The following is a 40,977-nucleotide window of genomic DNA, read 5'->3' as shown; positions in this document are numbered from 1 at the left end:
TCGCCTGTCTTTTCGGCGCCAAGAAGAATTAAAGGCACGCGGCAGCGTTCCCTCCCCCTTGTGGGGAGGGTTAGGGTGGGGGTTCTTCTTCGCAAGAATCCATATGCGATAGCCCTGCCCACGAGGGGGGGAGATTGGCAGCTTCGCCGCGTTCGCCAAACATAGGCGCCGCAAAGAGAAGGGCCGGCAACCGCCAGCCCTTTATGCCTCTTAAGCCCGTGCCAACCAGCTCAGCTGGACCTTAAGCCAGGAGTTAATTCGCCGGCTAATTACCGATCTTGCTTCAGCCTGCGGCACAGCTCATCAAGCTGTTCCAGCGACCGGTACGAAACCCGCAGCACGCCGCCCTTGCCCTTGTGATCCACCGACACAATCATGCCGATCGTGTCGGTCAACAGCTTCTCCAGCGCCAGCGTGTCGGCGTCCTTTTCGTCAGGACTTGGCGCCGGCTTGGCTTCCCTAGCGCTGCTGGTGCCGGCCGGCATCTGCGCCAGCGCTTCGGCCTGGCGCACCGAAAGGCCCTCTTCGACGATGCGCTTGGCAAGGCCGGCCGGATCTTCCGCCGTCACCAGCGTGCGGGCATGACCCGCCGACAGGGCGCCGTCGACCAGCATGTCGCGGATCACGTCCGGCAGCTTCAAGAGCCTGAGCGTGTTGGCGACATGGCTGCGGCTCTTGCCGATCACCTGGCCGAGATCGGCCTGGGTGTAGCCGTGCTCATCGATCAGCTGTTGATAGCCAAGCGCTTCCTCGACCGCATTGAGGTCGGTGCGCTGGACGTTCTCGATGATCGCCAGTTCGAGCGCGGTGCGGTCGTTGACCTCGCGGATGATGACCGGAATCTCGGACAGCCCGGCGCGCTGCGCCGCGCGCCAGCGCCGCTCGCCGGCGATGATCTCGTAGCGGCCGGCTTGTGTCGGCGAAGGCCGCGCCACCACCGGCTGGACGACGCCGTGTTCGCGGATCGACTGGGCAAGATCGGTCAGCTCGGCGTCGCCGAAATGCCGGCGCGGATTTTTCGGATTGGGGGTCAGGAACTCGATCGGCACCTTGCCGTCGGCGCTCATGCCGGGCTTCTCAGGCGCTGCGGGGCGATCGATCTCGCCGATCAGCGCAGCCAGTCCACGCCCCAGTCTCTTTCTTGAAAGGTCTTCGCTCATCTTTATTCCAGTTGGCTATTCCAAATCGTTTCGGTATCGAATCGGCTTTTAGCTATGCATCCGGCCTAATCAAGCGGCGCGTAACTTGCGCTCGCGGCGGATCACTTCCGACGCCAGTTGCAGATAGGCCTGGCTGCCGGAGCACTTCAAATCATAGAGGATCGCCGGCTTGCCGTAGGACGGCGCCTCGGACACCCGCACATTGCGCGGAATGACGGTCTCGTAGACCTTGTCGCCCATATGCGCCCGCACATCCTGCACCACCTGGTTGGCGAGATTGTTGCGGCCGTCATACATGGTCAGCACGATGCCCTGGATGGTGAGATCCGGATTGATCGAGCGGCGCACCTGCTCGACAGTCTCCAGCAACTGGCTGAGACCTTCGAGCGCGAAAAACTCGCATTGCAGCGGCACAAGAACAGAATCGGCCGCGGCCATTGAATTCAAAGTCAAAAGGTTGAGCGATGGTGGGCAGTCGATCAGCACATAGCCGAACGGCGCGCCGCGGTCGGTCGCAGCGCGCAGCGCATTGCGCAGCTTGAGCACACGGTCGGGCGCCGAGGCGATCTCCATTTCGATGCCGAGCAGATCAAGCGTCGACGGCACGATCGACAGGCCGGGCACCGCCGTGGGGATGGCCGCGGCCTCCAGTTCCAGTTCGCCGGTCAGCACGTCATAGGAGGACACCGTGCGGTCCTTGCGGTCGATGCCGAGACCGGTGCTGGCATTGCCTTGCGGATCGAGATCGACGATCAGCACCTTTTCGCCGATTGCAGCCAGCGCGGTCGCCAGATTGATGGCGGTCGTCGTCTTGCCGACACCGCCCTTCTGGTTGGCTACAGTGATGATTCGGGGGCCATTCTTCATCATGGGTCTATGCCAGAAATTCATTTTGGGCGCCAAATCGCCTGTCAGTGACGGATCAGACAGGTCGCAGGTTGGACAATTCCAGGATGACGCCGCCAGCGTCGGTCACACTTGGATGTTCTACCAGATCGAAGGACCATCGGTGAACGCTTTCTTGCACTTCGGCGCGGTAATCCCGGCCTTTGTGGAACAGGCCGCGCGCGCCTGAAATCAGCCATGGCGCCGACAGGTCCAGCAAGGTCGAAAGCGAGGCCAAAGCCCGCGCCGTGACAACTTGCGGTGTCGAAACAAGCGCATGGCTGTCATCGATGCGGCGCGCCACGACTCGCGCCGGCAGCCTGAACTGCCCGACGACGGTCTGCAGGAAGGACGCCTTTTTGCGATTGCTTTCAACCAGGTCGATGCTGGCGCCGTCGCGCTCGGCAAGCAGGAAAGCCATGACAAGGCCCGGAAATCCGCCGCCCGAGCCGAGATCCACCCAGCGCGTGGCAACCGGTTCTATGCGTCCGAGTTGGGCGCTGTCCAGGATATGGCGCTGCCAGACATCGCCCGACGTCGATTGCGCCACCAGATTGATGCTGCGATTCCATTTCTGGAACATCTGCTCGAAGGCCACCAGCCGATCGAATGTTTCACGTGAAACCGGGCCTGCCGCGTCCTGCAGGCTCTCTAGGGAAATAGAACTCACGCAACTTCCTTTTGTGGGCGCTGGGTGCTTTCCGCGTGACGGACATGCGCGACGATGATCGCCAGCGCCGCCGGCGTCATGCCTTCCATGCGCTGGGCATCAGCGATGGAGCGCGGCCGCCGCGCCTGCATCTTCTGCTTCAGCTCGTTCGACAGACCCGGCACTCCGGCGAAATCGACCGTCTCGGGGATAAGCCGGCTCTCCTCATGCCGGATTTGCGCCACGTCAGTCTTCTGGCGGTCGAGATAGACAGAATACTTCGCTTCCGTCTCGAGGCGCTCCGCCGTCTTGCCGTCGATCGCCGCAAAGCGCGGATCGACGCCGACCAGCCAGGCGACATCGACGTCAGGATAGGACAGCAATTCATAGCTGGACCGGCGCACGCCATCCCGGTTGATGTCCAGCCCGTGTCGCGCCGCCTCGTTCGGCGTCAGGGCGAGCGACTTCGCCAAGTCCCGCGCCTCATCCAGGCTTTGCATGACCTGCCCGTAGCGTTGCATGCGCTGTGCCGAAGCGATGCCCAGCTTTGCAGCCAGAGGCGTCAGTCGTTCATCCGCATTGTCGGCACGCAGCGACAGCCGGAATTCGGCCCGAGAGGTGAACATCCGGTAGGGTTCGCTGATGCCGCGGCTGGTCAGGTCGTCGACCATCACCCCAATATAGGCTTCGGTGCGGCTGAGCACGATCTGCTCGCTCCCCGCCGCCCGCCGCGCCGCATTGAGGCCTGCGAGCAAGCCTTGCCCGGCTGCTTCCTCATAGCCGGTCGTGCCGTTGATCTGCCCGGCGAGGAAAAGACCCCTGATGCGCTTCGTCTCCAGCGTCTGATGCAGTTCGCGCGGATCGACGTGATCATACTCGATGGCATAGCCGGGCTGCAGCATGGTTGCGCGCTCCAGCCCCGGAATGGTTTTCAATATATCGAGCTGTACGTCTTCGGGCAGCGAGGTCGAAATACCATTGGGATAAATGGTATCGTCGTCCAGCCCTTCCGGCTCCAGAAAGATCTGGTGCCCGTCCCTATCGCCGAACTTGACGATCTTGTCCTCGATCGACGGGCAATAACGCGGCCCAACGCCCGCGATCGAGCCGGAATACATGGCCGACCGGCCAAGATTGACGCGGATCAACTCATGCGTGGCCGTCGTCGTGCGGGTGATGCCGCACTCGATCTGCGGCGTGGTGATGCGGTCGGTCATCAGCGAGAACGGCACAGGATTCTCATCCGCCGCCTGGCTTTCCAGCGACACCCAGTCGATGGTCCGGCCGTCGAGCCGTGGCGGCGTGCCCGTCTTCAGCCGTCCGAGTTTGAAACCCGCGCGGTCCATCGTCGCCGAGAGCCCAAGGCTGGCCTGCTCGTTCATGCGGCCGGCGACAATCTTCTTCTCGCCAATATGGATAAGCCCACGCAAAAAAGTTCCGGTCGTCAGCACGACCGCGCCACAGCCAAGCCGCCTGCCGTCGGCGAGGAGAATAGCCGTGATCCGCCCATCGGCGATCTCAAAATCCAGAACCTCGCCTTCGACCACGTCGAGATCATTCTGCTGCAGAATCGCTTCCTGCATGGCAAGGCGATAGAGCTTTCTGTCGGCCTGCGTCCGGGGTCCGCGCACCGCTGGACCCTTGCGGCGGTTGAGCAGGCGGAACTGGATACCGGCAGCATCCGCCACCCGCCCCATCAAGCCGTCCATAGCATCGATCTCGCGGACCAGGTGACCCTTGCCGAGCCCGCCGATCGCCGGATTGCACGACATGACCCCGATCGTGTCGAAACGCAGCGTCACCAAAGCGGTCTTCGCACCGGCCCGCGCTGCAGCGCTGGCCGCCTCGCAACCCGCGTGGCCACCGCCCACCACAACCACATCATAGTGATTGGTCATTTCCAAGTCCCAGACTCAAAAGATTGAGGGACACATGTCCCCGTGAGGCTTTGCTGTCAAGAAAACTCCGCGGGTCGTTTCACGTGAAACAACCTTGCGGGCTGTCAGCTCCATGTTTCACGTGAGTCACCAAGGCCGCCTGACGCGTTTCACGTGAGTCACACAGGCAGCGCAGCGCGGTGGCCCAGACGAAGCCTCCCCGCCTTCGTCATCCACGGGCGGAGCGTCCGCGAATCGGCGTCGCGGAGACCCGAGGATCCATGCCGTGACCTTGGCCAAAGGGTACAGCGGAGCAGAATTCTGCATCGTGGCCGCTGCTTTGATGTCGCGGCATGGATCCTCGGGTCTGCGCTGCGTCGCTGCGCTCCTTGCTTCGCCCGTGGATGACGAAGCGATACACCGCACTGTTTCACGTGAGTCATTTCCCAATACAGAACTGTGAGAAAATCACATCCAGCATGTCCTCGACGTCGATGGCGCCGACAATACGGCCCAGGCGATCCGCGGCAAGCCGCAACTCTTCGGCGCGCAATTCCTGCCCGACAGTCTGGCCGTCGGTTGCACGAAGCAGGTGCCTATTCGCTGCGCCAAGCAATTCGACGTGGCGCAGCCGCGATGGCAAAACATCACCGACGCTGCCGGCTGCTTCCGCAGCTCGCCGGCCGATTTCCGCCAGCAGTCTCTCCACGCCCGTCCCGTTTTTTACCGAAATGACAAGGTTGTAGTCTTCCATCGCCCCGCTCGCCGCGCGGTCTTCCAGCAGATCGCGCTTGGTGCCAACGCGCAAGGTCGGCGCCGCGGTCGGCAATGAACGAATATCCCCAGGATTCGTAACATCCTGCAGCAACAGCAAGAGATCGGCGCCATGCGCCTTGGCCCTCGCCTTCTCGATGCCGATCGCCTCGACCTTCCCCGGCGCATCGCGCAGCCCGGCCGTATCTGTAAGCCTGACCCGCAGCCCCTGGAGATCAAGTGTCACTTCAAGCAGATCCCGCGTCGTGCCGGGTTCATCCGTTACTATAGCGGCATCCCGCCGGGCCAGGGCATTGAACAGACTCGACTTACCGGCGTTGGGCGCGCCAAGGATAACGACCTCGAAGCCGTCGCGAATGATCTCGGCGGCGCGAAACCCGGCGATGTGGCGATCGATCTCGCCGATCATGGTCCTGACATCAGACCAGACCGTATCCGAAACGGAACCGGGGACATCGTCCTCATCGGCGAAATCGATTTCCGCCTCGATCATGGCCCGGGCATGGATCAGTCTGCGGCGCCAGCCAAGATAGAGTTCGCTCTGGACGCCTTCGGCATTTTGAACGGCAAAACGCCGCTGCGCCTCGGTCTCAGCATTAACGAGATCCGCCAACGCCTCGGTCTCGACCAGGTCGACCTTGCCGTTGAGAAAGGCGCGGCGCGTGAATTCGCCGGGTTCCGCGTGCCTGACGCCGTCATGGCCTGCGATCGTCTCCAGCACTTTTGCCACAACGGCACGACCGCCATGGACGTGGAATTCCGCAACGTCCTCGCCGGTGAAACTGGCCGGACCGCGAAAGAAAACGACCAGGCCAGTGTCGAGCACGGTCCCATCGGGTGCCCTGAATCGGCGCAGAACTGCCGAGCGGTCCTTAACCATGCCGCCGGCAATCGTTTCGACTACGAATCGAGTCTGCGGGCCGGAAATACGGATGACGGCGACGCCGGCCGGGAGCCGGCCGCTCGACAGCGCTACGATGGAACCGCCTGAAATCATTTGCCCGCTCTACCGAACCGCCCTAGCTTTACGCCTATCCGACCCATCCGAGTTTGCCCATCGTGACGTTGCCCGCGCAAAACCTGCTCGCTGAAGAAGCAAGCCCCTATCTGCAGCAGCACAGCGGCAATCCCGTGCACTGGCGCGCCTGGTCGCCGGCTTCGCTCGAGGAGGCGAAGGCGCTGGACAGGCCGATCCTGCTCTCGGTCGGCTATGCCGCCTGCCACTGGTGCCACGTCATGGCGCATGAAAGCTTCGAGAACGATGGTGTCGCCGCCGTCATGAACCGTCTGTTCGTCAATATCAAGGTCGACCGCGAGGAGCGTCCCGACATCGACCAGATCTATATGGCTGCACTCTCCGCCATGGGCGAGCAAGGCGGCTGGCCGCTGACCATGTTCCTGACGCCGGACGGCAAGCCGTTCTGGGGCGGCACCTATTTTCCGCGCGAGCCACGCTATGGCCGCCCCGGTTTCATCCAGGTGATGGAGGCGGTGGACAAGGCCTGGCGCGAGAAGCGGGCGAGCCTCAACCAGAGTGCCGACGGCCTGACCTTACATGTCGAGGCGCGGCTTGCCGGCTCGCATGCGAAAACAGGGCTCGATCGCGGCACGCTGGCTGAGCTTGCCAAGGGTATAGACGGCATGATCGACCGCGATCTCGGCGGCCTGCGCGGCGCGCCGAAATTCCCCAATGCGCCGTTCATGCAAACGCTGTGGCTGTCCTGGCTGCGCGACGGCAACGCCAGCCACCGCGACGACGTCCTACTCAGTCTTGAGCAGATGGTGAGCGGCGGCATCTACGACCATATCGGCGGCGGGCTCAGCCGTTACTCGACCGACGCCGAATGGCTGGTGCCGCATTTCGAAAAGATGCTTTACGACAATGCCCAGCTGATCCGCTTCTGCAACTGGGCCTATGCCGCAAGCGGCAACGAGTTGTTCCGGGTCCGAATCGAAGAGACGATCGACTGGCTGCTGCGCGAAATGCGCGTCGACGGCGGCGCATTTGCCGCCAGTCTCGACGCCGACAGCGACGGCGAGGAAGGGCTGTTCTACACTTGGAGCAAAGACGAGGTCGAGGCCGCACTCGGTGACGATTCCGCCTTGTTTGTCAATCACTTCACGCTCTCCAGCCCGCACGGCTGGGAAGGCAAGCCGGTTGTTCACCAAACCCTGTCCCAGCAATCGCAATATGTGATCGATCGCGAAGAGATCAGCCCGCTCAAGGGGAAACTCCTTGCAGTCCGGGAAGAGCGGGTCAGGCCCGGCCTTGACGCAAAGACCCTCACCGACTGGAACGGCCAGATGATCGCGGCGATTGCAGAAGCCGGCCGGTCGCTGGCGCGGCCTGACTGGATCGATGCGGCGGCAAAAGCCTTTGCCCATATCCGCGCTGCCAGCCGCGACGGCCGCTTGCCGCATTCGATGCTCGGCGCCAGAAAACTGTTTCCTGCTTTGTCCAGCGACTATGCCGCCATGACCAACGCAGCCATCTCGCTGTTCGAGGCCACTGGGGATTGGAGCTATGTCGACCAGGCCGGCCAGTTTGTCGAGCAGCTCGACCATTGGCACGCCGATACCGAAAAGGCAGGTTATTACCTGACTGCCTCGGACAGCACCGACGTGCCGATCCGCATCCGCGGCGATGTCGACGAGGCCATTCCGTCCGCCACCGGCCAAATCATCGAAGCACTGGTCCGGCTCGCCTCCGTCACCGGCGATCTCGAGCTGCACGAGAAAGCCTGGGAGGTCGCCGAACATGCCGCCGGCCGTGCCGCAAACCAAGCCTATGGCCAGGCCGGCATCGTCAACGCCTGCGCGCTGGCGATCGAGCCGCTCAAACTGGTCATCGTCGATACGCTGGGCGATCCAAAGCTCGTTCCGGTTGCGAATCAAAACCCGGATCCAAGGCGGGTGGACATCATCGTGCCGATCGGTACGGATACGAATCGACCCTTGCTACCCGGCGGGATGCTGCCGCCGACCGATAAAGCGGGCGCCTGGCTCTGCACCGGCCAGGTTTGTCTTCCCGCCGTCACGGATCCCGAAGAGCTGGAACGCCTTCTCAACCACCAATAGGTCAGGCGCCTTGCGCCGGCTCGGAGAACGCCTCGGTCGAAGAACCAGCCGGCCGGCGCTTGAACAGCAAATCCTTGGCGGCGATCACCGCACCGATGGTGATCAGCACGCAGGCGAGCGCCACCGACCAGTGAAACACACCAAAGCCTGCCAGCAACAGCACGATGACCGACAACAGCGGCGCGGCGTAGGACAGGGCGCCAAGGATCATGATGTCACCGTGCTTGCAGCCAAAATCCCAGGCGTAGAAGCCGGCTCCCAGAGGAATCGTGCCCAGAATGACGATAGCCGTCCACTGCGTCGGCGTCTGCGGCCAGACCGTGGTCTCAAGCATCAGGTGCAGCGAGAAAGCGACCGCCGCCGTGATGAAGCAATAACCGGCCACGACATCCGTCGGCACCTGGCCGAAGCGGCGTGACAGGACGGAATAGCCAGCCCAGATGAAGGCGCAGAAGAGCGCGATGACATGGCCCTTCATCACCCCATTGGCTAGGCCGACATTGCCGCCCTTGGTGATCACCACGATGGCGCCGGCAAGCCCTAGAACGACGCCGACGATGTGATGAACCCGGAGCCTTTCGCCAGGCAGGAAGGCGGCGAAAACAACGATCAGCAGTGGCCAGAGATAGGCGATCAAGCTGACCTCGACCGGCGGCGCCGACTGGATCGCGAAAAAATAGGCGCAGTGGTAGATGCACAGTCCCGCCGTGCCGACCGCCCAGACCGGCCATGGCTGCCGCAGCGATCGGATCGCGCCTGGGCGAAAGATCCAGCTGCCGGCGCCAACCAGCCCTCCAAGCAAGAAGGTCATGGCTGCCAGCTGAAACGGCGGGATCGAGCCCGCGGCGGTCGACAGCAGCGCCAGGAAAGACCAGGTCAGGATGGCCGAAAAGCCGATCAGGGTCGGGATTGTCTTCTTCACGTCGCTGCTTCCAGTTTGCAGACACGAGCTTTGCATGAACGCGAAATCGTCCGCCGCCGCATACAGCCGCCCGATATCGGGAAAGCGACTTGCCGCCGGACAATGAAAAACCCCATCCCGGTTTCGCGGAATGGGGCTTCAATACAGAGACCGGAAGATTTCGGCCTGACCTTTACGTGTTCATCGAATCGAAGAAATCCGCATTGGTCTTGGTCTGCTTCAGCTTGTCGATCAGGAACTCGATCGCGTCGGTGGTTCCCATCGGCGCCAGGATGCGGCGCAGCACAAAAATCTTCTGCAGATCCTGCTTGGAGACCAGCAGGTCCTCCTTGCGGGTGCCGGACTTCAAGATGTCCATGGCCGGATAGATGCGCTTGTCGGCCACCTTGCGGTCGAGCTGGATCTCGCAGTTGCCGGTGCCCTTGAACTCTTCGAAGATGACTTCGTCCATGCGGCTGCCGGTATCGATCAGCGCGGTGGCGATGATGGTCAGCGAGCCGCCTTCCTCGATGTTGCGGGCGGCGCCGAAGAAGCGCTTCGGCCGCTGCAGGGCGTTGGCGTCGACACCACCGGTCAGCACCTTGCCGGATGACGGCACGACGGTGTTGTAGGCGCGGCCGAGGCGGGTGATCGAATCGAGCAGGATGACGACATCGCGGCCATGTTCGACCAGGCGCTTGGCCTTTTCGATGACCATTTCGGCGACCTGCACGTGGCGCACCGCCGGCTCGTCGAAGGTCGAGGAGATCACCTCGCCCTTCACCGAGCGCTGCATGTCGGTCACTTCTTCCGGCCGCTCGTCGATCAGAAGCACGATCAGATAGCATTCCGGATGGTTGGCGGTGATCGAGTGGGCGATGTTCTGCATCAGAACCGTCTTGCCGGTACGCGGCTGCGCGTTGATCAAAGCGCGCTGTCCCTTGCCGATCGGCGCGACGAGGTCGATCACGCGGGCCGAGATGTCCTTGGTGGTCACATTCTCGATTTCCATCTTCAGCCGCTTGGTCGGATAGAGCGGCGTCAGATTGTCGAAGTGGATCTTGTGACGGATCTTCTCGGGATCGTCGAAATTGATGGTGTTGACCTTGAGCAGCGCGAAATAGCGCTCGCCCTCTTTCGGGCTGCGGATCGGCCCTTCGACCGTATCGCCGGTCTTCAGCGAAAAGCGCCGGATCTGCGACGGCGAAATATAGATGTCGTCGGGACCTGGCAGATAATTGGCGTTGGCGGAGCGCAGGAAGCCGAAACCGTCCTGCAGCACCTCGACCACGCCATCACCGATGATCTCGATCTCCTGGGCGGCCAGCTTCTTCAGGATCGCAAACATCAGCTCCTGCTTGCGCATGACGCTGGCGTTTTCGACCTCGAGCGATTCGGCATAAGCGATCAGCTCTGGCGGTTTCTTGTTCTTGAACTCGGCGAGTTTCATTTCTTGCATAGACGGACCTTGAATAGATGGAGTCTGGGTAAGCTTTGGGAAAATATCGGCGGGATGCGACAAATGCCGGGCGCGGCCGAAAACAACGAGGGGCGGCGCATGACGGGAAGGAAGACCCGTCTTTTATCGTCGGTCGGGTGAAAGAGCAAGCTGCGTTTTGCGTGGCCTATGAAGGCTTAAAACGCATCAATGCCTGTCGCTGGCTCCTGGCCGTTTTGATCGACATGCATCAGAACGGCTTGACCACCACCAGGATGACGATTGCGATCATCAGCAATGTGGGGATCTCGTTGACCATTCGCCAGTGCCTGGCCGGTTTTTCATTGCGGTCCTCGGCGAATTTGCGCACCGCGCCCGAGAGATAGCCATGCATGGCCGACAGCAAAAGCACCGCTCCGATCTTGGCGTGCAGCCAGCCGCCGTGGAAACCAAAACCCTTCCAGGCGAGCCACAGGCCGAACACCCAGGTGACGATCATCGCCGGGTTGATGATGCCCCGCAGCAGGCGCCGCTCCATCACCTTGAAGGTTTCCGACTGCACCGAGCCCTTCTCGGCATCGGCGTGATAGACCAGCAGCCGCGGCAGATAGAGCATGCCCGCCATCCATGAGATGACGGCGAGGATATGGATCGCCTTGGCCCAGGGATAGAAACTGTCGGGTGCCGCGAAATACAAAAGCGCGGTGAAAACGACCAGTACGGCGATACCTGATATCATGCGCATCATCGCCTGGCCGGTGCTGTTCGTGTTGTTCATCTGAGCCATCAGCGTGTCGCGCTCCGCACCTGTTTCACCATCGCCTCGACATGGGCGATCGGCGTCTCCGGCGTGATGCCGTGGCCGAGGTTGAAGATCAGCGGCCCGTCTCCCAGCGCTCCCAGGATCGCCTCGACGCCATCCGACAGCGCCTTGCCGCCAGCCACGAGCCGCAAGGGATCGAGATTGCCCTGAACCGCACCTGAGCGCTGCAATTCCTTCGCCGCGACCAAGGGCACCGTCCAGTCGATCCCCAGCGCCGTTACGCCGGTCTTTTGCCGATAGGTCCGGTAGCGCGAACCGGCGCCCTTGGGAAAACCGATGATCGGAACATCGGGATGAACCGCCCGCACCCGGCCAACGATCTCGGCCATTGGCTGAACGCAGAACAGGTCGAAAGTTTCATCGTCCAGCACGCCGGACCAGGAATCGAAAATCTGCACCACATCCGCACCCGCCTCGATCTGGCGGATGAGATAGGCGGCCGAATGTTCGGCAAGCACCTTCAGCAGTCGTTGAAACGCCACCGGCTCGCGATAGGCAAAAAGCCGCGCCGGCGCCTGGTCGGGTGTGCCATGGCCGGCGATCATGTAGGTCGCCACCGTCCACGGCGCGCCGCAGAAGCCTATCAGGGTTGTCTCTTCGGGGAGTTTGGCCCGCAACCGGCGAACCGTCTCGTAGACCGGTTCGAGATTCACGTGAAACACCTTGCCTTCCAGAGCCAAGATCTCCGGCGCGGTGATCGGCGTCAGCAGCGGCCCTCTGCCCTCTTCGAAGCGCACGTCACGGCCAAGCGCATGCGGAACGACAAGGATATCGGAAAACAGGATCGAGGCATCGAAACCAAAACGCTCGATCGGCTGCAAGGTCACTTCGACCGCAAGGTCAGGATCGTAGCAGAGGTCCAGGAACGAGCCTGCTCGCCTGCGTGTCTCCCGATACTCCGGCAGATAGCGCCCAGCCTGACGCATCATCCAGAGCGGAGGCGGAAAATGGGCCTTGCCCTTCAGGACATCCAGCATGATCCGGTTCTGGGGCATCGGGCGCTCGCTTCTCCCAGCCTCTTCTATAATCAAAGATTCTTATATCTAAGATTCTTCTGATTCTAAGAGTCTGTTGGTTCTGGTGGTTGTCACCTGTCCCGCTTTGCCCCGGAAAACACCAGCCAACATATTGTCGCGTGCTTCTTTTTCCCAGATGTAGGGTTCTGGGGATAGCTCCGAATCGATCAATCGAGTCAAAGTGTTAGGCACAGCGATGAAAGGCAGGTCCTGTGGACGGACCGTAGTCGAAAAAAGCCGTCCCCAAACTTGTCCCCAGTCGCCCGACGAAGCTGACAGCGCATCGAATTGTGGACAAACTGCCATCTGATACAGTCGCCTCCGACAGGCCCGTCTTTTCATCCCGCTTTATCCACAGAAGCCCACAGCCCCAGGTGACCCCTGTGAACAAACCCCAGAGCTTCTTCCACCTGCACCTGATTTCCGACGCGACCGGCGAAACGCTGCTCGCCGCCGGCCGGGCGGCCTCGGCGCAGTACAAGGACGCGCGCGCCATCGAGCATATCTATCCGCTTATCCGCACCGAAAAGCAGGTGGCGAAGGTGTTCGAGGACATCGAGGAGGAACCGGGCATCATCCTCTATACGGTCGTCGACCAGAAGCTGGCGCGCGGCATCGACGAGCGCTGCGCGGCCATGGGTCTGCCCTGCGTGTCGGTGCTGGAGCCGGTGCTGACCGTGTTCCAGTCCTATCTAGGCACCCCGGCCGGTCGCCGCGTCGGCGCCCAGCATGTCCTCGACGCCGAATATTTCCGCCGCATCGACGCGCTCAATTTCACCATGGACCATGATGACGGCCAGTTGCCGCTCAATATGGACGATGCCGATGTGGTGCTGATCGGCATTTCTCGCACGTCGAAGACGCCGACCAGCATCTATCTCGCCAACCGCGGCATCAAGACCGCCAACATCCCGATCGTGCTTGGCGTCCCGGTGCCGGAAAGCCTGGTTGCCGCCAGCAAGCCGCTGATCGTCGGGCTGATCGCCACCGCCGAGCGCATCTCGCATGTCCGGCAAAACCGCATCCTCGGCAACAGCAGCTCGTATGAGGCATCAGATTATGTCGACCGCGCGGCGATCAGCGAAGAGCTCGCCTATGCCCGCAAGATCTGCACGCGCCATGGCTGGCCGATGATCGACGTCAGCCGCCGCTCGATCGAGGAAACGGCGGCGGCGATCGTTGCCCTGCGCGGGAAGTCGAGATAAATGAGGCTAGCAGCCGGGTGAGGTTTTGCCCGGCTATTTCGACGCCGCGAAGTTCGAAGGTCACGGCATGGATCCTAGGGTCTGCGCCGCGTCGCTTCGCTCCTTGCTTCGCCCTAGGATGACGAAGGGAGGATTGTCTCGGCCAATTTCGAAGGTTTGCGATAGCCGCCAGCTGCTGTTCGACAGCGCAGATGCCAAACCCGACATCCGCGATTGGCCAAAAAAGCCATCACGCCTTCGTCATCCTAGGGCGGAGCAGGAGCGAAGCGACGTCGCGGAGACCCTAGGATCCATGCCGTGACGGTGGTCGAAGGTGCCAGCGGTTTTCTGTTGGAGCCAGAATCTCAACAACGGTTAGACAATTGATCAGGCGCTTAAAACCATGACCGAGAAACTCATCCTCGCTTCGGGCAGCCCGTTCCGCAAGGCGATGCTCGTCAATGCCGGCGTCGATGTCGAGGCGGTGCCGGCTGAAGTCGACGAGCGGGCGCTCGAGGGGCCTTTGCAGGATAGCGGCGTCTCGCCCGAGGACGTCGCCCTGGTGCTGGCCGAGGCCAAGGCCACCGACGTCAGCGAGCGCAGGCCGGGCGTTCTGGTGCTGGGCTGCGATCAGACGCTGTCCCTTGGCGACGAGGTGTTCCACAAGCCGGCCGATAGGGAAGGCGCACGCCGTCATCTCTTGGCTCTGTCGGGCAAGACCCATCAGCTCAACAGCGCCGCTGTTCTGGTCCGCGACGGCAGGGTTTTGTGGCGGCATGTCGGCATCGCCTCGATGACCATGCGCAAGCTCGACCCGGCCTTCATCGGCCGCCATCTCGCCCGCGTCGGCGCCAAGGCGCTGTCCAGCGTCGGCGCCTACCAGGTAGAAGGCGAAGGCATTCAATTGTTCGAGAAAATCGAAGGCGACCATTTCACGATTGTCGGCTTGCCGCTGTTGCCGCTGCTCGCCGAACTGCGTGACCTGGGAGCGATCGATGGCTGAGGTGTCAAAGAAGGCCTTCGTCACCGGCCATCCGGTCAAGCATTCGCGCTCGCCGAAGATCCATGGCCACTGGCTGGCCAAACATGGCATCGACGGGAGCTACCAGGCCATCGATGTCGCGCCGCAGGATTTTGGCGCGTTCGTGAACACGTTGCAGGCAAACGACTACCGCGGCGGCAACATCACCATCCCGCACAAGGAAGCCGCTTTCGCATTGGCCGAACGCCGCGACCAGGCGGCGCAAGAAATCGGCGCCGTCAACACGCTGTGGTTCGAGGATGGCGTCCTGTGGGGCGGCAACACCGACGGTCACGGCTTTGCCGCCAACCTCGACGATCATGCACCGGGCTGGGCAAGCAAGGGTCCGGCGGTGGTGCTCGGCGCCGGCGGCGCGTCGCGCGCCGTCATCCATGCGCTGAAGGAGCGCGGCGTGACCGACATCCGCATCGTCAACCGAACGCTCTCCCGGGCTATAGAACTGCGCGATCGTTTCGGCGCCGGTGTCTCGGCGCATGGCATGGCGGCTACGGATGAACTGCTCGGCGATGCCGGCCTGCTGGTCAACACCACCGCGCTCGGCATGCATGGCAATGAAGGCCTGCCGGCCGATCCCGCCCGGCTGCCCGACCATGCCATCGTCACCGACATCGTCTATGTGCCGCTGGAGACGCCGCTGCTCGCGGCAGCGCGCGCGCGAAAGCTGAAGACGGTCGACGGCCTCGGCATGCTGCTGCATCAGGCCGCGCCCGGCTTCGAGCGCTGGTTCGGCGTCAGGCCGCGAGTTACAGCTGAACTCCGCGCGCTCATCGTTGCCGATCTGGTGCCGAAACCATGATCGTGCTCGGCCTCACCGGATCGATCGGCATGGGCAAGTCGACCACGGCCAGGATGTTCGCTGACGCCGGCGTGCCGGTCCATGATTCCGACGAGACGGTGCATCGCCTCTATGCCGGCAAGGCGGCGCCCCTGGTCGAAGCCGCCTTTCCGGGCACCACATCTGCCGGGGTGGTCGACCGGACAAAACTTGGCGCGCGCGTGCTCGGCGACGCCGCCGGGCTGAAGCGGCTCGAGGCGATCATTCACCCGCTGGTGCGCGCCGACGCCGATGCCTTTCTGGCCAGGCATCGTGGATCAGGCGCGCCGATCGCCGTCCTCGATATTCCCCTGCTGTTCGAAACCGGCGGCCGCAACCGCGTCGACAAGGTCGTCGTCGTCACCGCATCGGCCGAGACCCAGCGCGAGCGTGTGCTGGCGCGGCCAGGCATGACCGAGGAAAAACTGGCGTCGATCCTGGCCAAGCAGGTGCCGGATGCGGAAAAGCGTCGTCAGGCCGATTTCGTGGTCGACACCGGCCAGGGGCTGGACGCCGCGCGGGATCAGGTGAATGCGATCATTGCGGAACTGATCGGGGTCGGCAAGCCGGGCCATTGACACTGGCTGCCGTCTGTCAACGTCAGCGCCGCCCCTCATCTGCCTGCCGGCATCTTCTCCCCGTATAGTGACGGGGAGAAGGAGCTGGCCGCGACCTCGGCTACTCTCTTGCAAACGCAGGAGATTGGCGAAATCCTTTGCGAAGGCGTCCTTCTCCCCGTCACTATACGGGGAGAAGTGCCCGGCAGGGCGATGAGGGGCAGCGCAAACCTGTAGTGATTGCCCTGATCAGCTTCGTTTCCCATTGCCATTTTGTTCCGGTCTCATGATTCTGCTCCTTTGGAGCGACTGATTCGATGCGTGAGATCATCTTCGACACGGAAACCACCGGCCTCGATTCGCGCGACGACCGCGTGATCGAGCTGGGCGGCGTCGAGCTGGTCAACCGCTTCCCGACCGGAAAGACCTTCCACCACTACATCAACCCGCAAGGGCGCGCGATCCATGCCGAGGCACAGGCGGTGCACGGCATCAGCGCGGCGGACCTCGCGGGCAAGCCGACCTTTGCCGAGATTGTGCAGGAATGGCTGGACTTCACCGACGGCGCCAAGCTGGTCGCCCACAACGCAACCTTCGACATCGGCTTTCTCAACGTCGAGTTCGGCCGGCTGGGCCACCCCGTCATCGACAACGGCCTCGTCGTCGACACGCTGGCGCTGGCGCGCCGCAAGCACCCGATGGGCCCCAATTCGCTCGATGCGCTCTGCCGGCGTTACGGCATCGACAACACCAGGCGCACCAAGCACGGCGCCCTGCTCGATTCCGAATTGCTGGCCGAGGTCTATATCGAGCTGATCGGCGGCAAGCAGGCGGCCCTTATCCTCGACAGCGCCACCGCGCCGGCGCAAGGCGAAAATGTCCGCCAGATCGAGATCATCATCAGCCAGCGCCCGGCACCCCTGCGGCCCCGCCTCACCGAAGCCGAACGCGCCGCGCACGCCGGCATGGTCGGGACGTTGGGTGAGAAGGCGTTGTGGCTGAAGGTTGCTGCTGGCAGTTAGAGAAGCGATGGCGGCAAGGCTGGAAGGGCCGACCCTCAAGATTGGCAGCGGACCCCCATAACTTCGTCATCCTAGGGCGAAGCAAGGAGCGAAGCGACGCGGCGCAGACCCTAGGATCCATGCCGTGACGGTGATGATATGTTCCGGCGGTGCAAGAAACCGAGCGTTACCACCCCGTCCCGCGAAACAGCTCGAACCACTCTGGATTGGCCTTTTCGATCAATTCGATCTTCCATTGGCGCGGCCAGCGCTTCAGGGACTTCTCACGTTGGATCGCATCGGTGATGTCGAAAAACTCCTCCTACCAGACCAGCCGCTGAACACCGTAGCGGCTGGTGAAATTAGAGCCTTGGCCCGACTTGTGCTCCGGCATGCGGCGACCGGGGTCGTTGGTGACACCGATATAGAGGGTGCCACCTTCTGGCTCGCAGTCATGTAGACATAACCGGTCATGGTTTTAGCGTAGCGAGCACAGGCGCGGGGACAAGCGCCATTCTGATCCGTTGCATTCTAAGGCGAATGTCACGGCATGGATCCTAGGGTCTGCGCTGCGTCGCTACGCTCCTTGCTCCGCCCTAGGATGACGAAGACGCGAGGGGCCTTCAGCCAACCTCGAAGGCGCGCTGCCCCGCCAGCGTTCCAAACAGAAAACCCGGCACAAGGCCGGGTTCTCAGAAACAACAACGATGACAGCAGGCCTCAGCTCACCTTGACCTTGGACGCCTCGTCCTCGGCCAGCTTCTGCTGGAACATCTGGGCGAAGTCGATCGGGTCGAGCATCAGCGGCGGGAAGCCGCCATTGCGGGTTGCCTCGGCGATGATCTGGCGGGCGAACGGGAACAAAAGGCGCGGGCATTCGATGAACAGGATCGGCAGCATGTGCTCCTGCGGAAAGCCTGCGATGGCGAACACGCCGCCATAGACCAGCTCGACATTGAACAGCACTTCCTGGTCGAAGGACGCCTTGGCGTTCAGCGTCAGATTGACGTCGAACTGCTTGTCGGAGAGCGGGTTGGCGTTGACGTTGACGTTGATGGCGATGCCCGGCGCCTTGTCGCGGCCGCGCAGCGAATTCGGCGCGCCGGGGCTTTCGAACGACAGGTCCTTCACATATTGCGCCAGAACGTTGAGCGACGGCTGCGCCGCATTGCCGTTTCCGTTGGCTGCGCCGACCGGCGCGTCATCCTTGCTGGCCATAAGCCTTGTCCTCTTGCCTGGGCAGCGTCGCTGACCGAATTGAAATCGGGCGTTCGCTACCATGGCGGGGATGACAAGACAAGGTTTGCCGCCTTGCTTCTCGGCCATGGGATGTAGATGGGACGGCGCCCTAATCGTCCTTCAGGCGGCGCCACGGCGAGTTGTGGTCCGGGCCGCGCTTCAGATCGTCCTCGCGCGAATAGTCGCCGTCTTCGAGGTCGATGACCCTGTCGCGCTGGCGGCCGCGAAAACCGCCGGTCGAGAAATTGGTGGCGACGACAATACGGCCCTTGAACCGGCTCCAGGCAAAGTCGCGCAACGGCGGCAGGAACAGCAGCAGGCCGATGATGTCTGATATGAAGCCGGGGATGATTAGGAGGATCGCCGCAACCACGATCATGGCGCCGTGCGCAAGATGGCGGCTGGGGTTCTGGCCGGCGGCCATCTCGGTGCGGATGCGGGCCATCACGCCAAAGCCCTGGTATCGGAGCAAAAGCACGCCGGCGATGCTCGAGGCCAGCACGAGGCCGACCGTCGCCAGCGCGCCGACCTCACGGCCGACGATGACGAAACCGGCGATTTCCAGCAGCGGAAGCGCGAGGAGAAAGAAGGGAAGCAGCGAAATGCGCAAGTCTTGCCAACCTTTTTCGATTGTTATGATCGTTTCGATTGTTTTGGCCGCCAGCGAGCAATCGCCGCTGGCACTGAGGCTGTTAGATAGGTATGCCTGCCTTTGATTTGAATGATTGCGCCTTGCGTTCTATATGCTTTGAATGTTGAACGCTATGCGACCGTGGCCATTGGGCCTGACGGTCCGGCCACAGGGCAGGGATTGATTGGCGGAAGATATGGGATTCTTCGACTTCGGCACGATTTTCTTCCTGATTGCGGCGGTGGTCATCTTTTTCCAGCTGCGCAATGTGCTGGGCCGCCGCACCGGCAGCGAACGGCCGCCCTTCGATCCCTATACGGCGGCCCGCGGTGGCGACAAGGATGCCGCCCAGAAATCCGAGAACGTCGTCTCGCTGCCGCGCAAGCGTCTGCCGGGCGAGCCCGCGGCCGACACCTATGCGGCGATCGACGCCTTCGCCAAGCCCGACACCGACCTCAACAAGGGGCTGCGCGCGATCAAGGACAACGACCCGTCCTTCGAGCCGAAGAGTTTCGTCGACGGCGCCAAGATGGCCTATGAGATGATCGTCATGGCCTATGCCGACGGCGACCGCAAAACGCTGAAGAACCTGTTGTCGCGCGAGGTCTTTGACGGCTTTGTCGCGGCAATAGGCGAGCGCGAGGCCAAGGCGGAGAAGATCCAGTCGTCTTTCGTCGGCATCGACAAGGCCGACATCGTCTCGGCCGAGATGAAGGGCGGCGAGGCGCATGTCACGCTTCGCATCATCAGCGAGCTGATTTCGGCGACCCGCGACAAGGCCGGCGCGGTGATCGATGGCGACCCGGAAACCGTGGCCGAGGTCAAGGACGTCTGGACCTTCGCCCGCGACACACGCTCGCGCGATCCCAACTGGAAGCTCGTCGCCACCGAGGAAGAAGACTGAACCCGGAACGGCGGCGAGGCTCCGGTGTCGCTATCGCCTCTCTTTGTCGGAAAATCTTTTGCCGATCTCCCCGGCTGGGACGATGACGACCATCTGGCGGCCTTCGAAGCCTTTCGCCGTTCAGCCTTTCACGTCCTGACCAAACCGTATCGCAGCGGTGCGCTCGGCGTCGATTTTGATGCCTTCACCAAGGCCTACGCCGAGGCTCGCACCGTTTCGCCGCCGAATCGGTCGGGGAAGGAGGCCCGCACCTTTTTCGAGCGCCATTTCATTCCAGCGCATATCGGCGGCGAGAATGGCGGCGTCGGCCTCGTCACCGGTTTTTATGAGCCCGTCGTCGAAGCGTCGCCGGTGCGAACCGAGCGCTTTTCGGTGCCGCTGCTGTCGCGCCCGGCCGATCTCGTCGATATCGACGACGGCAACCGGCCGCCCAGCCTGGACCCTTACCTCGCCTTCGCTCGCCAGACCGGGGACCGGCTGGTCGAATATCCCGACCGTGGCGAGATCGAGCGCGGGGCGCTGGCCGGCAAAGGCCTGGAAATCGCCTGGCTGGCCGACAAGGTCGATGCCTTTTTCATTCACGTGCAGGGTGCCGCACGACTGAACATGACCGACGGCCGGCTTTCCCGCGTCACCTATGCCGCCAAATCCGGCCAGCGCTTCACCGGGCCCGGCAAGGTGTTGAGCGAACTGGGAGAAATCCCGTTGGCGCAGGTGACGATGCAGTCGATCCGCGCCTGGTTCAAGGCGCATCCGGACCGCGTCGACGAGATCCTGTGGCGGAACCGCTCCTACATCTTCTTCCGCGAGGCCAATGTCGAGGACAGGTCGCTCGGTCCGATCGCCGCCGCCAAGGTGCCGCTGACGCCGGGACGATCGATTGCCGTCGACCGCCTGCTGCACACATTCGGCACGCCGTTCTATATCGATGCGCCGACGCTCACCGCCTTCGACGCCAAACCGTTCCGGCGCCTGATGATCGCGCAGGACACCGGCTCGGCCATCACCGGGCCGGCGCGGGGAGATCTCTTCGCCGGTTCCGGCGATGCGGCCGGCGAGATCGCGGGCGTGGTGCGCAACGCCGCGGATTTTTATGCGCTGGTGCCGCGCGCGCTTATTTCGGACGCGAATCGATGATCCGGCGCACCGAGAAGCTGAGCGAAGACGACCGCGTTCTGTGGAACCTGGTGGCACGCACGGCCAAGCCGCTCAAGGGCAGGATCGCCGTCGACATTCCCGAAATTGCCACCGAGGCCAGGCCGACACCGCCGCAAGCGGCGCTGGCCGCCGCCAATCCGCCCGGCGCGGCAAAGCCGAAGACGCAGCATGTCGCGCATGCGCTCGACGAGCCGACGCTGGACAAGCTGTCGAAGGGCCGGCTGCCGATCGAGGGCCGGGTCGATCTGCACGGCCTGACCCAGGACGAGGCCTATTCGCTGCTGTTTTCATTCCTGCACCGGGCACATGCCGGCGGCATCCGCTATGTGCTGGTCATAACCGGCAAGGGATCGTCCTCAGGCGGCGATGGCGTCTTGCGGCGCGCCGTGCCGGCCTGGCTGTCGACGCCTGCTTTTCGCCCGCTGGTCTCCAGCCACGACCACGCCGCCCGCAACCATGGCGGTTCGGGCGCGCTTTATATCCGGCTGCGGCGGCTTCGATCGTGAGGAGTTCGCTCATGAAGGTGGGTGCATGACCCCGTTCGGCGAGAAGCTGCGGGCGCTGCGAGGCGAACGCGGCGTCAGCCAGAAGGACATGGCGGCGGCGATCGGCGTCAGCGCCGCCTACCTGTCGGCGCTCGAGCATGGCAGGCGCGGCGCGCCGACCTGGACGCTGATCCAGAAGATCATCGGTTATTTCAACATCATCTGGGACGACGCCGAGGATCTGGCGCGGCTGGCCGAAGCCTCGCATCCCCGCGTCAAGCTCGACACGTCGGGTCTAAGCCCCGCCGCTACCGAGCTGGCCAATCTGCTGGCCGAGAACATCGAAAAACTCGACGAGGCGGAGCTTCGCAGCATCACCGCATCGATCCGCGCGGCGCTCGGTCGGCGGCCGTAGCTTCGCGATCCGCGCCGGAGGCGCGCCTTGGCGATTTTCTCGCGAAGGCGTTTCGCTTCACGTGAAGAGATGCCCGCCGGCGATCCGCCAGCAGGCATCCGTGGTGAGATCATTTCTTGCCGGCCGTGCCGCCATTGTTTCCCCGGCCGCCCTTGTCGTTATGGTCGTGGCCATTGTTTCCACCGCCCAGGCAGTTCGACTCGCCGACGCTGCAACAGCGGCCGCTCCACAAATCGTTGGTCGAGGTGTTGGCGCAGCTTGGGATGGTCTGGTTGGCCAAGGCGGGTCCGCCCAGTGCCGATACCGCGATGGCGGCGAGGAATGCATTTCGCAAAAGTAGAGTCATCTGAAGTCTCCATGATTGGTTTCCGTCTACGGCCATGTGTCGTCGGCCGGGAGGAAATGGTTCACGGAGAGATGTGAAATTCTGTCGGAGGTGGTGTCGCGAGCAGCGACAGGGATCCAGTTGGCAACGTCGCGCTGCCCCTCATCCGCCTGCCGGCACCTTCTCCCCGTATAGTGACGGGGAGAAGGGAACTGGTCGCGACCTCGTCGCTCTTCTTGCAACGTTGATGATTGGCGAAATTGTTGGTGACGGCGTCTTTCTCCCCGTCACTATACGGGGAGAAATGCCCGGCAGGGCAATGAGGGGCGGCGCCGACCTATCTGGAAGATGACTGATGGCGCGTCGAGATGGCTGCTCGCGGCAGCCTCATTCGAATACGCGGTGTCTGTATTTACTGAACCGCGCCGACCAGGACCTGCTGGCCGCCGCGGATCGAGACCCAGCGGCCGGTGTTGTCGATCGCCTGCCGCTTGAGGAAGCGGTAGCCGGTCGCGTCCCACGCCTTGACCTTGTCGGTCAGATTGTCGAGCACGTAGTCGCCCTTGTCGGTGCGCACCGTCAGCACGGCGTGGCCCTCGCCGTCGGGCTTGCGCACGACGGTGATCAGCAGATCGGCAAGCGAGATGCTCATGCGCGAAAGCTGGCGCCGCTTCTCCAGCACGTAGTCCTCGCAATCGCCGACGTCCTTGTCAGGATAGGCCCAGACCTCGTCCTTGCCATAAATGTCCATGTCGCTCATCGGCTTGACGGCGGCGTTGACCCTGGCGGTGACGTTGAGAAGCTTGCGCATCAGCCCGTCGGTCATTGGGGCCGGCGCGAGATTGGACGGGCGGATCGAGCATTCGCTGGGATCCAGCTTGCAGAAATCATAGTGGCCGATCGGCTGCGAGGTGAGGCCCCCGGTCGCCATCGCTCCGGCCGCCAAAGCCGGTGCCATCCAGCCTCCCGTTACCGCCAGCCAAGCCGCCGCGCATGCGCGCAGCCTTCGCGCCACTGATGAGGAAATCATTGTCCCCGCTCACCCTTTGTTATTAACGAAAGGTTAAGGGGGATTTACAGTCCATGTCAATTACGACGACGGCCGGATTGTCGGCATGGTTACCCGAGGGGCTGGACAGCGGCACTTGTGCAACAGGATCGCCGGCGGTTTTGCCGACCGAATCGCCCGAATTGTCGCCTCCAGGCCTTGTTTTATGCATGTCGTGCCCCGAAGCCACTGCGACCTCGGGTCACGCCCGTGAATTATCTTTTGGCTGTACGGACCAGCTTCGGCTTCACCGCGACACGGTTCTGGCGGCCATAGCTGGTGATGAAGTCGACGATGCGCGGCACGATTTCGGAGCGGAAGCGCGAGCCGTTGAACACGCCGTAATGGCCGACCGCCGGCTGCATGTAGTGGGCATGCCGCTCAGTGGGGATGTTGGGGCACAAATCGTGCGCCGCCTTGGTCTGGCCAAGGCCGGAAATATCGTCGTTCTCGCCCTCGACCGTGAACAGCGCGACGTTGCGGATATCAGACGGATCGATCCTGGTGCCGCGATGCGTCATCTCGCCCTTGGGCAAGGCCTGGCGCACGAAGACGGTATCGACGGTCTGCAGGTAGAACTCCGCCGTCAGGTCCATGACAGCCAGATATTCGTCGTAGAAATCGCGGTGCTTCACGGCATTGTCGCCGTCATGCTTCACAAGGTGCATGAAGAAGTCCTTGTGGGCGATGATGTGGCGGTCGAGGTTCATGCTCATGAAGCCGGACAGCTGCAGGAAGCCCGGATAGACCTCGCGGCCGAAGCCCGGCACCGGCCAGGGCGCGCTCATGATGACATTGTCGCGGAACCAGTCGATGCCCTTTTCCTGCGCCAGCAGATTGACCGCGGTCGGGTTGCGGCGGGTGTCGATCGGGCCGCCCATCAGGGTCATCGTCGAGGGCACGAAGGGATCGCCCTTGGTTTCCATCAGCGCCACGGCGGCCAGAACCGGCACCGAAGGCTGGCACACCGCCATCACATGCGTGTCGGGACCCAGCGCATGCAGCATGTCGATGATGTAGTCGATATAATCGTCGAGATCGAAGCTGCCGTCGGCCAGCGGCACCATGCGGGCATCGACCCAGTCTGTGATGTGCACGTCGGCATGGGGCAGCATGGCTTCCACCGTGCCGCGCAGCAGCGTCGCATAGTGGCCCGACATCGGCGCCACGATCAAAAGCTTTGGGTCGGGCTTGCGCCCGGCGGGAACGGAGCGTTCGAAGCGGACGAGATTGCAGAACGGCCGCGACCAGACGGTCTTCTCGGCGACCTCGACGCTCTTCCAGTCGACCACTGTCTTGTCGAGGCCGAAGGTCGGCTTGCCATAGCGGCGCGTCGTGCGCTCGAACAATTCGGCGGTCGCCGCGATCGAACGGCCGAAGGGCGTGTGCGAAAACGGATTGAGCGGATTTCTGTAGAACAGCCGCACCGCATCGGCATAGAGGCGCGCCGGCTGCAAGGCCGCGTGGTTCATTTCGTAGAGCTGGTAGAACATCGAGAACCCCGCTGCTGCTGCGACCGAAGGGACGACGAGCAGCGCCGAGCCTTAAATGTCTCGCGGCGAAGTTAACAACTAATTGCTGCGATGCAATACGTCACGCGGCGTGACCAATGCTTCTTTGGTTCAAGGCACTGGAAATCGGCCCTGAATGGCGCCAGCCGGCTCAGTGTGCGGCTGCGAAATGTGTAAGTAATGTGTCCGGCCCCTCTTGCCGGACACAGGAAGCTTAGACGCGCGCCATGCAGACGGCGGTGTGGCCGGAGCCAATGAAGCCGAGCTGGCCGGCCGCACCCTTCGACAGGTCGAGCACGCGACCCCTGATGAACGGGCCGCGATCGTTGATGCGCACGACGACGCTGCGGCCGTTGTTCTTGTTGGTTACTCTGAGCTTGGTGCCGAAAGGCAAAGTGCGGTGGGCGGCGGTCATTGCCGACGGGTTCATGCGCTCGCCCGATGCGGTCTTCGAGTGCAGGGCATACCACGAGGCGCGGCCGCACTGGCTGGCGGCGGTTGCCGAAGATGCGCCGACCATTAGGCCAGCAACGATCGTTACCGCGACAAGCGCGGTCTGTTTTGAGTTCTTCATATTTGAGGGATGGCTCCGTTTTCGACAGACCCCAGCCGTTAGGAGCCAAATAAGGCAGGAAATGCGGCAATCATCTGTCGGTTCCGTGGCGATGGCACACGTTTGGAGTCACTGGGTAACAGTCTGTCAGGGATTTTCCAGCGCGCGCTGATCAATTGATCATGATCTTCGACACGATATCCGGGATTTGTTTGACAAGATCGAGCGTTGATATCCAAGTAGAAGTGCGCGCGATCGGGTCCCTTCCTTTGGCTCTTTCATCGTGGCCGCAACCCCGCAACCGATCGACTTTGAAAGCGAGATCCATCAATGAGACTGACCAAAAATCTGCTGGCGTTGATTGTGCTGGCCATTGGTGCGCTGTGGTCGCTGCAGGGCGTTGGCGTGATCGGCGGCAGCTTCATGACCGGCCAGTCGCAATGGCTCTATATCGGCCTCGTCACCATGCTGGTCGGCCTGATTGGGCTGGTGTGGGCGAACCGGTCAGGAGGGTAAGCTGCGATGGGAAGCGCTGGCGATCCGTCACGCCCCCCTCTGTCCTGCCGGACATCTCCCCCACGAGGGGGGAGATTGGCAGCTTCGGCCTCGCCGATCTTCTTTCAACGTTCGAGATTGGCGAAAGCCTCGATGACGGCCAATCTCCCCCCAAGTGGGGCAGAGGGGGGCGCTGTCCCGCCAACGTCTCGAAGGTTCTGCTTCTACCCGAACAGCCGGTCCAGAATCTTGCCCTCAAGCCGCGCAAGCTCGACGGAACCGCGCCGGCGTGGCCGCTCCACGGGCACATCCAGATCGAGCGCGATCCGGCCTTCGCCGATCACCACGACCCGATCGGCGAGCGCGACCGCCTCGGCGACATCATGCGTGACCAGCACGGCGGTGAACTTCTGCGCCAGCCAGATGCGCTCCAGAAGCCGCTGCATCTCGATGCGGGTCAGCGCGTCGAGTGCGCCGAGCGGCTCATCGAGCGCCAGGATCTGCGGGTGGCCGACCAGAGCCCGGGCCAGCGCCACGCGCTGCTTCTGGCCGCCGGACAGCACCGAGGGCCATTCGTCGGCACGATCGGCAAGCCCGACCGCGCCGAGAATGTCGAGCGCGCGTTGGCGCGCCTCCGCGCCGGAAGCTATCCCGGTCAGCCCGACCTGCACGTTTTTCACCACGCTGGCCCAGGGCAACAGCCGAGGTTCCTGGAACATGAAGCGGGTGCGGCCGTGGCCTTCCTCTTCCACTCCGAATGTCAGCGATCCTGACGTCGGCCGGTCGAGCCCGGCCAGCAGCCTGAGCAGCGTGCTCTTGCCGCAGCCGCTCTTGCCGATGACGGCCAGGAACTGCCCGGCCGGCACATCCAGATCGATGCCGTCGAGCACGATCTTGTCGCCGAAGCGCTTGCCGACATGCCTGAAGGCAAAGGCCCGCTGTCCTTCGACCGAGCCGATCGGCCGCGCCGGTGTGGCAACGAAAGAGCGGGCGGCTGTCAGGCTGGTGGCTGTCATGGGCAATATCTCATTCGTTTTGGAAGGCCGGATGCCAGCCGAGCGACAGCCGCTCGAGCAGGCGGGCGAGGCTGTCGGCGAGCTTGCCGAGCAGCGCATAGATCAGGATCGACAGCACGACGACATCGATCAGCAGGAATTCTCGCGCCTGCATGGCCATGTAGCCGAGGCCGGAACTGGCCGAGATGGTTTCGGCGACGATCAGCGTCAGCCACATGATGCCCAAGGCATAGCGCAGGCCGACGAAGATCGCCGGCAGCGCGCCAAGCAGGATCACGCGGAAGAACAGGGCGCGGCGATCCATGCCGTAGACGCGGCCCATCTCGACCAGCTGCGGATCGACGCTCTGGATGCCGAGCAGCGTGTTGACGTAGATCGGAAAGAACACGCCGAGCGCCACCAGGAACAGCTTTGCTTCCTCGTCGATGCCGAACCACAGAATGACCAGCGGGATCAGCGCCAGGTGCGGAATGTTGCGGATCATCTGCAGCGTCGTGTCGGTCAGGCTGCGGCTCAGCGTCGACAATCCGTTGGCGAGCCCAAGCGCAAAGCCGATCGAGCCGCCGACGGCGAAGCCGGCAAGCGCGCGTGCGGTGCTGATGCCGATGTTGCGGATCAGTTCGCCCGACAGCGTCAGCCGCCAGAAGGCCTCGGCGACGGCGCTTGGCGCCGGCAGCACGTTGGCCGGCATGACGCCCGCCCGTGATGCAATCTCCCAGCCGGCGATCACCAGCGCCGGCAGCAGCCAGCCGATGCCATTGCCGCGGAGGCCTGCGCCAAAGCTCATGACGAGGCCTGCAGGCGGTTGGCGCCATGGAAGCCGACCGAGAATTCGTTGGCGATGTTCTCATGCGCCCGCTGCCGCCTGGTGCCGAGCCCGAGTTTTGGGAATAGCAGCTCGGCGACGCGGTAGGCTTCCTCGAGATGCGGATAGCCGGAGCCGATGATGGTATCGATGCCGATCGCCTGATATTCGCGGATGCGCTCGGTGATCTGCTCCGGCGTGCCGACCAGAGCCGTGCCGGCGCCGCCGCGCACCAGCCCGACGCCGGCCCACAGATTGGGCGACACCACCAGCCTGTCGCGACGGCCGCCATGCAGTTCGGCCATGCGACGCTGGCCGACCGAGTCCATCTGGGTGAGGAAACGCGCCTGCGCGTTTTCGATCTGGGCGTCGGTGACGTGTCTGATCAGCCGGTCGGCGGCGCGCCAGGCTTCCTCCTCGGTCTCGCGCACGATGAAATGCAGCCTGATGCCGAAGCGCAGTTTTCTGCCGCGCAGCGCCGCTTTCCTGCGTGCCGCAGCGAGCTTCTCGGCCACCTGCGCCGGCGGCTCGCCCCAGGTCAGGTACATGTCGACCAGATCGGCGGCGAGATCCTGCCCGGCATCCGACGACCCGCCGAAATAAAGCGGCGGCCGCTCTTGGCGCGGCAAAAGGTCGAGGCGGCCATTCTCGACGCGGTAATATTTGCCGTCGAAATTGACGCGCTCGCCCGACACCAGTCCGCGCCAGATGGTCAGGAATTCATGCGCCTGGGCGTAGCGCTCGTCATGCGGCAGGAAGACGCCGTCGCCGGCGAGCTCGGTCGGATTGCCGCCGACCACGACATTGAGCAGAAGCCGGCCATTGCTCAGCCGGTCGAGGGCCGCCGTCTGGCGCGCGGCGAAAGTCGGCAGCGTCACGCCCGGCCGCAGCGCGACGAGGAATTTCAGTTTTTCGGTGAGCGTCGCAAGGCCCGTCGCGGTGATCCAGGAATCCTCGCAGTTTTGTCCGGTCGGCAACAGCACGCCGGGAAAGCCAAGCCTGTCGACCGCCTGCGCGATCTCCTTGAAGTAACCGAACTCCGGCGGCCGCTGCTGCTCCTCGGAACCGAGATAGGAGCCGTCGCCATGCGTCGGGATGAACCAGAAGAAAGCGAGCGGGGCGGTGCTGGCTGGCGCGGTCATGTCTGGCCTCTTGGAAGGTGCAAACGTCAAACGGCGCCGGGCGTTCTCGCCCGGCACCGTCGGAGAGAAAATCAATTGCCTGGCGCGGTCCACACCGCGTCGGAAATGCGGACCGCCTTCGGGATCAGCCCGAGCTTGAAGAAGCGGTCGGCGGTCGCCTGCTGGCCGGCGACGATCTCGTCGGTGATCGGAATGATGCCGAATTTGGTGCGGTTGGCGGCGATCGTCTGCGCGTCGAGCGGCACACCGGTCACCTCGTGCAGCGCCTCGGCCACCTTGTCGCGGTTCTGGTCGGCCCATTTCGCCGCCTCGCCAAGGGCCGCGATCGTCGTCGTGACGATCTCGGGATGCGCCTTGGCGAAATCCTTGTTGGCGAGGAAATAGGTGTTGACCCTGAGCACCTCGCTGGAGCGGGCCAGCACACGCGGCTGGTAGCGGGTTTCGGCGATGGCGAAGAACGGATCCCAGACAGTCCAGGCATCGATCTGGTCGCTGGCGAAGGCGGCGGCCGCGTCCGCGGGGCTCAGATAGACCGGCGTGATCTGGTCGAACGGAATGCCGGCCTTTTCCAGGGCGGCGACGAGCAGATTGTGTGCACTGGTGCCCTTGCCGACGCCGACGCGCTTGCCTTTCAGCTCGGCGACAGACTGGATGGGCGAGGCCGGCTTGACGAAGATCGCCTCGCCCTCGCCATTCGACGGCAGTGCCGCCGCATAGACGATATTGGCGCCGGCCGACTGGCCGAAGATCGGCGGCGCATCGCCGGTCCATCCGGCATCGATGGCGCCGACATTGAGGGCCTCGACCAGCGGCGGCCCGGAGGTGAACTCGACCCATTTGACGGTGACGCCCTTGTCTTCAAGCGCCTTTTCGATCACCTGCTGCTGCTTGGCGATCACCGGCAGGCCGGTCTTCTGATAGCCGATGCTGAACTGCTTCAGCTCCTGCGCGGCGGCGCCGAACGACACGGCAACGCTTGCCGCCAGCAGCCCGATGCCGAAAATACGTCTGGTCAGATTGAAGTGCTTGGTAAGATTGAACATGACCCTCTCCTTCGATGGGCACCGGCGCCGGGAAAATGGCTCGCCGGTTGGAAGATGGGATCAGGCTAGGTAGTTCTATAAACTTAGTAGAGGAATGATTTTGCGAGATGGGTTTGAAGAGCGGATTTGTTTTCTGCGGCAGCCCATCGCTTCGTCATCCTAGGGCGAAGCAAGGAGCGCAGCGACGCGGCGCAGACCGACGGTGATGCTATGCTCCGGCGGTGCAAGGGACCGAGCGCCTACCAGCCGGTTCCACGAAAGAGTTCGAACCACTCCGGGTTGGCTCTCTCGATCAACTCGATCTTCCATTGTCGTGGCCAGCGCTTCAGTGATTTTTCGCGCTGGATGGCGTCGGTAATGTCGAAATACTCTTCGTACCAGACCAGCCGCTGCACACCGTAATGGCTGGTGAAGCGTGAGCCGGTGCCTGATTTGTGCTCCGGCATGCGGCGACCAAGATCGTTGGTGACGCCGATATAGATCGTGCCGCGCTTCTGGCTTGCGGTCATATAGACGTAACCGGTCATGGTTCAGGGTAGCGAGCGTCGGTACGCGCACAAGCGCCATTTTGATCCGCCGCGTTCTATGACAAATGTCGCGGCATGGATCCTAGGGTCTGCGCCGCGTCGCTTCGCTCCTTGCTCCGCCCTAGGATGACGAAGACGCGGGGCTGGCGCAAAGTCGAGCCAACCGCCGCCCCCTCACTGCGACCAATATTGCCAGGCCCAGTAGAAACTCTCGTCGCGCGGCGGCAGCCGGTCGCGCTCGGCGTCCCAGCGCACCGGCGCCGGCGATTTCGGTTGTTCAAGCGGCTGGCTTTCCCTGGTCCGGGCGAGAAGCCAGTTGCCGACCTGGGCGAACAGCACGGCGGTGGAATGGGTCATCGTCATCCTCTCCTGCTCTTCCGGTTCCAGTCACTCCCGTCCCGCCCACGGGACAAGCACGCGTTCGATCCTGCGGATGGTGAATTCGAGCACGAAGGCGATGGCCGCGATCACCAATATGCCCATCACCACCACGTCGGTGACGAGGAACTGGGCGGCCGACTGGATCATGAAGCCGAGCCCGCGCGTCGCCGCGACCAGTTCGGCGGCGACCAGCGTCGACCAGCCGGCGCCGAGCGCGATGCGCAGGCCGGTCAGGATCGCGGGCAGCGCGCTGGGCAGGATGACGTGGCGGACTACCTGTCCTCGTGTCGCGCCAAGCGAGCGCGCCGCGTTGATGCGCTCCTGCGAGACGCCGCGAACGCCGGACGCGGTCGACAATGCCACCGGCGCCAGCATCGCGATCGCGATGACCAGGATCTTCGACGGCTCGCCGATGCCGAACCAGATGATGACCAGCGGCAGATAGGCGAGCGGCGGGATCGGCCGCAGGAATTCCAGCAGCGGATCGAAGATGCCGCGCCCGATCGTGCTGATGCCGATGGCCAGACCAACCGGCACGCCGACGAGGATGGCGGCGACCAGCGCGGCAAAGACTCGGCCCAGGCTGGCGACGACATGCTGCAGCAGCGTCGCATCGACGAAGCCGTCGCGAGCGACGACGATAAATTTGGTCCACACCGCGAGCGGCGAGGGCAGGAACACCGGCGACACCAGTTGCAGGCGGGCCGACAGCGCCCACAGGGCCAACACCATCAGGATGGTGACCGCGCTGACCGCCCGCGCCGAAATGCCTTTGCGCTTCGGGCTGGGCCGCGACCATGGCACCGACAGGCCGTCCGCTTCGTCGATCTTGTGTTCCGACCGTTCCGTGTAGGAGGTAACGGTCATGCCGCCTCTCCTTCGAAGATCGCATCGGTCAGTTCGCCTCGAGCCGTGGCAAAAGCCGGGTCGGCCTTGATAGTGCGAATGGCCTCGCCGGCCGCGTAGCGCCTGGAGAAACCAGGCTCGAAGCTCCGCACCACGCGGCCCGGGCCGGGCGCCAGCACGACGATGCGGGTTGCGAGGACCAGCGCCTCTTCGATGCCGTGCGTCACCATCAGCACGCCGACATCGCTTGCCGTCCACAGATCGAGCAGCGTCGTCTGCATGCGCTCGCGCGTCAGCGCGTCGAGGGCGCCAAGCGGCTCGTCGAGCAGCAGGAATTCGGGTTCGGCGGCCAGGGCGCGAGCCAGGCCGACGCGCTGGCGCATGCCGCCGGAAAGCTCCCAGATGCGCTTGTCGCCGGCATCGTTGAGTTTCACCAGCGCCAAAAGTTCATCGGCGCGGCGCGCCCGCTCGGCCGGTCTGACACCGCGCAGCCGCAGCGCGAAGGCAACGTTTTCGCGCGCGGTCAGCCACGGAAACAGCGCATCGTTCTGGAACACCACCGCCCGGTCCGAGCCAGGTGCTGTGATCGGCCTGCCGTTGATGGAGGCACGCCCACGCGCGGGCGCGACAAGGCCGGCGGCGACATTGAGCAGCGAGGTCTTGCCGCAACCGGAACGGCCGACCAGCACGACGAAGTCGCCCCTGGCGATATCGATCGAAACCCGTTCGACGGCCGGTGCTGCCTGGCCGTCATATTGGATCGAGACCTTGTCCAGTACGAGATGCGGCATGGGTGCCTCGCCGATTTGGAAGGAAAATCCGACTGCCCCGGAACAGCTCCTCGTCAGCGGTTCCGGGGCAGGCAGCACGCGGCGTCAGGGAAGAAGATCCGCGCGCGTTCAGTTGGTGTCAGGCGCTCAGTTCGAGGCCAGCGCCTGGGTGACGTATTTCGACGACACATATTTCGAATAGTCCGGCAGCACGGCGTCGATCTTGCCTTGCTCCTTGAGGAAGGCGGACGCCGCTTCGATCGCCTTGACCGTGCCGCCGCCGAGGAATTTGTCCGAAGCCTGCTCTTCCAGCGTCGGGAAGACATAGCCCTTGAGCAGCTGCGGCACCTCTTCCAGCTTGGCGCCGGTGAGCTTGGCGATCGCGGCCGCCTGTGGCGACGAGACCGACCACGCATCAGGCTTGGCGAGGAATTCGGAATAGGCCGCACCCGTCACCTTGACGAAGTCGCGCACGGCCTCGGGGTTCTTTTCGGCAAAGTCGGTGCGTACGATCCAGGCGTCGAAGGTCGGCGCGCCCCAGGCCGCGACCTGCGAGGAATCCAGCACCACCTTGCCCGTCGTCTTGATCTGCCCGAGCGCCGGATCCCAGACATAGGCTGCGTCGATGTCGCCGCGCGAAAAGGCCGCGGCGATCTCCGGTGGCCGCAGGTTGAGGATCTCGACCGACTTCGGATCGACGCCCTCGTGCTTCAACGCGGCGAGCAGGCTGTAATGCGTCGTCGAGACGAAAGGCACGGCGACTTTCTTGCCGGCGAGGTCGGCGACTTTCTCGATGCCGGCGCCGTTGCGCGCCACCAGCGCCTCGGACTGCCCGATCAGGCCGACGACGAAGATGGTCTGGATCGGCAGCTCGCGGCTTGCCGCCGCCGCCAGCGGGCTCGAGCCGACATAGCCTATGTCGACCGAGCCGGATGCGACCGCGGCGATGACATCGGCGCCGGAATCGAATTTGCGCCAATCGATCGCCGCCTTCGTCGCTTTTTCATAGGCCCCGTCAGCCTGCGGCACCTTCGAGGGTTCGACCACCGTCTGGTAGCCGATGGTGATCTTGAGGTCGTCGGCAAGGGCCGGGCCGAGGAAGGCGGCGCCGGCTAGTGCGGCGGACGAGAGAAGAACAATGCGTCGCGAAATCGTGGACATGAAGGGCTCCTGAAAAGAGAGAATTGGAATGCCCCATGATAGTCAGCTAATTCTATCATTCTTGTAGAGTTAAATCCTTCCAACCAAGGCGAGCTTGTTAGAAAAAAGCTGTCGATGGTGGGGTGGCGAGGCGGATAGGGCGGCTGCAAGCGATCTCCTGGCTTGATCCAAGCCGTGACGTTGGGGGCTCGGCTACTGTCCGAAGTCTTCCGATGTCGGCGGGACAGCACCCCCCTCTGGCCTGCCGGCCATCTCCCCCGCAAGGAGGGAGATCGCTGTCATCCCGGCTTTCGCCAATAGACATCGTTGCAGGTGTTGAACCTACGGTGGATGTGCCAATCTCCCCCCTTGCGGGGAGATGCCCGGCAGGGCAGAGGGGGGTGCTGTCCTGCCAGCGTCCGGCAAGGTTCTGCACGCACCAACGCTCGAAGGAATGGCATGACCTCGATCGCGAACGAGAATTCCTAGTCTTGCCCCTGTCAGGCAAATCCATACCCAAAAAAGGCATGGATTCGAAAACACCTTCCACAGTGCTCCAGCATAAGTATGGTATTTTTATAGACATGAGAGAGTTGGAGTCGGCAATGAGCGGCCACCACATCACCATGATCGCTCGCGGCATGGATCGGCTTTCGCCGTCGCGTCAGTCGATGCCGACCACATCCGGCCCTGGAGAACCATTTTGCCATCCCACTGCTCTTAAAGGGCATTTTTGTGCTTTCGAGGGCACAAGGTCGGGCTAAAATGGCCAAAGCGGCTTGAAAACGAAGCAAAGTCAACAGTTCTCGGCTTGTACATCATGTCACTAGAATTTATGTGTCATGCGGGCCTGGACGCGGCGGCAACGCACGCGAGGTGTTTTGCAACCGATGGTTCCACGCCGTCGCATGACAGAGAAATTTTGATCTCATGCTCACGAAAAAGGGCAAGTACGGCCTCAAGGCGCTCGTCCACCTCGCGCGCTTGCCGGCCGGGCAACTCGCCTTCGTCAACGACGTCGCCACCGGCAACAACATCCCGAAGAAATTTCTCGACGCCATCCTGGGCGAGTTGCGCAATGCCGGCTTCGTTCAGAGCCGCAAGGGCAAGGATGGCGGCTATCGCCTGGCGCGCCCCGCCGACGAGATCAAGGTCGGCCATGTCGTGCGCGTCCTCGACGGTCCGCTGGCGCCGATCCCCTGCGCCAGCCGCACCCAGTACCAGCGCTGTGAAGATTGCAACGAGGCGACATGCCAAGTCCGACATCTGATGCTCGAGGTCCGGCAGGCGATCGCCGAGGTGCTCGATCAGCGCAGCCTCGCCGAAATGCGCGATATCGTCCTCGACGACCTGCCGGTTGCGAGGGCCATCGGCGATCTGCCGGTCGCGGTGAAGGTCCAGGCCTGACACTGGCGCTGCGCAGAGCGAAGGCATGCCTATGACCGGGCGCGCCAACTCAATCATAATTGTCGGCGGCGGCGCCAGCGGCGTCGTGCTGGCCGCGCATCTCCTGAAGTCTCCCAATCCCGACCTGCGCGTCACGCTGATCGAAAGGCGTCCGCATTTCGGCCAGGGCATCGCTTATTCGACGCTGCTCTCGGCGCATGTGCTGAATGTCAGCGCCGCCGGCATGAGCGCCTATGCCGACGATCCCGGTAATTTCTGGCGCTGGCTGCAGGAGCGCGGCCTGGCAACGGCCGAGCAGGCGCCCTTCTATGCGCCGCGCAGCATCTATGCCCGTTACCTCGGCGAATTGCTCGACGAGTTGCAGGCGCGCGAAAAGCAGACCGGGCGGCTTCGGCTGATCCGCGAGGAGAGCCTCTCGATCACGCCCACCGCATCCGGTGTCGAAGTGGCGCTGGCCAACGGCACCAGCGTCGTTGCGCATCTCGCCGTGCTGGCCACCGGCCACGACGAGGAGCCGGCGCAAGGCCATGCCATCAGGATGGGATCGGAAGCCGACACAGCACTTCCCCCCGACGCCGGCGTCATGGTGCTGGGCACCGGCCTCAGCATGGTCGATGCCTTCCTGGCGCTCGAGCAGCGCGGCCATCGCGGCGACATCATAGCTGTGTCGCGGCGCGGCCTGCTGCCCTCGCCGCATCGTAAGGGCAATCCGATCAAGCTCGACGTCGCCGACATTCCGCTCGGCACGCAGCTCTCCTATTTCGTCGGCTGGTTCCGCGACCTGATCAAGGAAAACCAGAAGGCCGGCATCGACTGGCGCGACGTCGTCGACGGCCTGCGGCCGTTCAACCAGAAGATCTGGCAGAACTGGCCGGCTTCCGCCAAGCGCCGCTTCGTCGAGCACACCAAGGCCTGGTGGGACATCCACCGCCATCGCATGGCGCCCGAGGTCTACGCCCGCGTCACCGAAGCCGTGCGGTCCGGCCGCATCCGCCTGGTCGCCGGCCGCGTCGTCGACATCGCGCGCAACGGCGAATTCACCGTCCAGGTCCAGTCGCGCCACACGCAGCGCCTCGAGACCCTCGAGGTCGCCCGCATCTACGATTGCTCTGGTATCGTCAGGGACATCTCGACCTCGTCGAACAGCGTCGTGCGCTCGCTGGTCGACCGCGGCCTGGCACGGCCGGATCCGCTGCGCATCGGCCTCGATGTATCGGCCAAATGCGAGATCATCGCCGGCGACGGAACCGTCTCGGCCAAGATCCTCGCCGTCGGCCCGCTGACGCGCGGCACCTTCTTCGAGATCGACGCCATTCCCGATATCCGCGTGCAGTGTGCGAGGCTGAGCAAGCAGCTTCTGGGTTGAAGCAGGACCTTTGATGCCGGCGGGACAGCACCCCCCTCTGTCCTGCCGGACATCTCCCCCGCAAGGGGGGAGATTGGCAGCTTCACTTTTGGCACGTTCTCTTCAGCGTTGGAGATTGGCGAAACCGGCGGCGACATCCGATCTTCCCCCTTGCGGGGGAGATGGCCGGCAGGCCAGAGGGGGGTGTGACGGAGTGCTGCGGTAGCGTTTTGTTTGAGACCACAGCCACAACCCGGAATTTCATTCCGCATCTGGCCGGTTGATTGGCACGATCTATCTTCTTTCCGACTGCAAAGGGCTGGAAAAGAGGATACGCTGCCGCTCTGCCTCGAGGCGGTCGCTTGGTCATGGAGCATCGATATGAGCGAGCACGAGATCGCCGCAGCCGACGAATTGTCCCGCCTGCGTCCGCCCTATGCGTCGGTTCTCGACCTGATCGGCCAGACGCCGGTGGTCGAGCTGACCAAATTCGACACCGGCAAGTGCCGGCTGTTCATCAAGCTCGAAAGCCAGAACCCCGGCGGCTCGATCAAGGACCGCATCGCGCTGTCGATGATCGCCGCGGCTGAAAAGCAGGGCAGGCTCAGGCGCGGCGGCACCATCGTCGAGGCGACCGCCGGCAACACCGGGCTTGGCCTTGCCCAGGTCGGCATCCCAAAGGGCTATCGCATCGTGCTGGTTGTGCCCGACAAGATGTCGCGCGAAAAGATCCAGCATCTGCGCGCGCTCGGCGCCGAAGTGCGCATGACGCGGTCCGATGTCGGCAAGGGCCATGCCGAATATTACCAGGACATGGCCGAGAAGATCGCAGCGGAAACGCCCGGCGCCTTCTATGCCAACCAGTTCGCCAACCCGGCCAATCCGCTGGCGCATGAAACCACCACCGGCCCGGAGATCTTTTCGCAGCTCGACGGTGACGTCGATGCCGTGGTCGTCGGCGTCGGCTCCGGCGGCACGCTGACCGGGCTTGGCCGTTACTTCGCCAAGGTGTCGTCGAAGACCGAAATGGTGCTGGCCGATCCGGTCGGCTCGGTGCTGGCGCCGCTGATCAAGACCGGCAAGATGGAAGAGGCCGGAAGCTGGACTGTCGAAGGCATCGGCGAGGATTTCGTGCCGCCCAACGCCGACCTGTCGCTGGTCAAGAAGGCCTATTCCATCCCCGACAAGCAGAGCATGCTGGCGGTCCGCGACCTCTTGTCGAAGGAAGGTATCCTCGCCGGCTCGTCCTCAGGCACGCTTTTGTCCGCCGCGCTGCGCTATTGCCGCGAGCAGACGGTGCCCAAGCGCGTCGTCACGTTCGTCTGCGACAGCGGCAACAAATATCTGTCGAAGGTGTTCGACGATTTCTGGCTGGCCGAGCAGGGTTTGGCCGAGCACGAGCAGCATGGCGATCTGCGCGACCTGGTGATGCGCTCGCACCGCACCGGCGACACCGTCTATGTCGGCCCGGACGAAAGCCTGCTCAACGCCTATGGCCGCATGCGCCGTTCCGATGTCTCGCAGCTGCCGGTGCTCGACAATGGCAAGCTCGTCGGCATCGTCGACGAAAGCGATATTCTTGCTCATGTCGACGGCCCCTATGACGGCCGCTGGGAGCGCTTCAACGGCCCGGTGCGCACGGCCATGACCTCCAATCTGCACACGCTGCAGGCCAGCCAGACGCTGGATGCGCTGCTGCCGGTGTTCGACCGCAATGAGGTCGCCATCATCTTCGACGGCGACGAATTCGTTGGCCTGATAACCCGCATCGACCTGATCAACCATTTGAGGCGCGCACGATGACCAGCAGCACCCCACCAGCCGGAAAAAACCGCTTGGCCTTCTCGACGCGCACCATCCATGGCGGCCAGAGCCATGACCCGCTGACCGGCGCGGTTATGGTGCCGATCTACGCCACCTCGACCTTTGCCCAGCAGTCGCCCGGCGTGCACAAGGGTTTTGAATATGCCCGCAGCCAGAACCCGACCCGCTTTGCCTTCGAGCGCGCCGTGGCCGATCTCGAAAGCGGCTCGGCCGCCTTTGCCTTCGCCTCCGGCCTGGCCTCGATCGCCACGGTGCTCGAACTGCTCGATTCCGGCGCGCATATCGTCGCCACCGACGACATCTATGGCGGCTCCTTCCGCCTGATGGAGCGGGTGCGAAAGCGCTCTGCCAATCTGCAGGTCAGCTTCGTCGACTTCACCGACCTCGCGGCGGTCGAGGCGGCGATCCGCCCTGAGACGAAAATGCTCTGGGTCGAGACGCCGACCAACCCGCTGCTGCGCATCGTCGACCTCGAAGGCGTCGCCGCACTCGCCAAGCGCAAGGGCATCCTCTCGGTCGCCGACAACACTTTCTGCAGCCCCTATATTCAGCGGCCGCTGGAGCTCGGCATCGATATCGTGGTGCATTCGACGACGAAATATCTCAACGGCCATTCCGACATGGTCGGCGGCGTGGCGATAGTCGGCGACAACAAGGATTTGGCCACCCAGCTGAAATTCCTGCAGAACGCCATCGGCGCCATTTCGGGTCCGTTCGACAGCTTTCTGGCGCTGCGCGGGCTGAAGACGCTGGCGCTCAGGATGGAGCGCCATTCCGCCAACGGCCTCAAGATCGCGCAGTGGCTGGAAGCGCGTCGCGATGTGCGCCGCGTCATCTATCCCGGCCTCGCCAGCCACCCGCAGCACGCCGTCGCCGTCCAGCAGATGCACGCCTTCGGCGGCATGATCACAGCCGTGCTCGACCGCGACGTTGCCGGCACCAAACGCTTCCTGGAACGCACGCAACTGTTCACGCTGGCCGAAAGCCTCGGCGGGGTGGAAAGCCTGATCGAGCACCCGGCGCTGATGACGCATGGGTCCATACCGGCCGAGAAACGGGCCGAGATCGGGATTTCGGATTCGCTGGTAAGGTTGTCGGCGGGGATCGAGGATGGCGACGATCTGATCGCCGATCTGGATCAGGCGCTGGGTTAGCGGACTGATATCGCGGAAGATGCGGCGCAGGGCAAACTGGGGTCTGTCGCGATCCTTCACACCCCCTCTGTCCTGCCGGACATCTCCCCCGCAAGGGGGGAGATCAGATGTCACTTCCGCTTTCGCCAATCTCGAACGTTGCAAGACGAGCGGCGCCATCGAAGCTGCCAATCTCCCTCCTTGCGGGGGAGATGGCCGGCAGGCCAGAGGGGGGTGCTGTCCCGCCGACGTCTGACCGATCTCTTCGCCGCCACAACGGTCAACGGCAAACCGCGCTTCGCGCATCGTTCAGCCAAGCCCCGTTGACCCCGAACCCCATCTGCCCGAAATGTAGCGCCCCATGGCTACACACGCCCCACCCAAACCCACCGACACCCCTCTCACCTTCGCGGTGCTGGTGTTCCCCGGCTTTCCGATGATGGCGTTCAGCTCGGTCATCGAGCCGCTGCGTGCGGCCAATGTCCTAGCGAAAAGAGAATGCTATCGCTGGATCATCGTCGGCGGCACGAAAGGCGCGGTCGAGGCGTCGAATGGCGTCGTTATCCAGCCGGGTTTTTACGCCGAGGATGCGCCGAAGGTCGATCGCATCGTCGTCTGTTCGGGCGGCGATGCCGATCATCTCGTCGCCGAGGACGCAGCACACTGGATCCGCAAGAGCCTGCGCAACGGCGCCCATATCGGTGCGGTGGCGGATGCCGCGTTCTTCCTGGCGCGCGCCGGCCTGCTCGACGGCCATGCCTGCACCTTGCACTGGACCAGCCAGGCCGCCTTCACCGAAGCCTTCCCCAACATCGAGCTCAGGCGCGACCTCTATGTCATCGACCGCAAGCGCTTCACCTCGGCCGGCGGCGTCGGCAGCCTCGACATGATGCTGGAGATCATCACCCGCGACTACGGCGCCGAGCTTGCCGCCGGCGTCGCCGAATGGTTCGTGCACAGCCAGCTGCGCTCCAGCATCGACCGCAAGATGATGCCGCTGCGGCTGCGCACCGGCGTCCAGAATGAGCTGGTGCTGTCGGCCATCGCCATCATGGAGGATGCGGTGGAAGAGCGGCTCGGCATGGCCGAGCTGACCGCGAAGCTCGGCGTCTCCTCCGACAAGCTCGAACGCTCCTTCCGCTCCGAACTCGCCATCTCGCCCAATGGCTATTACCGGCGGCTCCGGCTGAAGCGTGCCGCCGACCTTTTGGCGCATTCGACGCTCGCCGTGCGCGACGTGGCGCTGGCCTGCGGCTTCGCCTCGATGTCGAGCTTTGCCCGGGCGTTTCGCGAGGAGCACGGGCATCCGCCGAGATTGGCGAGGCGGCATTAGGGGACTTGCTAATCGCGCCGCGACGAGTTCCGTCACACCCCCCTCTGTCCTGCCGGACATCTCCCCCGCAAGGGGGGAGATTGACTGCACCTCCGCTTTCGCCAATCTCGAATGTTGCAAGAAAAGCGGCGGGATCGAAGCTGCCAATCTCCCTCCTTGCGGGGGAGATGTCCGGCAGGACAGAGGGGGGTGCTGTCCCGCCAGCGTTCCGCATAAGGCATCAGCGGTATCCCGCACAACAGCTGCGGTTTTCAGCACAATCCTCCCGCCCCGCCTGCGCCATGCTCCGACCTCGCAACCCA

40 protein-coding genes and 1 pseudogene are annotated in these 40,977 nt (G+C 63.4%); 16 read left to right on the top strand and 25 right to left on the bottom strand.

Annotated features, from left to right (window positions below; all coding sequences use genetic code 11):
• Nucleotides 1-269: 269 nt before the first annotated feature.
• The 5 genes from NKI66_RS31150 to mnmE form a co-directional block, all read right to left on the bottom strand.
• Nucleotides 270-1,160, bottom strand: a complete 891-nt coding sequence (locus NKI66_RS31150; RefSeq protein ID WP_352723056.1) for a ParB/RepB/Spo0J family partition protein — start codon at nt 1,158-1,160, stop codon at nt 270-272.
• 69 nt (nt 1,161-1,229) lie between these two features.
• Complete coding sequence (locus tag NKI66_RS31145) at nt 1,230-2,030, bottom strand: ParA family protein (protein ID WP_352723055.1); 801 nt, start codon at nt 2,028-2,030, stop codon at nt 1,230-1,232.
• A gap of 52 nt (nt 2,031-2,082) precedes the next feature.
• A complete protein-coding gene (rsmG, locus tag NKI66_RS31140; protein ID WP_352753892.1) occupies nt 2,083-2,715 on the bottom strand; it encodes a 16S rRNA (guanine(527)-N(7))-methyltransferase RsmG in 633 nt (210 codons plus the stop codon).
• Entirely contained in the window at nt 2,712-4,592 is a 1,881-nt protein-coding gene (gene mnmG / locus NKI66_RS31135; protein WP_352753891.1) for a tRNA uridine-5-carboxymethylaminomethyl(34) synthesis enzyme MnmG, read from the bottom strand. The genes rsmG and mnmG overlap by 4 nt, the downstream gene beginning before the upstream one ends.
• A 418-nt stretch (nt 4,593-5,010) precedes the next feature.
• The gene (gene mnmE / locus NKI66_RS31130) at nt 5,011-6,342 is read right to left on the bottom strand and encodes a tRNA uridine-5-carboxymethylaminomethyl(34) synthesis GTPase MnmE (RefSeq protein WP_352753890.1); all 1,332 of its coding nucleotides are present in this window, start codon (nt 6,340-6,342) and stop codon (nt 5,011-5,013) included.
• A gap of 62 nt (nt 6,343-6,404) precedes the next feature.
• Between mnmE and NKI66_RS31125 the strand changes: the two genes are divergently transcribed.
• The gene (locus tag NKI66_RS31125; protein WP_352678017.1) at nt 6,405-8,423 is read left to right on the top strand and encodes a thioredoxin domain-containing protein; all 2,019 of its coding nucleotides are present in this window, start codon (nt 6,405-6,407) and stop codon (nt 8,421-8,423) included.
• Between the two features lies 1 nt (nt 8,424).
• On the opposite strand, the gene yddG is transcribed toward NKI66_RS31125, so the two are convergent.
• The 4 genes from yddG to hemE all read right to left on the bottom strand — a co-directional run bounded on the left by yddG (nt 8,425) and on the right by hemE (nt 12,580).
• On the bottom strand, nt 8,425-9,345 hold the full coding sequence (gene yddG / locus NKI66_RS31120; RefSeq protein WP_031213659.1) for an aromatic amino acid exporter YddG: 921 nt from the start codon (nt 9,343-9,345) through the stop codon (nt 8,425-8,427).
• Nucleotides 9,346-9,517: 172 nt separating this feature from the next.
• Entirely contained in the window at nt 9,518-10,783 is a 1,266-nt protein-coding gene (gene rho / locus NKI66_RS31115; protein ID WP_013528732.1) for a transcription termination factor Rho, read from the bottom strand.
• A gap of 229 nt (nt 10,784-11,012) precedes the next feature.
• Nucleotides 11,013-11,549 (bottom strand): protoporphyrinogen oxidase HemJ, encoded by a 537-nt coding sequence (gene hemJ / locus NKI66_RS31110; protein WP_023813412.1) that lies wholly within the window; start codon nt 11,547-11,549, stop codon nt 11,013-11,015.
• Nucleotides 11,549-12,580, bottom strand: coding sequence for a uroporphyrinogen decarboxylase (gene hemE, locus NKI66_RS31105; protein ID WP_023813413.1), 1,032 nt, complete (start codon nt 12,578-12,580; stop codon nt 11,549-11,551). Before hemE ends, hemJ begins: the two co-directional genes overlap by 1 nt.
• Nucleotides 12,581-12,891: 311 nt before the next feature.
• On the opposite strand from hemE, the gene NKI66_RS31100 reads away from it, so the two are divergent.
• The 5 genes from NKI66_RS31100 (at nt 12,892) to dnaQ (ending at nt 17,220) form a co-directional block, all read left to right on the top strand.
• A complete protein-coding gene (locus tag NKI66_RS31100; protein ID WP_502896795.1) occupies nt 12,892-13,806 on the top strand; it encodes a pyruvate, water dikinase regulatory protein in 915 nt (304 codons plus the stop codon).
• A 382-nt stretch (nt 13,807-14,188) separates the two neighbouring features.
• Nucleotides 14,189-14,788, top strand: coding sequence for a Maf-like protein (locus tag NKI66_RS31095; RefSeq protein WP_023813415.1), 600 nt, complete (start codon nt 14,189-14,191; stop codon nt 14,786-14,788).
• The gene (locus NKI66_RS31090) at nt 14,781-15,623 is read left to right on the top strand and encodes a shikimate dehydrogenase (protein ID WP_023813416.1); all 843 of its coding nucleotides are present in this window, start codon (nt 14,781-14,783) and stop codon (nt 15,621-15,623) included. Before NKI66_RS31095 ends, NKI66_RS31090 begins: the two co-directional genes overlap by 8 nt.
• Nucleotides 15,620-16,219, top strand: a complete 600-nt coding sequence (gene coaE, locus NKI66_RS31085; protein ID WP_023813417.1) for a dephospho-CoA kinase — start codon at nt 15,620-15,622, stop codon at nt 16,217-16,219. Before NKI66_RS31090 ends, coaE begins: the two co-directional genes overlap by 4 nt.
• A gap of 296 nt (nt 16,220-16,515) precedes the next feature.
• Entirely contained in the window at nt 16,516-17,220 is a 705-nt protein-coding gene (dnaQ, locus tag NKI66_RS31080; protein WP_023813418.1) for a DNA polymerase III subunit epsilon, read from the top strand.
• A gap of 166 nt (nt 17,221-17,386) precedes the next feature.
• Here the strand turns inward: dnaQ and NKI66_RS31075 are convergent.
• From NKI66_RS31075 to NKI66_RS31065, 3 genes and pseudogenes are all read right to left on the bottom strand, one after another.
• Nucleotides 17,387-17,673: pseudogene (locus NKI66_RS31075) on the bottom strand (GIY-YIG nuclease family protein).
• A 246-nt stretch (nt 17,674-17,919) separates the two neighbouring features.
• Nucleotides 17,920-18,417, bottom strand: a complete 498-nt coding sequence (gene secB, locus NKI66_RS31070; protein WP_023813420.1) for a protein-export chaperone SecB — start codon at nt 18,415-18,417, stop codon at nt 17,920-17,922.
• Between the two features lie 130 nt (nt 18,418-18,547).
• Nucleotides 18,548-19,048, bottom strand: coding sequence for an FxsA family protein (locus tag NKI66_RS31065; RefSeq protein ID WP_352753888.1), 501 nt, complete (start codon nt 19,046-19,048; stop codon nt 18,548-18,550).
• Between the two features lie 217 nt (nt 19,049-19,265).
• Here NKI66_RS31065 and NKI66_RS31060 point away from each other — a divergent pair, with 217 nt between their 5' ends.
• The 4 genes from NKI66_RS31060 to NKI66_RS31045 are packed head-to-tail and all read left to right on the top strand — an operon-like array spanning nt 19,266 to nt 22,031.
• Entirely contained in the window at nt 19,266-19,973 is a 708-nt protein-coding gene (locus tag NKI66_RS31060; RefSeq protein WP_352753887.1) for a Tim44/TimA family putative adaptor protein, read from the top strand.
• Nucleotides 19,974-19,997: 24 nt separating this feature from the next.
• Nucleotides 19,998-21,110, top strand: a complete 1,113-nt coding sequence (gene mltA, locus NKI66_RS31055) for a murein transglycosylase A (protein ID WP_352753886.1) — start codon at nt 19,998-20,000, stop codon at nt 21,108-21,110.
• On the top strand, nt 21,107-21,637 hold the full coding sequence (locus tag NKI66_RS31050) for a Smr/MutS family protein (protein ID WP_352753885.1): 531 nt from the start codon (nt 21,107-21,109) through the stop codon (nt 21,635-21,637). The genes mltA and NKI66_RS31050 overlap by 4 nt, the downstream gene beginning before the upstream one ends.
• A 25-nt stretch (nt 21,638-21,662) precedes the next feature.
• On the top strand, nt 21,663-22,031 hold the full coding sequence (locus tag NKI66_RS31045; RefSeq protein WP_352753884.1) for a helix-turn-helix domain-containing protein: 369 nt from the start codon (nt 21,663-21,665) through the stop codon (nt 22,029-22,031).
• Between the two features lie 109 nt (nt 22,032-22,140).
• On the opposite strand, the gene NKI66_RS31040 is transcribed toward NKI66_RS31045, so the two are convergent.
• The 4 genes from NKI66_RS31040 to NKI66_RS31025 form a co-directional block, all read right to left on the bottom strand.
• On the bottom strand, nt 22,141-22,377 hold the full coding sequence (locus NKI66_RS31040) for a hypothetical protein (protein ID WP_352753883.1): 237 nt from the start codon (nt 22,375-22,377) through the stop codon (nt 22,141-22,143).
• A 391-nt stretch (nt 22,378-22,768) separates the two neighbouring features.
• Nucleotides 22,769-23,386, bottom strand: coding sequence for a transglutaminase-like cysteine peptidase (locus tag NKI66_RS31035; protein ID WP_352753882.1), 618 nt, complete (start codon nt 23,384-23,386; stop codon nt 22,769-22,771).
• 233 nt (nt 23,387-23,619) lie between these two features.
• On the bottom strand, nt 23,620-24,897 hold the full coding sequence (locus NKI66_RS31030) for a polyhydroxyalkanoate depolymerase (RefSeq protein WP_352753881.1): 1,278 nt from the start codon (nt 24,895-24,897) through the stop codon (nt 23,620-23,622).
• Nucleotides 24,898-25,129: 232 nt separating this feature from the next.
• Nucleotides 25,130-25,489, bottom strand: a complete 360-nt coding sequence (locus NKI66_RS31025) for a septal ring lytic transglycosylase RlpA family protein (RefSeq protein WP_352753880.1) — start codon at nt 25,487-25,489, stop codon at nt 25,130-25,132.
• Between the two features lie 309 nt (nt 25,490-25,798).
• On the opposite strand from NKI66_RS31025, the gene NKI66_RS31020 reads away from it, so the two are divergent.
• Nucleotides 25,799-25,984: a hypothetical protein gene (locus NKI66_RS31020; RefSeq protein ID WP_352753879.1), complete on the top strand. Its 186-nt coding sequence runs from the start codon at nt 25,799-25,801 to the stop codon at nt 25,982-25,984.
• Between the two features lie 203 nt (nt 25,985-26,187).
• Here NKI66_RS31020 and NKI66_RS31015 read toward each other — a convergent pair whose 3' ends face one another.
• From NKI66_RS31015 to tauA, 9 genes are all read right to left on the bottom strand, one after another.
• The gene (locus NKI66_RS31015; protein ID WP_352753878.1) at nt 26,188-26,979 is read right to left on the bottom strand and encodes an ATP-binding cassette domain-containing protein; all 792 of its coding nucleotides are present in this window, start codon (nt 26,977-26,979) and stop codon (nt 26,188-26,190) included.
• Between the two features lie 10 nt (nt 26,980-26,989).
• A complete protein-coding gene (locus tag NKI66_RS31010) occupies nt 26,990-27,766 on the bottom strand; it encodes an ABC transporter permease subunit (protein ID WP_352753877.1) in 777 nt (258 codons plus the stop codon).
• Nucleotides 27,763-28,926, bottom strand: a complete 1,164-nt coding sequence (gene ssuD / locus NKI66_RS31005; protein WP_352753875.1) for an FMNH2-dependent alkanesulfonate monooxygenase — start codon at nt 28,924-28,926, stop codon at nt 27,763-27,765. Before ssuD ends, NKI66_RS31010 begins: the two co-directional genes overlap by 4 nt.
• Before the next feature lie 71 nt (nt 28,927-28,997).
• Nucleotides 28,998-29,969 (bottom strand): sulfonate ABC transporter substrate-binding protein, encoded by a 972-nt coding sequence (locus NKI66_RS31000; protein ID WP_352753874.1) that lies wholly within the window; start codon nt 29,967-29,969, stop codon nt 28,998-29,000.
• Between the two features lie 239 nt (nt 29,970-30,208).
• A complete protein-coding gene (locus NKI66_RS30995) occupies nt 30,209-30,496 on the bottom strand; it encodes a GIY-YIG nuclease family protein (RefSeq protein WP_352753873.1) in 288 nt (95 codons plus the stop codon).
• Nucleotides 30,497-30,670: 174 nt separating this feature from the next.
• Nucleotides 30,671-30,853 carry a hypothetical protein gene (locus tag NKI66_RS30990; protein ID WP_352753872.1) on the bottom strand — a complete coding sequence of 61 codons (183 nt, stop codon included), beginning with the start codon at nt 30,851-30,853 and terminating at the stop codon, nt 30,671-30,673.
• A gap of 30 nt (nt 30,854-30,883) precedes the next feature.
• Nucleotides 30,884-31,744 (bottom strand): ABC transporter permease subunit, encoded by an 861-nt coding sequence (locus tag NKI66_RS30985; protein WP_352753871.1) that lies wholly within the window; start codon nt 31,742-31,744, stop codon nt 30,884-30,886.
• Entirely contained in the window at nt 31,741-32,514 is a 774-nt protein-coding gene (locus tag NKI66_RS30980; protein WP_352753869.1) for a taurine ABC transporter ATP-binding protein, read from the bottom strand. The genes NKI66_RS30985 and NKI66_RS30980 overlap by 4 nt, the downstream gene beginning before the upstream one ends.
• Nucleotides 32,515-32,640: 126 nt before the next feature.
• Nucleotides 32,641-33,654 carry a taurine ABC transporter substrate-binding protein gene (gene tauA / locus NKI66_RS30975; RefSeq protein ID WP_352753868.1) on the bottom strand — a complete coding sequence of 338 codons (1,014 nt, stop codon included), beginning with the start codon at nt 33,652-33,654 and terminating at the stop codon, nt 32,641-32,643.
• Between the two features lie 909 nt (nt 33,655-34,563).
• On the opposite strand from tauA, the gene NKI66_RS30970 reads away from it, so the two are divergent.
• From NKI66_RS30970 to NKI66_RS30950, 5 genes are all read left to right on the top strand, one after another.
• Entirely contained in the window at nt 34,564-35,040 is a 477-nt protein-coding gene (locus NKI66_RS30970) for an RrF2 family transcriptional regulator (protein WP_352753867.1), read from the top strand.
• Between the two features lie 31 nt (nt 35,041-35,071).
• The gene (locus NKI66_RS30965; protein WP_352753893.1) at nt 35,072-36,406 is read left to right on the top strand and encodes an FAD/NAD(P)-binding protein; all 1,335 of its coding nucleotides are present in this window, start codon (nt 35,072-35,074) and stop codon (nt 36,404-36,406) included.
• 360 nt (nt 36,407-36,766) lie between these two features.
• Nucleotides 36,767-38,188, top strand: a complete 1,422-nt coding sequence (locus NKI66_RS30960) for a pyridoxal-phosphate dependent enzyme (protein ID WP_352753866.1) — start codon at nt 36,767-36,769, stop codon at nt 38,186-38,188.
• A complete protein-coding gene (locus tag NKI66_RS30955) occupies nt 38,185-39,363 on the top strand; it encodes a trans-sulfuration enzyme family protein (RefSeq protein WP_352753865.1) in 1,179 nt (392 codons plus the stop codon). The genes NKI66_RS30960 and NKI66_RS30955 overlap by 4 nt, the downstream gene beginning before the upstream one ends.
• A gap of 340 nt (nt 39,364-39,703) precedes the next feature.
• Nucleotides 39,704-40,675: a GlxA family transcriptional regulator gene (locus NKI66_RS30950; protein WP_128305626.1), complete on the top strand. Its 972-nt coding sequence runs from the start codon at nt 39,704-39,706 to the stop codon at nt 40,673-40,675.
• Nucleotides 40,676-40,977: the final 302 nt, after the last annotated feature.

The sequence above is a fragment of the Mesorhizobium sp. M0518 genome, assembly GCF_040321125.1.
Taxonomy (GTDB): Bacteria; Pseudomonadota; Alphaproteobacteria; order Rhizobiales; family Rhizobiaceae; genus Mesorhizobium.
This window is presented reverse-complemented; position numbering and strand designations above follow the sequence as displayed.

Coding starts and splice junctions, on each gene's coding strand:
- NKI66_RS31150 (WP_352723056.1), bottom strand. CDS start 1,160: ATGAGCGAAGACCTTTCAAGAAAGAGACTGGGGCGTGGACTGGCTGCG.
- NKI66_RS31145 (WP_352723055.1), bottom strand. CDS start 2,030: ATGATGAAGAATGGCCCCCGAATCATCACTGTAGCCAACCAGAAGGGC.
- mnmG (WP_352753891.1), bottom strand. CDS start 4,592: ATGACCAATCACTATGATGTGGTTGTGGTGGGCGGTGGCCACGCGGGT.
- mnmE (WP_352753890.1), bottom strand. CDS start 6,342: ATGATTTCAGGCGGTTCCATCGTAGCGCTGTCGAGCGGCCGGCTCCCG.
- rho (WP_013528732.1), bottom strand. CDS start 10,783: ATGCAAGAAATGAAACTCGCCGAGTTCAAGAACAAGAAACCGCCAGAG.
- hemJ (WP_023813412.1), bottom strand. CDS start 11,549: ATGGCTCAGATGAACAACACGAACAGCACCGGCCAGGCGATGATGCGC.
- hemE (WP_023813413.1), bottom strand. CDS start 12,580: ATGCCCCAGAACCGGATCATGCTGGATGTCCTGAAGGGCAAGGCCCAT.
- NKI66_RS31095 (WP_023813415.1), top strand. CDS start 14,189: ATGACCGAGAAACTCATCCTCGCTTCGGGCAGCCCGTTCCGCAAGGCG.
- NKI66_RS31090 (WP_023813416.1), top strand. CDS start 14,781: ATGGCTGAGGTGTCAAAGAAGGCCTTCGTCACCGGCCATCCGGTCAAG.
- coaE (WP_023813417.1), top strand. CDS start 15,620: ATGATCGTGCTCGGCCTCACCGGATCGATCGGCATGGGCAAGTCGACC.
- dnaQ (WP_023813418.1), top strand. CDS start 16,516: ATGCGTGAGATCATCTTCGACACGGAAACCACCGGCCTCGATTCGCGC.
- secB (WP_023813420.1), bottom strand. CDS start 18,417: ATGGCCAGCAAGGATGACGCGCCGGTCGGCGCAGCCAACGGAAACGGC.
- NKI66_RS31060 (WP_352753887.1), top strand. CDS start 19,266: ATGGGATTCTTCGACTTCGGCACGATTTTCTTCCTGATTGCGGCGGTG.
- NKI66_RS31050 (WP_352753885.1), top strand. CDS start 21,107: ATGATCCGGCGCACCGAGAAGCTGAGCGAAGACGACCGCGTTCTGTGG.
- NKI66_RS31045 (WP_352753884.1), top strand. CDS start 21,663: ATGACCCCGTTCGGCGAGAAGCTGCGGGCGCTGCGAGGCGAACGCGGC.
- NKI66_RS31040 (WP_352753883.1), bottom strand. CDS start 22,377: ATGACTCTACTTTTGCGAAATGCATTCCTCGCCGCCATCGCGGTATCG.
- NKI66_RS31035 (WP_352753882.1), bottom strand. CDS start 23,386: ATGATTTCCTCATCAGTGGCGCGAAGGCTGCGCGCATGCGCGGCGGCT.
- NKI66_RS31030 (WP_352753881.1), bottom strand. CDS start 24,897: ATGTTCTACCAGCTCTACGAAATGAACCACGCGGCCTTGCAGCCGGCG.
- NKI66_RS31025 (WP_352753880.1), bottom strand. CDS start 25,489: ATGAAGAACTCAAAACAGACCGCGCTTGTCGCGGTAACGATCGTTGCT.
- NKI66_RS31020 (WP_352753879.1), top strand. CDS start 25,799: ATGAGACTGACCAAAAATCTGCTGGCGTTGATTGTGCTGGCCATTGGT.
- NKI66_RS31015 (WP_352753878.1), bottom strand. CDS start 26,979: ATGACAGCCACCAGCCTGACAGCCGCCCGCTCTTTCGTTGCCACACCG.
- NKI66_RS31010 (WP_352753877.1), bottom strand. CDS start 27,766: ATGAGCTTTGGCGCAGGCCTCCGCGGCAATGGCATCGGCTGGCTGCTG.
- ssuD (WP_352753875.1), bottom strand. CDS start 28,926: ATGACCGCGCCAGCCAGCACCGCCCCGCTCGCTTTCTTCTGGTTCATC.
- NKI66_RS31000 (WP_352753874.1), bottom strand. CDS start 29,969: ATGTTCAATCTTACCAAGCACTTCAATCTGACCAGACGTATTTTCGGC.
- NKI66_RS30995 (WP_352753873.1), bottom strand. CDS start 30,496: ATGACCGGTTACGTCTATATGACCGCAAGCCAGAAGCGCGGCACGATC.
- NKI66_RS30990 (WP_352753872.1), bottom strand. CDS start 30,853: ATGACCCATTCCACCGCCGTGCTGTTCGCCCAGGTCGGCAACTGGCTT.
- NKI66_RS30985 (WP_352753871.1), bottom strand. CDS start 31,744: ATGACCGTTACCTCCTACACGGAACGGTCGGAACACAAGATCGACGAA.
- NKI66_RS30980 (WP_352753869.1), bottom strand. CDS start 32,514: ATGCCGCATCTCGTACTGGACAAGGTCTCGATCCAATATGACGGCCAG.
- tauA (WP_352753868.1), bottom strand. CDS start 33,654: ATGTCCACGATTTCGCGACGCATTGTTCTTCTCTCGTCCGCCGCACTA.
- NKI66_RS30970 (WP_352753867.1), top strand. CDS start 34,564: ATGCTCACGAAAAAGGGCAAGTACGGCCTCAAGGCGCTCGTCCACCTC.
- NKI66_RS30965 (WP_352753893.1), top strand. CDS start 35,072: ATGACCGGGCGCGCCAACTCAATCATAATTGTCGGCGGCGGCGCCAGC.
- NKI66_RS30960 (WP_352753866.1), top strand. CDS start 36,767: ATGAGCGAGCACGAGATCGCCGCAGCCGACGAATTGTCCCGCCTGCGT.
- NKI66_RS30955 (WP_352753865.1), top strand. CDS start 38,185: ATGACCAGCAGCACCCCACCAGCCGGAAAAAACCGCTTGGCCTTCTCG.
- NKI66_RS30950 (WP_128305626.1), top strand. CDS start 39,704: ATGGCTACACACGCCCCACCCAAACCCACCGACACCCCTCTCACCTTC.